Raw genomic sequence first — 57,671 nt, 5'->3', positions numbered from 1 at the left:
AGTTAAGCCAACTCCAGAAGAAAGATTGCTACGTGCGATTTTTGGTGAAAAGGCTGGTCACGTTGTAAATAAATCGCTCTACGCTTCAGCTTCGATGGAAGGCGTGGTTGTTGATGTTAAAATTTTCACCAAAAAAGGATATGAAAAAGATAGCAGAACGAACAAAGCTTACGAAGAAGAGAAGACTCTTTTAGAAAAAGAACATCATGATAGACTACTTATGCTAGACCGCGAAGAGATGCTAAAAGTTACAGCACTTCTTTCTAAAAATCCACTAGCAAGTGATCAAGAGGTAAATAAAAAAGAGTATAAGAAAGGCTCAAAGATCAATAAGGCTGATCTTGAAAATATAAATAGATTTACCCTAAATGCTATCGTTAAAAGCTTTTCAAAAGATATCCAAAAGAAATATGACGAGCTAAAGAATTACTTCCAAAATGAAAAGAAAAAGCTCAAAGAAGAGCACGATGCTAAGATAGAAATTTTAGAAAAAGATGACATTTTACCAAGCGGTGTTGTTAAACTTGTAAAAGTTTACATAGCTACAAAACGCAAACTAAAAGTCGGCGATAAGATGGCTGGACGTCACGGTAACAAAGGTATTGTTTCAAATATAGTAAGAGAAGTTGATATGCCGTATCTTCCAAGTGGTCAAATCGTAGACATCGTGTTAAACCCACTTGGTGTTCCAAGCCGTATGAATATTGGTCAAATTTTAGAGAGCCATCTTGGTCTTGTTGGTTACCGCTTGGGCGAACAAATCAATGAAATTTTTGAAACTAAAAAAGGCGAGTGGATAAAAGAGCTAAGAGCTAAGATGATAGAGATAGCAGGTGTTGCTAAGCTAATGGACGCTAAAAAAGCTCTTGGTAAGATGAGCGATGAGAAGCTTCTTGAATATGCAAAAGATTGGAGTAATGGCGTAAGATTTGCAACTCCGATTTTTGAAGGCGTTAAGGCTGACGAATTTGCAAAACTATTTGAGATGGCAAAGATAGATAGCGATGGTAAAACTGAGCTATACGATGGACGCACAGGCTCAAAGATAAGAGAACGTGTTAATGTTGGTTGTATGTATATGCTAAAACTTCACCACTTGGTTGATGAAAAAGTTCACGCAAGAAGCACTGGACCATATAGCCTTGTTACACAGCAACCTGTCGGCGGTAAGGCGCTATTTGGTGGTCAAAGGTTTGGTGAGATGGAGGTTTGGGCACTTGAGGCTTATGGTGCCGCTCATACACTAAGAGAGATGCTAACTGTAAAATCAGATGATGTTGAGGGAAGACTTTCTGCTTACAAAGCTTTAACAAGAGGTGAAAACGTTCCTGAGACTGGTATCCCTGAGACGTTCTTTGTTCTAACAAACGAGCTAAAATCACTAGCTCTTGATGTAGAAGTATATGATGAGGATGAGACAAATGAAACTAACTAATTTAAAACCAGTTGAGATAAAAGAAGAGCATAGACCTCGTGATTTTGAAGCTTTTCAACTTCGTTTAGCAAGTCCTGAGAAGATAAAATCTTGGAGTTATGGCGAAGTTAAAAAACCAGAAACTATCAACTACCGCACACTAAAACCTGAGCGTGACGGCTTGTTTTGTGCGAAAATTTTTGGACCGATCCGTGATTACGAGTGCCTTTGTGGCAAATATAAAAAGATGCGTTATAAAGGCATCAAGTGCGAAAAGTGCGGTGTTGAAGTAACAACATCTAAAGTTCGCCGCTCTCGCATGGGTCATATCGAGCTTGTAACTCCAGTGGCTCACATCTGGTATGTAAATTTCTTACCAAGCCGTATTGGTGCACTTCTTGGTATTAAGATGAAAGACCTTGAGCGTGTACTTTACTATGAGGCATACATTGTTGATAATGCTGGCGAAGCTTATTACGACAATGAAAATTCTAAAAAAGTTGAGAAATACGACGTTTTAAATGAAGAGCAATATCAAAGCCTAGCTTCAAGATACGAAGAGACTGGTTTTACAGCTAGAATGGGTGGCGAGGTCATCTATGACATGCTAGCTGAGCTTGATTTGATGGAAATTTTAAATCAGCTAAAAGAAGAGATGGAGTCTACAAATTCTGAGGCCAAGAAAAAGACTATCGTAAAACGCCTAAAAGTTATCGAGAGTTTTTTAAATTCAGGTAACCGCCCAGAGTGGATGATGATAACAAATTTACCAGTTCTTCCACCTGATCTTAGACCGCTAGTCAGCCTTGATGGTGGTAAATTTGCTGTTTCAGACGTAAATGACCTATATCGCCGTGTAATAAACAGAAATAGCCGTCTAAAACGTCTGCTTGAGCTTGATGCACCTGAGATCATTATTAGAAATGAAAAGAGAATGCTTCAAGAAGCTGTTGATGCGCTATTTGATAATGGCCGCAGAGCAAATGCAGTAAAAGGTGCAAATAAGCGCCCACTAAAATCACTAAGTGAGATCATCAAAGGTAAGCAAGGTCGCTTCCGTCAGAATTTGCTAGGTAAGCGTGTTGACTTCTCTGGACGTTCTGTTATCGTCGTTGGTCCAAAGCTAAAGATGGATCAGTGCGGTCTTCCAAAGAAAATGGCTCTAGAACTATTTAAGCCACATTTACTTGCTCGCCTTGAAGAAAAGGGCTATGCGACAACCGTTAAGCAAGCTAAAAAGATGATAGAAGATAAGACAAATGAGGTTTGGGAGTGCCTAGAAGAGGTCGTTAAAGACTATCCAGTTATGCTAAACCGTGCTCCAACACTTCACAAGCTTTCTATCCAGGCATTTCACCCAGTGCTTGTTGAGGGCAAGGCTATCCAACTTCACCCACTAGTTTGTGCGGCGTTCAACGCAGACTTTGACGGTGACCAAATGGCTGTTCATGTGCCACTATCACAAGAGGCTATCGCTGAGTGCAAAATTTTAATGCTTAGCTCAATGAACATCTTGCTTCCTGCAAGCGGTAAGGCTATCACAGTTCCTTCACAAGATATGGTTTTAGGAATTTACTATTTAAGCCTAGAGAGAAATGACGAAAAAGGCGCAAATAAAATTTTCTCAAGCGTTGATGAAGTAATGATCGCTGAAGAGGCTAATACTCTTGGTCTTCATGCTAAAATCAAGACTATGGTTGATAATAAGATCATCTTTACGACGGCTGGTCGCTTGATTTTAAGAGCTATACTTCCTGATTTTGTTCCTGAAAATATGTGGAATAAGATCATGAAGAAAAAAGACATTGCAAATTTGGTTGATTATGTTTATAGAAATGGCGGTCTTGAAGTAACGGCTGACTTTCTTGATAAGCTTAAAAATTTAGGCTTTAGATATGCGACAAAAGCAGGAATTTCTATTTCTATTGCTGATATCATCGTGCCAGATAGCAAGCAAAAATATATTGACGAAGCTAAGAAAAAAGTTCGCGAAATTCAAAAACAATACGGCGCTGGTCTTTTAACAGATAGTGAGAGATATAACAAGATCATTGATATCTGGACAGACACAAACAACAGCGTTGCAAGCGAGATGATGAAGCTTATCCAAAACGATAAAGGTGGATTTAACTCAATTTATATGATGGCGGACTCAGGTGCGAGAGGTAGTGCAGCACAAATTCGTCAGCTAGCTGGTATGCGTGGTCTTATGGCAAAACCTGACGGTTCGATCATTGAAACGCCGATCATTTCAAACTTCCGTGAAGGTCTAAATATAATGGAGTACTTTAACTCAACCCACGGAGCTAGAAAAGGTCTTGCAGATACAGCGCTAAAAACCGCCAACGCTGGTTACCTAACAAGGAAGCTAATCGACGTTGCTCAAAACGTTAAAGTCACAATGCACGACTGCGGTACGCACGAGGGCGTTGAGATCACAGACATCACAGAGAGTGGCGAGCTAATAGAGAGCCTTGAAGAAAGAGTATTAGGCCGTGTTTTAGCAGATGATGTGATCGATCCTATAACTAATGAAATTTTATTTAGCGAAGGCACATTACTTGATGAAGAAAAAGCTAGAGCTATAACAGAAGCTGGCATAAAATCAGTGAGCATTAGAACGCCTATTACGTGCAAGGCACCAAAAGGTGTTTGTGCAAAATGCTACGGCTTAAACTTGGGCGAGGGCAAACTTGTAAAACCAGGTGAAGCAGTTGGCATTATCTCAGCTCAGTCTATCGGTGAGCCAGGTACACAGCTAACGCTAAGAACATTCCACATCGGTGGTACGGCTTCTACTGAGCAACAAGATCGTCAAGTAATCGCCCAAAAAGAAGGTTTTATCAGATATTACAACCTTAATACTTATGATAACGGCGATAAGAAGATCGTTGCAAATAGAAGAAGCGCGGCTGTACTACTTGTTGAGCCAAAGATTAAATCAACGATTGACGGCAAAATAGAGATCGAATATGCCCACGAAGATGTAAATATCGTGATAAAAGGTAAAAAAGAAGAGGTTAAATATACAATTAGAAGAAATGATCTTGCTAAGCCAAATGAATTAGCTGGTGTTAGCGGAAAGATCGAAGGAAAGATGTATATACCTTATGTAAGTGGCGATAAAGTAAAAGAGAATGAAAGTATCGTTGAGATTATAAAAGAGGGTTGGAATATCCCAAATCGTATCCCATACGCTAGTGAACTTAAAATTTCAGACGGAGATCCGGTAACTCGTAAAATTTTAGCTGACGCAAATGGTGTAGTTAAATTTTTCATATTAAAAGGTGATTATCTTGATAGGGTTAAAGATATCAAAAAAGGTCACAAAGTAACTGAAAAAGGTTTCTTTGTAGTTGTTTCTGATAAAGATGGACGTGAGGCGGTTCGCCATTATATCCCAAGAAATTCTATCATCCAAGTTTCTGATAATGATGCAGTTGAGAGAGCGACAGTAGTTTCGTTACCTGAAAAAGATGATAAGTTGATTATTGCTGAGTGGGATCCATACTCAACTCCAACTATTGCTGAAGAAGCCGGTGTGGTTAGTTTTGAGGATATTGAGCCAGGATACAGCGCTACTGAGCAAGCAGATGAGGCGACTGGACAAAGACGTCTTGTTATCAACGAGTATTTGCCAAGCGGTGTAAAACCTGCGATTATTATCGCTACTAAAAAAGGAAATTTAATCAAGTATCCGCTTGATCCAAAAACTGCGATCTTTGTCTCAAGTGGCGATGAAGTAGCTCAGGCTGATATTTTGGCCAAGACCCCAAAAGCTGTTGCTAAGTCAAAAGATATTACCGGCGGTCTTCCAAGAGTTAGTGAGCTATTTGAAGCAAGACGCCCTAAAAATACAGCTATCGTTGCAGAGATTGATGGTGTGGTTAGATTTGATAAGCCACTTCGCTCAAAAGAGCGCATAATCATCCAAGCTGAAGATGGCACAACTGCTGAGTATTTGATCGAGAAAAGTCGTCAGATACAAGTAAGAGACGGGGAATTTGTCCATGCTGGCGAGAAACTAACTGATGGGCTAATCTCAAGCCACGATATTTTAAGAATTCTTGGCGAAAAAGCGCTTCATTATTATTTGATTAGCGAGATTCAACAAGTTTATCGTCGCCAAGGTGTTGCGATTGCAGATAAACATATCGAGATCATCGTCTCTCAAATGCTTCGCCAAGTCAAAATCGTCGATAGCGGAAATACAAATTTCATAGTTGGCGATATGGTTTCAAGAAATAAATTTAAAGAAGAGAATGAGCGCATCATGAACATGGGCGGTGAACCAGCTATTGCTGAGCCGATCCTATTAGGTGTTACAAGAGCGGCTATCGGAAGTGATAGTGTGATCTCTGCTGCATCGTTCCAAGAGACAACTAAGGTCTTAACAGAAGCATCGATTGCTGCTAAATTTGACTATCTTGAGGATCTAAAAGAGAACGTTATCCTTGGACGTATGATCCCAGTTGGAACTGGTTTTTATAAGGATAAAAAAGTAAAAATCAAAGAAAACTAATACTTCAAGCCCCTATTTTTGGGGCTTAACCTCTTTATAGAATTAAATCAATTAAAAATTTACAAGCTATTAATTATCACCTAATAAAATCCTTATCTTTAAATCACATCATGGAGAATTTATGAAAAACGTTGATCTTGGACTTTTATTTATACGTTTAGGACTTGGTATCTGCCTTTTTATGCATGGTTTTGGTAAAATTTTACATGGACTTAGTGGGGTAAAAGGTATATTAGTAAATGCTGGTTTACCTGGATTTTTGGCATATTTTTCTTACCTTGGAGAGGTCTTAGCGCCAATTATGTTAATTATTGGTTTTTATTCAAGGGTAGGCGCTATCCTAGTTTTAGGTACTAGTATTACTATTTTATACTCGTACTATGGATTTGCAAATTTATTTGCATTAAACGAGGTTAATGGATTTAAATCAGAGCTTATTTACCTTTATATTACTATTTCACTTTGTATTCTTTTGATAGGTAGTGGTAAATATGCTGTCAAGCAAGACTAATACAAAATAAAGACAGCAGAGTTTTTATAATATCAAGAATTAGATGAGTAAGTCTAACTTATTAACCGTTATTTAAGTTTATTTTAAATAAAATTAGGTCTTTTTAATAAATTTAGTTGAAAGGAATTATTGTGCCAACCATAAATCAATTGGTCAGAAAAGAACGCAAGAAAGTGACTGTTAAGTCAAAATCTCCAGCGTTAAAAGAGTGCCCTCAAAGAAGAGGAGTTTGCACTAGGGTTTATACTACAACTCCTAAAAAACCAAACTCAGCTTTGAGGAAAGTTGCCAAAGTCAGGCTAACAAGCGGTTTTGAAGTCATCAGCTATATCGGCGGTGAAGGTCATAACCTACAAGAACACAGTATCGTTTTAGTTCGCGGCGGTAGGGTTAAAGACTTACCAGGTGTTAAATATCACATCGTTCGTGGTGCACTTGATACTGCTGGTGTTGCAAAAAGAACAGTTTCTCGTTCTAAATATGGTGCTAAACGCCCTAAAGCTGGCGCTGCAGCTGCAACAAAAAAGTAAAAATTTAGGTTCGCAGACGTTGCTAAAATTTGCAAACGTTTGAGTAAAATTTCATAAAAATTTGAAGGAAAGATCAAAATGAGAAGAAGAAAAGCCCCTGTAAGGGAAGTCTTACCTGATCCGATTTACGGAAATAAAATAATAACTAAATTTATTAATTCTCTTATGTATGATGGCAAAAAAAGCGTCGCTACTGAGATAATGTATGGTGCTATTAAAGCCATAGAAAAGAAAAATGCTGAGGTTAAAGGCATCGACGTTTTTAACGATGCTATTGAAAATGTAAAACCTATTTTAGAAGTTAAATCACGCCGTGTTGGTGGTGCTACTTATCAAGTACCAGTTGAGGTTCGCCCAGCTCGCCAACAAGCTCTTGCTATCCGCTGGCTTATAACTTACGCTAGAAAAAGAAGCGAAAGAACTATGATAGATAAACTAGCGAATGAGCTCTTAGATGCGGCAAACTCAAAAGGTGCATCTTTCAAGAAGAAGGAAGATACTTACAAGATGGCAGAGGCTAATAAAGCATTTGCTCACTACCGCTGGTAAGAAAGAATTAGTATGGCAGAGAGAAAAACGCCTTTACATAAGGTAAGAAATATCGGTATTGCGGCTCACATTGATGCTGGAAAGACAACTACTAGTGAGAGAATTTTATTCTTTACTGGCATGAGCCATAAAATAGGTGAGGTTCATGATGGTGCTGCTACCATGGACTGGATGGAACAAGAAAAAGAGCGTGGTATTACTATTACTTCAGCTGCAACTACGGCATTTTGGAAGGGTTATCAAATAAACCTAATCGACACTCCGGGACACGTTGACTTTACTATCGAAGTTGAGCGTTCTATGCGTGTTCTTGACGGTGCTGTTTCAGTATTTTGTTCTGTTGGTGGTGTTCAACCGCAATCAGAAACTGTTTGGAGACAAGCAAATAAATATCACGTACCAAGAATCGTTTTTGTTAATAAAATGGATAGAATAGGTGCAAATTTCTTTAGAGTTGAAGAGCAGATTAGAGAAAGACTAAAAGCAAACCCAATACCTATTCAAATTCCTATAGGTGCTGAGGATAACTTTAGAGGTGTGGTTGACCTTGTAAGAATGAAAGCTTACGTTTGGAATGATGAGAAAAAGCCAACTGACTATGTTGAAGAAGAAATTCCAGCTGAAGTTAAAGATAAGGCAGAAGAATATCGTGCGAAATTAATCGAAGCAGTTTCTGAGACAGATGATAGCTTGATGGAGAAATTCTTTGCAGGTGAAGAACTAACTGAAGAAGAGATTAAAAAAGGTATAAAAGCAGGCTGCTTAAGAATGACTATCACGCCTATGCTTTGCGGAACTGCGTTTAAGAACAAAGGTATCCAACCTCTACTTGATGCTGTTGTTGATTATTTACCAGCTCCAGATGAGATCGCAGCGATAAATGGTGTTTATGAAGATGGCACTGAAGTAACTGTTGAAAGTACAGATGATGGCGAATTTGCCGCTCTTGCGTTTAAGATTATGACTGACCCATTTGTTGGACAGCTAACATTTATTCGTGTTTATAGAGGAAGCCTTGAAAGTGGTAGCTATGCTTACAACACAGTTCAAGACTGCAAAGAGAGAATCGGTCGCTTGCTAAAAATGCACTCAAATAAACGTGAAGAGATTACTGAGCTTTTTGCTGGTGAGATCGGTGCTGTTGTTGGTCTAAAAAATACTCTAACAGGTGATACTCTAGCTAGCGAGAAAGATAAAGTTATCCTTGAAAGAATGGACTTCCCTGAGCCAGTTATTAGTGTTGCAGTTGAACCAAAAACAAAGGCAGACCAGGAAAAAATGGCAATAGCACTTCAAAAACTAGCTCAAGAAGATCCAAGTTTTAGAGTTAGTACAGACGAAGAGAGTGGTCAAACTATTATTAGCGGTATGGGTGAGCTTCACTTGGAGATCATAGTTGATCGTATGCTTCGTGAATTTAAGGTAGATGCTGAAGTTGGACAACCACAAGTTGCTTATCGCGAAACTATTCGTAAGACAGTTGAGCAGGAATATAAGTATGCTAAACAATCAGGCGGTCGTGGTCAATATGGTCACGTATTTTTACGTATTGAGCCGCTCCCAGCTGCTAGTGGATTTGAGTTTATTAATGATATCAAAGGTGGTGTTGTTCCAAAAGAATATATTCCAGCTGTTGAAAAAGGTTGTAAAGAGGCACTTCAAAGTGGTGTTCTTGCTGGTTATCCAGTCGAAGATGTTAAAGTTACACTATTTGATGGTAGCTACCATGAAGTTGACTCGTCTGAAATGGCATTTAAACTTGCTGCTTCAATGGGCTTTAAGGAAGGTGCTAGAAAAGCAGGTGCTGTTATTCTTGAGCCTATGATGAAGGTTGAAGTAGAAACTCCAGAAGAGTATATGGGTGATGTTATAGGCGACCTTAATAAACGCCGTGGCCAAGTAAATTCAATGGATGATAGAAATGGTGTGAAGATCATTGCAGCTTATTGTCCATTAGCTCAAATGTTTGGCTATTCAACAGATCTTCGCTCAATGACTCAAGGCCGTGCAACTTATTCAATGGAATTTGATCACTACGAAGAAGTTCCTAAAAACGTAAGCGATGAGATCATTAAAAAGAGAAATGGCTAATTAACCAAAGAAGGGCAGAGTAATCTGTCCTTCAAAAATTATTTATTATGATAAAATCTATCTACAAAATATATGAATTGTCCTCATAGCTCAGCTGGATAGAGCGTAGAATTCCTAATTCTAAGGCCACAGGTTCAAACCCTGTTGGGGACACCATCCATCATGCAATCATTTTTGTAAAATACAAAGTGCTCAAACAAGTGTTTTTAAAATATACTAAAACGTATAATAAGATATAGCAATTTATAAAAATGCTCTTATGCTGATCAGCAAATAGAGTAAAAGAGAAAATACAAAGAATGGACTTTATAAAAAAGATTATAAGTTATATGCAAACAAGATCACTAATATCAAAGAAAATTTTATAAAAAGCGTAATGGTAAATGACTATATTTTCATCAATCTAGTCGGTTTATCTATATATGCATTCGTAGTGGGTTTAGCTTTTTTATCAACGCGTTATATTATTAATTTTTATCTAAACTAATAAATTTTATCAACAAAAATTTTTATATATTTAATAATCCGTGCTAATATTTCAAAAATTTATTTAAGGAGAGTAGATGAAAAAAATTTTACTTTTAGGAGCTGTTTGTTGTATGTTGTCAGCTGATGTTAAAACTGTTAATATAAGCCCAGATGAGATAAAAAAATATGATCAGATTATCGATATAAGAACTCCATCTGAGTGGCAAGAGACTGGCGTTATCGCAGGTGCAAAGACTATAACTTTTAATCCAAACGATAAGAGTGCATTTTTAGAGGAGCTTTCAAAGGCAGTTGATATCAAAAAACCTATTGCTCTTGTTTGCAGAAGTGGCAGAAGAAGCACAGCAGCAGCCGCAGCGATAGATAGCTCGGATCTTAAGATAATAAATTTAGATGGAGGTATGAGTAGCTTGATCGAGCAAGGCTATAAAACTACGCCTTATAAAAAATAGATAAATTTTTGTGATCCTACATTGACTACAAGATAATTTTATTTTGTAGTCAAATTTTATATTAAATAATAAAATTTATTATTTAATTAACCACTGATTAACTCTAACTATATATAATTTCATCATATTTATAATAAAGAAGGAGACAAAATGTCAAAAGTTATTTTACAATTAAATGTTATTCAGGCTGATGCAAATGCACTTTATATTAAATTTCACGATCTTCACTGGAATGTAAAAGGTATTCAATTTTTTAGCGTTCATGAATACACAGAAAAAGCTTACGAAGATATGAGTGAGATATTTGACGATGCAGCAGAAAGGGCTCTTATGCTTGGTGGCAGACCTATCGTCAAGGCTGAGGAGCTAGCAAAAGTTACTCATATCAAACACGAGCCAAAAGAAATTTACACTCCAACTGAGGTTTTAGAGATTGTCTTGGCTGATTATAAACACCTTTTGGGCGAGTTTAAAAAGCTTGACGAACTTGCAGAAGGCGATACAACAACTCAAATGTATGCACAAGATCAAATCGCAAAATTTGAAAAAGCGATCTGGATGCTAAACGCAACACTTAGCAAATAACTACTAGCGGGAGTTTTCCCGCTCTATCTAAATAAATTCTACTTTTTGGCGATATTGATTTTATAAATTTTAAGGAGCCAAAATGAAAATTTCTCAAATCGCAAACTCATATAATAGTTCAAACCTAAAAGAAAATATAAAATCAGAAATTTCACTTCATAAAGATGAAAAGGATATCTCTAAAAAAGAGTCTGAAATTACAAATTTAACAGCCAAAGACATTTCAAATAGCTATTTTTTCCAGTATCAAAAAGAGATTGTTAAAAGTAGTAGTTCAAATTTATTAGCTCAAGGTGGCTTAAGCTTTAATGCGCCTAAAAATTTATTAGAAATTTTATCAGGCCTTGATCTTGCAAATATCGGCTATAATGGTAAATCTTTAAACGAGCTAACTAGTGACGAGGCAAATGATCTTATTAGTGAGAATGGATTTTTTGGTATCGCAAATACGGCTGAGAGGATAGCTAGCTTTGTGCTAAATGGTGCAGGTGATGACGTGGAAAAACTAAAAGCCGGTATAGAGGGTGTGGCAAAGGGTTTTGAGGATGCGAAGAAAATTTGGGGAGGCGAGCTTCCTGAAATTTCACAAAAGACTATTGAAAAGACCCTTGAGACACTTGATAAAAAGATCGCCGAGCTTGGCGGTAACGTTTTAAATGTTTCAGCTTAACTATTTTAGGCAGGCTCGCCTAAGATAAATTTGTATGATTGTGTATATAAATTTAGATACGAGCCTTTAATTTCCCACAAAATTTATTTAATCTTAAAAGTTATACTTCGCCGTTTTACAATAAGGAGAAGAGATGAAAGCTAAAATTTTACTTCCACTGGCAACTACTATCATGTTTTTGGGTTGCTCATTTTTTGAAGACAATCCACCAGTGCGAAAACAGCCAAGACAGGTCATGCAAAATACACCAGCAAAAAGCTTGATCAAAGGTTTTATAAAAGAGGTTACTTATAAAGATTCAAAATACTGCTATGAAATAGTGGCGAGCGATACAAAAAATCACAAACTCAATAAAGCAAATTTTTGTGCAAATAGATACTATTATGATAAAGGTGACTTGGTCTATGCGACCTTTTATGCAGATAAACTTATAGATATGCTTCTTATAAAAGAGGGCGGCTCTAGTGGCTTATATAATGGTATAAAAAAGCCACAAAATGAAGTGATTATTAAAAGAAAAAATGTAAAAACAAATATAGAAGTGCCAAAAGAGGAAAAAATTTCTTTTTAATTACCGTTGATTTACTGCTTGCTTATATAATTTCAACAGCAATCAAAACTAGAACTCCTTTTAAGGGGCAAAGCAACAGCCCCTTTTTCTTTTTATTCCCTTTTCCAAAAATGCTGTTTTTGAGGTTAAAATTATCAAAAATATACTTTTTTGGTTAAAATCAGTAAACGATTGGTAACAAAAATTAAAAATTTTATGATTTTTTAAGCTTTAAATTAAAATTTATAGATTATAATCGTTGTCACAAAACCTTAAAAGGAGAAAAAATGAAACTAACAAAAATTAGTTTAGCCACTTTGGTTGCTTTAGGTGCATTTTCAAGCGTAGCAAGTGCTACCCCACTTGAAGAAGCTATAAAAAATGTAGATCTTTCAGGATTTGCAAGATATAGATATACAAATACTCACAATAAAGATACAGAGCAAAGTGATGTTGCAAAAAAAAGCAAAGCTAATCATCAATTTAGAATGGTTACAAACTTTAAAGCCGCTATTGATGATAACTTTTTTGGTGTTATTGGTTTAAGATATAACTCTGTTGATGGCTCAGGCGATAACGCTAAAACAGATAATACAGATGGTACAGATAAAACAGATACAACAAAGACATTTAATGTTCACCAATTCTATCTTGGTTATAAAGCTGGAAATACTACTATCACAGCCGGTAAGCAAGCTATTGGTTCATACTTTACTGATGATGCAGTTGGTACAGGTGTAAGAATAGTAAATAAAGATATCGAAGGTCTTACGCTTACAGCTTTAGCGTTTGATGCTATCTCTAGTGAATGGGCTGATGGTAATTTATATGCAGAAGCAGATCCTAAAAAACCAAAATTAAAAGCTACCAGTCTTTTAAACAGCTATGATGTTGGTAACCTATATGCAGCTGGTATTGCTGGTTCATATGATCCTATCAATTTCCAACTATGGTATGCTAGCCTTACAAACTTAGCTGACGTACTTGCAGCTGATGTTTCAGCAAATTTTGCTATTAATAATGATATTTCTTTAGGTGCAAGACTTAACTATGTAAATAGTTCAGCGGATAGAGAAGCAAAAGGGTATTTAACTTCAGAAAATGGTGCTAAATACAATGATGGTAATTTCTATGCTGGTGAACTTTCAACATCACTATTTGGTCTTGATCTAGCTGCTGGTTATATTGGCTGGAAAGTTCAAGATAAAGGTGTAACATCATTTAGTTTTGAAGATCAGGGTGCTCTTATTGATGCTGGTGAAGATGTATTTGATTGGACATTTACAGAAGGTAAAGGTAACTTCCTCTATGCAACAAGTGCTTATACATTTGATAAATTTACAGTTGGTTTAGACTATGTAAAAGGTACTCAAAAAGTATTTGGCGGTACTGGCAATCCAGACATAAAAGATAAAGTTGAAGAATTTGTTCCAAGATTTGCTTATCAATATAGCAAAAAGTTGAAATTTAGCTCTTTCTACTCTTTCCAAACACATAAATTACCTGATGATGTAAAAACAAAAGAAGATAAATTTAGATTTGAAGCTAAATACTCATTCTAATTCATAGCTCATTAATCAACTTATGATATAATCCCGGGTCGGAGCAATCTGATCCGGGATTTTTAAATTTAGAGCAAAATTTCAAGGAAAATTATGAAAAGTATTAAAATTTCTTTTTTGGCGTGTTTTTTGGTGGCAAATGCCTTTGCAGCTTCGCAGGTCTACTATATAGAAGCTCGTGGTGAGTTTGGTAAAGAACTTGCTGAAATGGCAAAAAAGCAGGCTAATGATAGAAATGAAAAAGTAAATGTCTATGTTGATGAAGATCCAAGACGTTATAAAGATAATAGAATTTTAAAATTAGGCGTTGATAGAAAGGGCAGATATAGTGTTTCTTTGGGTAAGGAGCTTTATGAAAAGCAATGTGCTAGCTGTCATGGCGAGAATGCTGATAAAAGGCCATTTGGTTCAACGCCTCTAAAAAATATAGATGCTAAGGATATTGAAGATAGCATCATCTCTTATAGAAGTGACTCAAGTTTCGGTGGAAGCGGTAAAAATGTAATGCAAAACCAAGCTAAAATTCTTTCAAATAATGACCTTGGTGCGATTCTTGCCTATCTAAAAGGCAAAGATGCATTTGCTGAACAAGACGCAAATGAAAACAAACCAGTCTCTACTCAAACAAAGCAAGGTAGTTATTTAAGATAATTTTCACTTTGATAGCTTTGTCATAATATAAATAAAAGGAAGCAGATGTTAAATCCAAAATCATTATTTTTAAGTATGGGCTCAGCTATCGTTTTGATGATAATCTTTGCCATGGCTAGCGGAGCCGCTACGATAATAGAAAGTAAAACTAGTACAGAAGCTGCATGGTACTATGTTTATGGTGCCAGCTGGTTTGCTATCATTCAACTACTGCTTGGTATAAATTTGACCTATAATATCTTTAGATATAACTTAATCGATCCAAAAAAACTCCCTTCGCTTACCTTTCACCTTGGTTTTATCGTTATCTTAATCGGTGCTGGTATAACAAGATATCTTGGCTTTGAGGCTGATATGCATATAAGAGAGAAAACTCAGTCAAATATCGTTACGACAAAAATATCCTATTTAAATTTAACCGCATTAAATGATAATGGAGAAGAGATAAACGCTGCTTTGCCGTTAGGACTTTCTGATGCAAAAAAAGGTTTTGATCTAAAGCTAAAAATAGCAGATAATGAAGCTAATTTAAAATTTAAAGAATTTGTGCCAAATGCAAGTTATAAGTTTGTGGATGATAAAAATGGGCAACCAGTAGTGGAATTTGTGGTTTCAAACGAGAGTGAAAGTGAAGAAATCTTCTTGTTAGAAGAAGAGGAAGCAAGAGTTGCAGATATTAGTTTTATCTTTAATGCTAAGCCAGATGAGAGTAAAAAATATGTACTTTTTAAATTAGTTGATGGAAATTTCACAGTTACTTCAAATACTGATCTTTCAAAATTTACAATGAGTGATAGCTCAAAAACAGAGTTAAAAGCTGGTAGTATAAATGATTTTGGCATAGGCAGTCTTTATACTATTTCAAATATAAATTTTGCTCCAAGATTAGTTTCAGCTCATGCCTCAAGGAAGCTAGTTAGTACAAATGATAGCGAATTTAACGCCTTGATAGCTGAATTAAATTATAAAGGCGAGAGTAAAGAGATGCATATTTTTTATAACCTAACAGAGCCTTCACGCTTGGCTGTGGCTGGACAAAAATTTAACGCTTCATGGGGCGCACAGCAAGTTAAACTTCCGTTTAGCTTATACTTAAAAGACTTTGAGCTTAAAAGATATCCTGGTTCAAATTCGCCTATGAGCTATTCAAGTGAAGTTATTGTAAAAGATGATACAAACATGTCGGGGCTTGACTATAAAATTTATATGAATCATGTGCTTGACTATGATGGCTATAGATTCTTCCAAAGTTCATACGATACAGATGAAAAAGGAACCATTCTCTCTGTAAATAAAGATCCAGGCAAGATACCAACTTACATTGGCTACTTTTTACTTGGACTTGGCTTTGTGTTAAATGTTGTAAATCCTGGTAGCCGCTTTAGAAAGCTAGCTAAGTTAATAGACAATGAATCAACAAAAGGTGGTAAAAAGGTTGTTGCTATCATTGCCATTATGCTTTTAAGTTTAAGTTTTAGCTCATTAAAGGCTGAAGACTTTTTGCCTAATATCAGCAAAGAGCACACACAAAAGCTTTCTAGACTTATTGTGCAAAGCTCAGATGGTAGAATGAAGCCATTTGACACTCTTAGTAAAGAAATTTTAAATAAAATACATAGAAGCGAGAACATAAATAGCCTAAACTCTAATCAAGCTATGCTTTCAATAATGGTAACGCCTGATTTTTGGCGAAATGAAAAAATTATCTCACTTGGACAAAGCAAGGAGCTAAAAAAAGAGCTTGGCATAGATGAAAATGCAAAGTATGCAAGTTTTAATGATTTTTTTAGAGCTACAAAAGATGGCGGAAGTGAATATAAACTCACAAAATTTGCTGAAATTGCTAATCGTAAGCATCCTGGATCACGCAATACATTTGATAAAGATGTGATAAAGATCGACGAGAGATTGAATGTTTTTTATATGATATTTATTGGTGAAATTTTTAAAATTTTTCCAAAGCAAGATGACCCATCAAACTCTTGGTATTCACCTGCTAGTGCAATGATGTATTTTCCGCCTAAGGAGGCCGATCTAGTCATTAATATGATGAGAGAGTATTTTGCAGCAGTTGATGCAGCAACAAAAGATAATGATTGGAGTAAGGCTGATGCCACACTTGATAAAATTTCAGCCTATCAGCAAAAGTACGGCTCTGCTGTAATGCCAAGTGAAGAAAAGATAAATATAGAAATTTTGTTTAATAAAATTCAAATTTTTGAACGATTGACGCCGGTTTATCTTTTGGCTGGCCTTGCACTTTTATTTTTTGTTTTTATCAAAATGCTAGCTCCAAAGGTCCAGATAAATGGTATTGTAAAGATTGTGTATATTATAAATTTACTAGCTTTTTTTGCTCACACTGTCGGACTTGGACTTCGTTGGTACATTGCTGAGCATGCGCCTTGGAGTAACGCTTATGAATCGATGGTCTATATCGCTTGGGCTTTAGGATTTTCTGGTATCGTCTTTGCAAAACGTAGCCCTATCGCCCTTGCTCTTACGTCTATATTGGCTGGCGTTACATTGTTTGTTGCGCACCTTAGCTGGATGGATCCGCAGATCACTACACTTGTGCCTGTACTTCAAAGCTACTGGCTAACAATACATGTCTCTGTCATTACTGCAAGTTATGGATTTTTAGGGCTTTGCGCGTTACTTGGTGGCTTTACACTATTGCTTATCATTTTGCAAAATAAGAAAAAGCCAAATCCAGAAATTTCTCGTAATATTCTTGAAGCTACTCGTATAAATGAGATGGCTATGATACTAGGACTTAGCTTGCTTACTCTTGGAAATTTCCTAGGCGGTGTCTGGGCGAACGAGAGTTGGGGTAGATATTGGGGCTGGGACAGCAAGGAGACTTGGGCATTAGTTTCGATACTTGTTTATGCCGCAGTTCTTCATATAAGATTTATTCCAAAGCTAAATAACCAGTATGCATTTGCAGTGGCTTCATTCTTTGCTTATTGGTCGATTATTATGACTTATTTTGGCGTAAATTTTTATTTAGCTGGTATGCACTCGTATGCAGCTGGCGATCCATTGCCAGTGCCTGATTTTGTCTGGATTAGTATCGTGATAATGGTGCTTATGAGTATTTTGGCATTTACAAAGCGATCACTTTGCTCAAGGCTTTAGATGCTAATAAAAGGTCTAATAGTTTTCTTTATTGTATTGCTATTAATTGCAATTTGTGCGTTAATCTATTTACTTTTAAGAAATAGAGATTATAGCGCCGAAATAAAGGAGCTTGCATTAGAAAAAGAAGAGATAACAATCGAAAAACTTGAAAAGCTTGCTGGTGATAATAGTTTAAGTAAAAACGAGCTTTTCGAACTTATTCAAATCTTTGTAGGAAATTTTAGTATACCAGCTAAAAATAACCAAGTCATGCCAAAAGAGGCAAATAACTATATAAATTTTATAATTTTAATCTGCTCTCATAAAAATTCTGATGCAAAGCTCATCAGTTTTTTAGACAAAGAAGCTAAAAAGAAAAATCCAAGCTATATTGTCGAGATAGAAGAGAGTGAGAAAATCGGCATAGAAAATCGCAAAAATCGTAGATAAATTTATTTAAAAAAGTGTAGTTAAATATCTTAAAATTAAATTTGGTATAAAAATGAGTTCTTATGATTTTGATTCTATGTACGTGATATTTCTTATTTTATTTTTAATCGTATTGCCTATATTTTTGATAATTCCTGCAGGTAGATATAATATAAAGGTTTATACGAGTAAATTTGATCTAATTGGACTTCATCTAATTTTTCCAATCATTATATTGCCTACTTTGGTAGGTACTTTTATTTTTGTTTGCAGCTTTTTAAATATTTCAGATTATGCTGGTTTAAGCTTTGTATTCTATGCTTTTTTGATTCTAATGATAGCTTATGTAATTTATGGTTTTTATGCTTGTATCAAATATAATCACGGCTTTTTTCATTGCATTGTAGCGCTTTTTTTAAGATTTAATTATGTTACCCCGCTTATTTATCTGCTCTTTTTAGGTGGAAAAAACTACAAAGATGACAAAGAGATAACTTCTAAAAATATTAAGGGCTTAAATCTTTTTGATCAGTTTAGATTTTCTATTTATAATTTAATTGCTATTAGAAGCTAAAAGTATTTTAAGAGCATTAAAGACTTTGCGATTAGAGAAATTTATTAAAATCAATAAAAATAAAAAAATTTTTAAATTTAGCTTTTGCTTGGTTTTTATATCTTTCTCGTTTTTAAAATTTTAGTCCAAAGCAGGCTTTTGTTTTGTCTTATCGTTTTTAAGTTTATCTTTTTTGGCTTCAAACTCAGCTATTACATTTGCATCAGGAAATAAATATCCATCCTCAACCATCAGATCAACTGCTTTTTTAAACATAGGCAACGCACTTTGAGCACCGAAGTAGTAGTAAGGTCTTTTAGGATCCCTTGCTAGAACGCCTATTGTGTAGCTATTGCCTCTTGTGTCATTTACAAAGCCAAAAAATGAGCCATTGTAGGTATTGCTGTATCCACCACTACCTGAGGCAATGTGTGCAGTTCCAGTCTTGCCACCTATCTCAAGTCCTGGCGTAAAGGCTTTTAGTCCAGTACCTTTCTCAACCGTTTTTATTAAAATTCTCTTCATTATCTTTGCGGTTTCTTGTGATATAACTTGAGCTGGCTCGGACTTTGGCAAATCGTATCTTTTCCCATTTCTCTCTAAGTAGGCAACCATGTGAGGAGTAACTTCAATGCCTTTATTGTTAAATGTATTATAGGCTTTTAAAAGCTGCATAAATGTAGCTTGCAAGCCGTATCCGTAGCTCACAGTCGCCTTATATGTCGATGAGTTTAGCTTTGTAACTGTTGGCATCATACCTACTTGCTCGTAAGGTAGATCTATGCCTGTTTTTCTTGAAAAGCCAAAATTTAAAAGTCCTTGATAAATTTGTGGCCCATTTAAACGCTCAACAAGCTGAATCATGCCGATGTTTGAACTGTGCACGATTATATCTTCAGCGCTCATAAAAGGCTCTGGATGGGTATCTTTGATTATCCTTTTGCCAAGTTGGTATCGGCCATTATAGGTATTTACAAGCTCGAATGGATTTACTTTCTTCTCTTGAAGTAAGATAGAAAATATAAATGGTTTAAAAACCGAGCCAACTTCATAAGCATATTCGCTAACGGTAGAGTTTAGAGCGCTATAATCTTGCTTTCTTATATTCGAAGGATCATATCTTGAGCTAGAGGCTAGGGCTAAAATTTCTCCATTTTTGCTATTCATTATGCATATAACTAACTCTTTTGCATCTAGAAATTCACGCTTTTCATCTAAAATTTGCTCTAGTTTGGTTTGAAATTTAAGCGGTATAGAAAGCACCGCATTGTAGCCATCTACTCTTGTTGCTAAATTTGAGTCACTTGTTAAAATGATATTGTTTCCAATATCGCGAGGCCCTAAAATTTTTGCATTTTGTATCGGAGCTAAATAATCTTCATAATATCTCTCAAGGCCTTTTACGCCTTTACTCTTTGTAAGTGCGTCACTTTCAGTTTTACTCACGTAGCCAATAGCTGGTGTGAGGGCGTCTTTTGAAATAAATTTACGATTTTGGCCGCTCTCCATTACTCTCATGCCCTGAAATGAAGCAAGACCTGTTTTTGGATCAAGATATGAAACCAAAATGCTCTTGCGATTCAGCTTTCTTGAGAGCTCTTGAAGGTATGTAGCACCCTTTGCATCAATACTATATGAGAGTGTAACGATACCTTTTGTGTCATTTATAATCTTTCTTACTTTGTTTGGATCGTCGCCGCTGTAAAGCGAATATAGTTTGATAAACATCTCTTTTTTATTAGGATCAATATTTCTAGTGTCAAGCATTACTTTGTAGAGTTTTTGACTTGAAGAGATGCTAAAGCCATCTTTTGTGATTATATTACCACGAATTGCTGTGTTTATATCGCTTGTTTGAAGTCTAGGAAGCTTTCGCTCGATACTTGCTCTATAAAATATGACAAGCACAAATATTGAAATTCCAAAAGTAATTAATAAAAAAAGTATGGTTATTTTTGATTTTCTGGAATTCATTAATGACTTAAATTTGTGTTCTAGAAATTTCTTTATAAGCGCTTAGTGCTTTGTTGCGAATTTCTAGCATAAGCTTCATGCTAGTCTCTGCTTTACCTATCGCAATAGCAGCTTGGTGAAGATCTTTTACCTCGCCAGTCGCAAGATCGGCTATGGCTTTATCTGCGTTGATTTGCACTTTATTTAGCTCTTTTAAAGAGTCGTTTAGAGCATTTTCAAAGCCGCCTTCTTCGCCTGCTTTCGCTATTTTATTTGAATTTTCGTTTTTATTTATTTTGTCTAAATTTATACTATTTATCATTATGCTTGTCCTGAAATAAGTGATATCGCACTTTGTGCTATTGTCTTTGCGTTTTGAAATGACGCTACATTTGCTTGATAGGCCCTTGTTGCCTCGAGCAAGTCAGCCATCTCGATGACTGGGTTTATATTTGGAAATGCGACGTAGCCATTTGCATTTGCGTCTGGGTGGCTTGGGTCGTATTTTAGTTGAAAGTCTTTGTCATCACGCACCACTTTATCTACGATCACGCTAGTTAGGGCAGGGTGAGCGTTTTTAGGTGAGCTTGGATCATCGAGTGGATTTTCATACTCGAGCAGACTTTGTGAGTTTTTAAGCTGATCGTTTAAAATTTTATCAAAATTCATCTCTTTAAAGATGATCTCTTGTCTTCTGTAAGGACCACCCTCAGCCGTTCTTGTGGTTTGAGCGTTTGCTATGTTTGAGCTGATGACATTCATCCTGAAGCGTTGTGCGCTTAGTCCGTATCCGCTAATATCAAAATCATTTAAGTATGACATCATCTCTCCTAGTTCTTAGCACTTGCGTCTATTACGCTTTTAAAGATATTGCCCTGAGCTTTGTAGGCGCTATCAAGGGCGTTTATCATAACTGTATTTTTGCCCATTTCTGTTGTCTCAACATCAAGATCGACTGTGTTTGCGTCGTTTCTAGCCATGTGACCATCACGCAAGAAAATTTGAGCTGTGTCGCTTTTTGGAAAATCAACTGCAGCCATATGCGCTTCGTTTGTCTTAGCAAGTTGTAGCTTTTTTTGGCTTGAAGTGTTATAAATTTCATTTGCTTTTTCTTTTAAAACATCTTCAAATCTTATATCTCTAGCTTTATAAAATGGTGTATCAACGTTTGCAAGATTGCCAGAGATTAGTTTTTGGCGTAGTTCTCTGCCTGCAAGAGCTGATTCAACAAGTGGGCTAGATTTTGATTTATCTAAAACAAACATTTAAAGTCCTTCTAAAATTTCACACATTTATAAGCAAATGATGTTCCAAATATAAGGCAAATTTATTTTGTTTCATAGATTTTTGCCAAATCTTCTTTCATTTTTGTGACTTTTATGCCGCCAAGATAGTATTTAACTCCGTATTGTCCGCTATCTACGTCTGTTAAAATTTGATATTCGCCGTTTTTTATCACCACTTTAAAAGGTAGTGCGATCTCGTGTTTGTATTCGATATCTCTTACGATCTGCTCGGCAAGCCTGTCATTTATCTTTTGATCGTTTGTTATGAAGTAGTAGGCATTAAATTTTTGCATAAATTCATGCAAAACATACTCATTTGTGACATTTTCAAAGTGAGTTAGTCCGATTAGCGTAAATTTATCTTTGTTTTCAAGCTGATATTTTGTAAGCTCGGCTGCCTCTTTTTGACAAGGCGGACAAAATGTGCCAAAAATGTCGATCATTAAAACTTTATTTTCATCATTTTTGATAGCAAAGCCGTGATCTTTTCTAACTAAAGTAAGCTCCTTGCCGCTTACATCTACAAGTTTGACCTCTTCATTTGGGCTAAATTCTTTAAAATTTGCACTGCTGCTCTCATCTTCGCCACAACCAAAAAAAGCAAATAAAGCGATTATTAAAACAAGTAAATTCTTCATCTTATCCCTTAAACATATCTTTTTATGGCAGCTCTTGCCTCTTTGTCTGCCTCGCGTCTCTTTAAAGTTTCGCGCTTGTCGTGTAAATTTTTACCTTTTGCAAGGGCCAGCCTTGCTTTTACGATGTTTTTATCGCTTAGATAAAGTGCCAAAACAACCAAAGTAAGCCCATCTTGTGAGACTTGACCGAAAATTTTATCGATCTGTTTTCTGTGCATCAAAAGTTTTCTGGCGGCTCGCTCGTTTGGACGAAATGCGCTGTGTGTAGTCTCAAGATAGCTGATGTGAGCGTTTAGTAAGAAAAGCTCGCCTTTTATGACACGCACAAAGCTATCTTTTAAATTTGCTCTGCCAGCCCTTAGAGCCTTGACTTCGCTGCCTTTTAAAACGATGCCAGCCTCGAAGGTTTCAAGTATGCTAAAGTCATGCAAAGCTTTTTTGTTTTTTGCTAGATCTTTTATCAAAGTTTCACCTTTTATTTTACGCTAAATACGCTACTGCCGCTGCCGCTTAGAAATTTATCTTTAAACTCATTCATCTGTGGATAGAGCTTGAAACATGGGGCAAAAAGATCGTTTAGCTCCTCGTTTTTATAAATTTCAAGTAGCTCTTTACTCTTTAAATTTTGCATCTTTTTTGCAGTATTAACGTTTATGTATTGTAAGAAATTGCTTCTAAATTCTTGATAAACCGCCGGTGTAGAGCAAAAAACATTTGGCGTGAAGATATTTAAATCCGGCACTTCGTCATCAAATTTTTCTATGATCTCACCTATACCGCTTACATTTGCTGCCTTGTAGCCACTTACGAAAAAAGCTACATCTGCGCCGATTTTAGACGCTATTTGCATCAAATTTTCGCGTTTTATATGTAAATTTAGCTCGTCATTTACCATTAGTAAAAAGGTGGCGGCGTTTGAACTGCCTCCTCCTAGACCAGCACCTATTGGGATTTGTTTGTTGATGATAATTTTATGAGAGCTAAAAAACTCATCTAGCTCGTTTGAAAAGCCAGCTATTTTTAGCTCGTCTATCGCTTTTTGGATGATGTTTTCTTTTATATCGCAGTTGCTGCATTCTATGGCAAATGAATCTGACTTTTTAAAATAAATTTCGTCAAAAAGCTGCTCACAGAGAACAAAGCGTGATAAAATTTCGTGGTAGTTGCCTCTGGTTCCAACTACCTTCAAAAAGACATTGATCTTTGCAAAGCTTTTCATTTCTCAATTTTTTTAGCTAGCTCATGAATATCGGCTTCACTTGCAGTTTTTGTGGCATGGATATTTTCGTTTTTGATATCGTTTGCTAGTTCGCTTCTTAGTATCATTGTATTTCGTGGCGCTTCGATACCGAGTTTAACGGTATTTTTTGAAATATTTACTATGACAACTTTTATGTCATTTCCTATTAAAATTTCTTCATTTTCTTTTCTTGCTAGGATTAACATTTTTCAACCTTATTTAGAGTGTAATTTATAGTATCATCCGTGATTTGGATTACGCTCATAAATTTATCATAATTTAGCAAATAAATTCCTTGCTTTTGTGTTTCAAAATCGTTAATTTTTAATTTCTTACCATCAAGAATATCATTTATATCCCCAAAGTATGTATTTTTCTGAATATTTAAAAAATCACAAATATTCAAAAATTTTTCATTTTCGTAGCTAAATTTGCCTTCACTTATCCTTTTTAATGAGCTTAAAGTTACATTATAACCAAGCTTTTTTCCAAAAATTTCTGCATACGAACGGATATAACTTCCTTCGCTTACGCTTATACGGATAGTTAAAAATGGGTGCGAATAGTTTAAAATTTGGCTATCAAAAATTTCCATAGTTTCTGTCTTTAGCTCAAATTTTTCGCCGTTTCTAGCCAGCTTATAGGCTCTTGTGCCATTTACGTGCTTGGCGCTAAATTTTGGCGGGATATAGCTTATCTTACCAGTCAGCTCGCCTCTTATGGCTTCTAGTTTTTCTAAATTTAGCTCTTTTACATTTGAAATTTCAGTGATATTTTCATTATCCATGCTTGGACTGCTAGCCCCAAGCCAGATCGTAGCTTCATAGACTTTTGGACTTTTGTCTAAAAATCTAAAAAATTTCGTATATGAACCAAAGGCAACGATGAGACAGCCGCTAGCAAATGGATCAAGTGTGCCTGAAAATCCAGCCTTTTTAACGCCGTATTTTCTCTTTAGTCGCCCTAAAAAGTGGTTTGAGCTCATGCCAGCTGGCTTGTTTGCTACGAAGATGGCGTTCATACGGCCTTTTCCACGAAGCTTGACATTATCTCTCTTACATTGCCACCAAAATTTATAGTTAGTTTAAATTCTTTTTTGATCTTGCTAACCGCACTCACCCTGCCGATACCAAAAATTTTATGTTTAACAAGGTCGCCTTTTTTAAATTCATTGCTCTGTTCGATAACCAGCGAGCCATGCGTGATACCGCTCTCGCTTAAAAATCTACTCTTATTTAACCTCGTGCGCTGGCCTTTGTAAAAGCGTGAATTTGTAAAGCTTAGGCTAAGCGTTTTTTTAGCTCTTGTGATCGCCACGTATGCAAGCCTGCGCTCCTCTTCGATGTCGCTACCATCGCCAATGAGCGGGAAAAATCCTTCTTCAAGGCCGATAACAAAAAGGTGCTCAAACTCAAGACCCTTGCTAGCATGCACACTCATAATGCTAATAGCCTCATCGCTGATGCCGTCTTGCTCACTTGTTAGTGTGATCTCGTTTAAAAACTCCTCCAGATCAAAGCTTGGATTTTGCTTGATCTGATCTTTTAAAACAGCGTAAAACTCATCGATGTTCGCCGCTCTTTCAGCACCATCTGGCAAGCTCTCGTAGTATTTTTTTACGCCAAATTTAGCTTCAAATTTATCTATTAGGTCAAAAACCGAGCTGCTTTCTTGAAGCTCTTTTAGGTTGTTTGCAAACTCAACAAGAGCTGATTTCACCTTTTTGCTAAAGGCTTCGTCGTTATCAGAGATGTTTGAGATCGCTTCAAAAATGGAAATTTTGTCCTCAAATGCCATTTTTTCAAGCTTATCAAGACTCACTTTGCCCAGTCCTCGTTTTGGGCGATTGATGATGCGCCTTATTGAAAAGTCATCATTTGGATTATTTATCAGCCTTAAGTAGCTTATGATATCTTTGATCTCGGCTCTTTCGTAAAATTTTACGCCTCCGACCATTTTATAAGCGATCTGCTCTTTATTTAATCCATCTTCAAGCGAGCGAGAGAGTGCATTTATGCGGTATAAGATCGCGATATCTTTTGCTTGCACGCCTTTGCTTAAAAGCTCTTTTATACATTTTGCGATCTTGCCAGCCTCGACGCTCTCATCAAAGCTCTCTATCAAATTTACAGCTTCACCTTCGCCTTTTGTGCCTACAAGCTTCTTACCAAGGCGGTTGCGGTTATGATCTATCAGCTCGTTTGCGGCTTTTAGTATCGCCTCGCTCGAGCGGTAGTTTTTCTCAAGTCTAATGATCTTTACATCTTTAAACTGATCTTTAAAATTTAAGATATTATCTATTTTCGCGCCGCGCCAGCCGTAGATACTTTGATCGTCATCACCCACGACGCAGATGTTTTCGTGGCATAGACAGAGCTTTTTTAGCAGTTTATATTGAAGGTCGTTTGTATCTTGATACTCATCGACCATTATGTATTTGTATCGGTTTGAAATTTCTCTAGCAAGATCTTCATTTTCGTCTAAAATTTTATATGTAAGCCCTAGCAGATCGTCAAAATCAACAAGATTATTTGTTTTGAGATAATCTTCATATTTTTCATAAATTTGTGCTGCTTGTTTGTAAAAGTTATCCTTGCTTTTATCGAAAGACGAGAAATTTGCGTTTTTATAGACCTCTTCGACGCTTAAAAGTGAGTTTTTATAGTTTGAAATTTCACTTGATAAAATCGCCGTGGCGACTGGACTTTCAAAGCTTTTGATGATGCGCTTTTTATCGTCTGTGTCGATTATGACGAAGTTATTTTTTCTGCCAAGCTTTTCTATGTAGAGCTTTAAAAACAAAAGCCCGAATTTATGAAATGTGCAAAGAAGCGGCGAGTAGTTTTTGCCACTTTGGCTTAGCATCGCCATGGCTCTACTTCGCATCTCGTTGGCGGCTTTGTTTGTAAAAGTAAGAGTTAGTGTATTTGCCGCGTCTATACCGACCTCACCGATGAGGTAGGCAAGTCTAGTTGTGATCGTCTTTGTCTTGCCGCTGCCAGCACCTGCTAGTATGAGCATCGGGCCATCTATGTGGGTGGCTGCTTCGCGCTGGGCTTCGTTTAAATTTGATAGTAATTTTTCCATTTTTTGCTTTTTAAATTTTCTTTTGATTTTAGCCAAAAATGCTTAAAATTACTATTTTTTCTTAAATATATCTTTATTTTTTGGGTTTTGCAAAAAGACTGAGGCTGATTTTTTAGCGTGATCGACTTGCTTCTCTTTTGGCTTGTAGATAGAGAAATTTACAAGGATCGGGCTATTTTCAACCAAAATTTGAACCACTGCACCAAGCGGAAAAGATACCACAGAGGCAAAATTTTCACTACCAAATCCAGCCTCGAAGCTAAGCTCATCTTGCGTTAACTTCGCACTCTCAAGCGTATAGCCACCAAGTGAAAACATAATGACTGGCATATTAAAGCTTCTACTTATCTCATCTGGTAAGCTTGGCTCAAAGCTAACTAGCGGCAAATTTGCCATAACTGAGAAATTTACCCCTTTTTCAAGCAAAAAATCAATGCACTCATAGACGTGCATCTTCATCAAAAGTGAAAATTTCTCATCATCTAAAATTTCGTCTAACATCTTAATCCTTTGAAATTTCTAAAAACTCATCTACTAGCTTTTTAACCTCGTTTATGCCGATCTGCCAGAAATTTTTATCATCTATATCAAAGCCAAATTTACCCACAAGTTCCCTTGGGCTAAGACTACCGCCAAGGCTCAAAAACTCGGTGTAAATTTCAACGAAATTTTCGCATTTGCCGCTTTTATAAAGCCCAAAAAGTGCAAGCACAAGAAGCTGTGCGTAAGAGTAGGCGTAGCAGTAAAATGGCGTGTGGATGAAGTGTGGGATGTAGCTCCACCAAATTTTGTAGTAGTCATTTAGCGTGACACTTTTGCCAAACATCTTTTTGCTCTCTCTTAGCCAAATTTTATTTAGCTCATCTAGGCTGATCTCGCCATCGTGTGCGTGCACGGTGCGCTCAAAGGTGGTGAAATTTATCTGGCGGTAAAGTGTGGCAAATATATCCTCGATCTTGCCAGCGAGCAGTGAAATTTTCTCTTTTTTACTAAGCCCATCTTTTATGTGGTCAAAAACTAGCATCTCGCAAAAGACTGAAGCCGTCTCAGCCGTGGTTAGCGGAGTGTCTGAATTTAGGTAGCTTACATTATATGAGAGTTTTTGATGCACGGCGTGGCCAAGCTCGTGAGCTAGCGTGAAAAGGTCTCTTCGTTGGTTGGTGTGATTTAGCAAAACATAAGGGTGCGTGTCACTTGATCCTGAGTGAGAAAACGCACCACCTCGCTTGTTTGGCGCCGGATAAACATCGATCCAGCCGTCACTAAAGGCGCTTTTAGCGATATTGCCAAATTCTCTTGAGAAATTTGAAAATGCTTTTAAAACTATCTTTTTGCACTCATCAAATTTATACTCGCCCTCGCTGCTAAGAGGTGCGTATCTATCGTAATCATAAAGCTTTTTAAGACCTAAAATTTCTCTTTTGCGCTCGTAAAATTTAGCAACTAGGTCAAAATTTTTCTCAGTTACAGCAATTAGCGAATCAACACTTTTTTTAGTTATTTGATTTTCAAGGTGTCTTGGCTCTTCAGGAAGCTTGAAATTTCGCAGCTCGCAGCTCGTTTTTAGATCTGTTTTTATCATATTATATATGTAGCCAAGAAGGTGCTGGTGTTTGCTAAGCTCATTTGAAAGGCTTTTGGCGGCTAGTTTTCGTACGCTTTGGTCACTCTCATGAAGCTTGGCTAAAATCTCTTCTTCATTTAAAAGCTCGCCTTTAAATTTAAACCTCATCTTGCTCATGCTCTCATCAAAAAGCCTCGAAAAGCCCTCAGCCCCAGTGCTTGCAGTGCGAAGCAAAACTCTTTCTTCAGCAACGCTAAGTTGGTGCGGTTTTGCTTTAGCGAGATTGCTTAGGTAATAGCCATATTTTTTAGAGCTTTTTATGATCTCTTCTTGTTTTTTAGGGCTAAGCTCATTAAATTTGATCTCAAAAAATATCAAATTTTCATTTGCTTTTGTTGCGATTTCGTCAATCTTTGCATAAAATGCACCTTTACTGGTGTCTTTGGTAAAATTTAAAAAAGCATAAGTCATGGTTTTTGAAATTTTTGCTATCAAATTTTCAAATTCTTCAAATGCCTTTAAAAACTCTTCAGTTTTTAAATTTTCATAACTTTCAAGGTATTTATCTTTAAATTTCTCGCACTCTTTTTGTAAATTTAGTGCGTTTTGCTCGCACTCTTTTTCGTTTGCAAAAAGTGCTTTTAGATCCCAAATTTGCATATTTATCCTTTAAATTTTTGGGATATTTTACAAAAAAATGGATAAAAGTAAAATTTCAGCCAAAATTTAGCTGAAATTTTATGAAGATTAGTTTGAAGTCTCTGAAGCTACGGCTGTAAAAAGCACGTCTGATGAGCTATTTAGCGCAGTTTCAACTGAGTCTTGGATAACGCCAATCGTAAAGCCAACTGTGACAAACTGCATGGCAATGTCGTTGCCGATACCAAAAAGACCGCACGCTAATGGCACTAAAAGAAGTGAGCCGCCAGCCACACCAGATGCGCCACATGCACCAAGAGCTGAGATAAAGCATAGAAGTAGTGCATCGCCAAATGTAACTGTGATAGATGGGATAGAATTTACCGCAGTAAGCGCTAGGATACTAATGGTAACTGCCGCTCCACCCATGTTTATGGTAGCTCCTAGTGGGATAGAGATCGAGTAAAGCTCCTCTTTTAGACCAAGCTTTTTGCAAAGTGCCATATTTACAGGGATATTTGCGGCCGAGCTTCTTGTAAAAAATGCTGAAATAGCGCTCTCTTTTAGGCAGATCATGACAAGTGGATAAGGATTTTTTCTAGTTAATACAAAAACCATGGCTGGGTAGATGATAAATGCGACAACAAGCATTGCCCCAACAAGAACTAAAATTAGTTTTAGATATCCTGCAAGTACCTCAAATCCAGTTTCATGAATGCTAATAGCTACCATGCCAAAAATACCAAATGGAGCTAGTCTAATGATAAATTTAACGATATGAGTCACGCCATCGCTTATGTCTTTAAATACTTTTTTGGTCTCAGCTGTGGAATTTCTAAGTGCTATACCACTGCCTACTGCCCAGGTAATGATGCCTATATAGTTGCCATTTGCTAAAGCATTTATCGGATTTTCAACCATTTTATAAATGAGATCTTTTAATACATTGGTAATTCCTTGAGGTGCTGACATATCAGCGCTTGCAAGACCTTTTAAAGAAAGCTCCACTGGAAATAAGAAACTAGCAATAACTGCAACAACGGCTGCTAAAAATGTACCAATTAGATAGAGTGTAATGATCTTTTGCATACCTTTTGTATGACCAAAATCTCTTAAAATGATGGATGTTGCCACTAAAACAAAGACAAGAATAGGTGCGATCGCTTTTAGAGCACCTTTAAACAAATCTCCTAAAACCGAAGCTGAAGTTGCAATAGAATCGGCTGAACCAGCTTTTTCTTTGGCTTCGTTTAGCTGTTTGGCTTCATCTTGACTAAGGTGAGTTTTTATAACTTCATCTATGCTCAAACCACTCTCGTTTTGAATAGTTTGAATTTTAGCTGAGATCTTGTTATAAGGAGCTGCTTCGTAGTGTGTGTAAAAGCCAACTAGGGCACCTAGGATGATACCAACTAAAATTTGAACTATCAAATTTCCATCGGCGTATCTTCTTGCTATGTTTTTAAGCATATTCATTTGACACCTTAATAAATTAGTTTTTTGTTGATTTTAGCTAAACAATTTTTAAATATAAAGAATTTGATAAAGATTAATTAGCCTTTTAAAAAGATTTGTTACAATTGCACAAAATTTAGTCAAGAAAAAGGATGAAAATGTATCTATTTACTTCTGAAGTTGTAAGTCCGGGTCATCCAGATAAATGTGCTGATATAATCGCTGATAGCATAGTGGATACTATTTTAACACAAGATCCAAATGGTCGTGTCGCAAGTGAAGTCTTTGTGGCTGGAAAAAATATAGTAATAGGCGGAGAGATAAACTCAAAGGTAAAACTCTCTTTTAAAGATTACGAAAAGATCGTAAAAGATGCTCTTGCGCATATTGGATATGACGGAAAGAGTAATTTTACAAAAGAGCAGTGTTTGCACCCAGATGATATCGAGGTCAAAGTCTGCTTAAACCAACAAAGCCCAGATATAAATCAAGGCGTTGATCAGAATGATGGTGAGATTGGGGCAGGGGATCAAGGTATCATGTTTGGTTTTGCAAGCTGCGAAGCGAAAGAATTTATGCCAGCAGCCATAACTTACGCAAGAATGCTTTGTGAAAAAGTATATAAATTTGCCAAAGCAAACCCTGATAAACTTGGCGTTGATATAAAAACGCAAGTTACTATTGATTATGGTAGCAAAGATAATTTTGAAAACTGCAAACCTCAAAGTATCCACACTATCGTCGTCTCTGCACCTTGCGTGGAGACTATGAAGATAGAAGAGCTTCGCACACTAATTCAAAATTTAATAGACGAAACTGGTCTTCCAAAAGAGCTATATAATAAAGAAAAAACGATCATTTACATAAACCCAACAGGCAGATATGTAAATCACAGCTCACTTCACGATAGCGGTCTAACAGGCAGAAAACTAATCGTCGATAGCTTTGGCGGATATAGCCCGATAGGTGGTGGCGCTCAGTCAAGCAAGGACTACACAAAGGTTGATAGAAGCGGACTTTACGCAGCGCGCTGGATAGCCAAAAATATCGTCGCAGCTGGCCTTGCCAAAAAGTGTATCGTTCAGATAAGCTACGCAATAGGCGTTGCAAAGCCAACTTCAGTTAGTGTTGATACTATGGGAACTCACGCAAACGGCGTAAATGACGATATGCTTTCAAATTTTGTAAGCGAGCATTTTTCTCTAACACCTCGCTGGATAACAAATAAATTTGGTCTTGATAAGCCAAGTAAAGATACGTTTTTATACGCAAAAGTAGCTGCAAAAGGTCAAGTGGGAAATGCAAAATACCCTTGGGAAAAGCTTGACGCTGTCGATACTTTCAAAGCTTTACTAAAAAAATAATCAGAAAAAGTGGCTTTATTCAAAAGCCACTTTAAATTTCTTTTCAAAACTCATCCCAAAACGCTTTTTTAGGCTTTATGATCTCGCTTTTTGAGCCATTTACGCTGTGATAGACCGCTTTATTATATTTTGTGGCAAGGTGTTTTATTAATAGCCTTTGAAGCACAGGTTCGCTACTTGGTACAAACCAGCCGTTGTTTGTGATAGCTACAACCACGTCAAATTCGCCCTTATAAAGCTCCTCTCTTGTCGCCTCGTAGCAGATGGTGTTTCTGATTTTAACTCCATCTATCTCATAGTCACTAAAATTTTCAGCCTTTTTAAAGTCGCTAGCTCCGCCAAAAAATAGCTTATTTACTGCATCTTGCATAAATTTTGGCAAAGGAATTTCTTCGCCAAATGGTACTAAAAATTTCTTATCCATTCGCCTAAGAGTGCCATCTTGAAACAAAAAGGCGGAGTTATAAATTTGCTTATTTTCATAGGCAAGCGCACCAGCTACGATGGTTATCTTTTTTGAAAGCTCTTTTAGCTCATCAACGAGCAGCGGCTCATTTGTCATAAATAATGGAAACGCGCTCTCCGGAAGGACGATAAGGCGTTTTTGCTCGGCTATGGCGTTATTTATCATGTCTAAATTTTCATTTGTAAATTTCATGCGTAAGCTTTTATCCCAGCGCACCCTTTGAGCGACATCGGTGTTTATTAGCTCCACGTCAAATGGCAAGGTTTTTGCCTCGCTACTTTTAAACTGTAAAGCGGCGATGAGGCAGATAAAAGCTAGGATAAATTTTAAAATTTTACCCTTTAGGCTTAAAAAAATGGCTGCTAAAAATATAAATATAAGCCCTCTTGTGCTTGGCTCAAAAACACCCAAAACAAGTGTGGCTTCGAGATTAAACCAGTTAAAGCCAAATGGGTGAATATAACTTACTAAAAATAGTAAAACAGCTCTTAGCACGACAAAACTGGGAAAAGAGGCTACCCAAAACATAAATCCGTAAACAATGGCTACAAAGAGGATAACAAAAGGTATAAGCCAGATCAAATCATAGTAGATAAAACTAAAGCTGATCCAATAAAACCATAAAATTCCTGTGAAAAATCCAGTCACGAAAAAACCAGCTCTGCTTAAATTTATGATGATGTAAATTCCAGTCAAAGTTAGAAACGGCGAGATAAAATTTAAGAGCAAATTCTCGAAGAGGCTTAAAAAAATAAAGTTGGAAAGCAAAAAAGCACCGACAAAGGCTTTTATTATAATTTTAGTGCTAAAATGCCCATTTAAAAATCTTACAAATAAGGAAATCCATGCAAAACGCTGATTTTTTAACATCATTACTACCTCTTGTTGTGCTTTTCGCCATATTTTACTTTTTGGTTATTAGACCTCAACAAAAACAACAAAAAGCCCATGCAGCAATGCTCGCAGCTCTTGATAAAGGTGATAAGATAATAACTAATGGCGGACTTATCTGCGAAGTGATTAAAGCCGAAAATGATTTTATCAAAGTTAAACTTAACGATGATGTAATCGTTCGTATAGCACGCGAGTTTGTAGCTAAAAAGATCGAAGATAAATAATGCGTAACGCAAGAGTCACATATAGGCTAGTTATCTTAATATTAGCCTTGATTTTTGGTTTTGGCTTTTCGGTGCCATCTTTTTTTCAAACACAAAGTGGAGCTAAAATTTCACTTGGCCTTGATCTTCAAGGTGGCCTTCATATGCTGCTTGGTGTTGAAACGAGCGAAGCTATTCACTCAAAAATAAAATCAATAGCTGGAAGTATAAATTATTATGCTAAAAAAGAAGATGTGTTAATTGATAAATTTAAGATTAAAGAAGAGAACATTGACTTTACTCTCCTTGATGGCGACGAAGCTCCAAAAGTAGATAAAGCACTAGCTGAGATAAAGGGACTTGATATCAAAAAAGATGGTTTAAATTACAGCATATCTTTAACAGAACAAGAAAGAGTGGATACGATCGAATATGCGATCTCGCAAGCTGTTGAAACTATCAGAAATAGACTCGATCAGTTTGGTCTAGCTGAGCCAACTGTTGCCAGACAAGGCAAAGATAATATCCTAGTTGAGCTTCCTGGTATAAAGACTGAAGAGGATGAACAAAGAGCGAGAGATCTCATAGCAAGGGCTGCTCACTTGCAGCTTATGGCAGTTGATGATAAAAGACAAGATCAGGCTAATACAATGAGCGAGGCTGAAGCTGAGAGCTACGGCGATGTGATCTTTAAAGATGCTAAAAATGACCGCGTGAAATACGTCGTTAAAAATATCCCAGTGCTTGACGGCTCGATGCTAACTGATGCAAAAGTCGCATTTTCTCAGCAAAACAACCTACCGATCATAAATTTCACTCTCAACTCAGAGGGCGCTAGAATTTTTGGTGATTTTACTGGTGCAAATGTCGGAAAAAGGCTTGCTATTGTGCTTGATGGGAAGGTTTATTCAGCTCCTGTTATAAATGAAAGAATAGGTGGTGGCAGCGGTCAGATCAGCGGCGGCTTTACCCTTGATGAGGCTCACGACGTAGCTATTGCCCTTAGAAGTGGTGCACTTTTAGCCCCTGTTAAGATGCTAGAAAAAAGAAGCGTTGGCCCATCTTTGGGACAAGAGAGTATTAACCAAAGCATGGTAGCACTTGCTGCTGGATCTATCTTAGTCGTGTTATTTATGCTAGTTTATTATGGAATTTCTGGAGTTTTTGCAAATATTGCACTAGTTGCAGACGTCGTTATATTAGTTGCTGTCATGGCGCTTTTTGGAGCAACGCTTACTTTACCTGGTATGGCTGGTATTGTGCTAACGATCGGTATGGCTGTTGATGCAAACGTCATCATAAATGAGCGTATACGTGAGCTTTTGCGTGAAGGTGTAGCGATAAGAACAGCTGTGCAAAAGGGTTATGAGCACGCCATGAGCGCGATTATTGACTCAAACTTAACTACTATCATCACAGTTGCTGTGCTTTATGCTTATGGTACCGGTCCAGTTAAAGGCTTTGCAGTAACAATGGCAATAGGTATCATGGCTTCGATGCTAACAGCTATACTTGGCACTCACGGTATGTTTGATGCTGCTATGGATAAGATAGAAAAAAGTGGAAATACCAGACTTTGGTTTGGTTATAAAAGGAGCTAATGATGCAAATTTTTACTAAAGCAAAAGTTTATGATTTTATGCGTTTTAGATTTGCTTCACTAGCATTTTCTATATTTTTATTTGTTGGCTCTATTGTTTTACTTGCTACAAAGGGGTTAAACTACGGCATTGATTTCTCTGGCGGTACGCTTATTCAGCTCAAATACGACACAAAAGCGCCACTTGATAAAATCCGCGACGCTTTTGGCACAAATGAAGTGCTTAAAAACGCCTCTGTTACTGAATTTGGAAGCGAAGATGAAGCTGTTATTAGATTTTCAGGTTCAAGCTCAAATTTAACTGGTGATATCGGTACTGAGATAAAGCAAATTTTAAAAGATACTGGAAATTTTGAAGTAAGACGTGTTGATATCGTTGGACCAAAGGTTGGTGATGAGCTTAGAGAAAAAGGCTTGATGGCTCTTGGAATTTCACTAATTGGCATATTAATCTACATCACGTTTAGATTTGAGTGGCGTTTCGCACTTGCTGCGATCGCAACTGAAATTCACGATATAGTTATAACTGTCGGTGCTATTTCGCTATTTGATATCGATGTAAATTTGGACACATTAGCTGCTGTTTTAACGGTGCTTGGCTACTCTCTAAATGATACGATTATTATCTTTGATAGGATAAGAGAAGGTATCAAAGAGAGCAAGCGAACTGACATCGAGGGCGTTATCAATGAGTCAGTCTCAGCCACACTTTCAAGAACTATCCTAACTTCAGCCACTACGATGATGACAGTTCTTGTGTTATTTTTATTTGGTGGAGATATGATACATGGATTTTCATTTATTCTTATCGTTGGTATTGTCATAGGAACTATCAGTTCGATCTACATCTCTTCGCCGTTTCTTATCTGGTTTAAATTTAGCATCGAGCATTTTAGAAGTAGAGAGACTGAAAAGCAAAAGATAAAAAAAGAGCGCGAAAAAGAGCGTGCTATGTTTGAGAAAGGCGTTGTGTAAGGAGGGATAATGAACTGGGGAAAAGTTATCTACATATTTTTTGCATTGATGAGTCTTACGACTACGGCAGAATTTTTATATGATAAAAACGAGATTGCACTTTTTGTGGCAGCTAGTATAAATTTGGTTTCAACGCTACTTAAGATCGGTGTTAAAAATTTACTCTCAGCTGAGCTTTTTGCAAGCTCGCTGGTTGCTGATTTGCACCTTATACCAGCTTTTGTTATTTTGCAAGTCTCTGAAAATATAACACTTAGCTATTCGTTGGCTATTGGCGCAGTCATTGCAAATATATTTTCACTAGCCTTGGTTTTAATAGAATCAAGTAAAGCTCAAGAAGAATTTTAGGAGAAAAAATGGCTGAAAAGAGAAAATATGAGCCTTTAAAGATAGAAAAAAAATGGCAAGAGATTTGGGATAAAAATGAAGAATTTGAACCAAAAGACGATCTAAGCTTGCCGAAAAAATATATCCTAAGTATGTTTCCTTATCCAAGTGGACGCATACATATGGGGCATGTAAGAAACTACTCTATCGGTGATGCACTTGCTAGATCATATAGAAAAAGTGGTTACAACGTGCTTCATCCTATTGGCTTTGATAGTTTTGGCATGCCAGCTGAAAATGCAGCCATAAAACATAAAATTCACCCTAAAATTTGGACTTACGAAAACATCGACTATATGAAAAAGGAGCTTGCAAGCCTTGGTTTTTCATTTTCTAAAAAGAGAATTTTAGCCACGTCTGATCCACTTTACACTAAGTGGGAGCAAAGCTTTTTTATAAAGATGTTTGAAAAAGGGCTTGTTTATAGAAAAAATGCAATTATAAATTGGTGCGAATACGATCAAACCGTGCTTGCAAATGAGCAGGTAGAGGATGGTAAATGCTGGAGATGTGGTAATGAAGTGGTGCAAAAAGAGCTTCCAGGATATTACTTTAACATCACAAAATACGCTAGCGAGCTACTTGATGATCTAAAACTTCTTGAAGGCAAATGGCCAAATCAAGTAATCACAATGCAAGAAAACTGGATCGGCAGAAGCTATGGCTTGGAGTTTAAATTTTATCTTGATGAGGCTTCAAAAGAGGCTTTGGGTGGTAAATTTGACGGCTTTGAGGTGTTTACTACAAGAGCTGATACGATTTACGGCGTTAGCTACACAGCCCTTGCACCTGAACATCCTATTGTAAAAGCGTTGCTTGAGAGTGATAAAATTGATGAAAACAAAAAGATAAAGATAAAAACAATCCTAAATCAAAGCCCAAGAGAGCGTCAAGCGAGCGAAAAAGATGGAGAATTTTTAGGAATTTATGTCGTTCATCCACTTACCAATGAAAAAATCCCAGTTTGGGTTGCAAATTTTATCTTAGCTGACTACGGCAGTGGCGCTATTATGGCTGTCCCTGCACATGATCAAAGAGACTTCGAGTTTGCAAGTAAATTTAATCTTCCTATAAAACCAGTTGTAAAGCCGCTTGAAGGTGAGAATGATGGCTCTAAAGCATATTCGGAGTATGGAATTTCTATAAATTCTGAGCTTATAAATGGATTTGCTTCAGAAGAAGCTAAAAATTTCATAATAGAAAAATTTGAAAAAGATGGTTTAGGCAAAAGGATCACAAACTACAAACTAAGAGACTGGGGAATTTCTCGTCAAAGATACTGGGGTGCGCCAATACCTGTCGTGCACTGCAAATGCTGCGGCGTAGTGCCTGAAAAAGAGGAAAATTTACCTATCGCGCTACCTGAAGATGTCGAGATCACAGGCGAGGGCAATCCTTTAGATAAACACCCAACTTGGAAATTTACAAAGTGTCCAAAATGTGGTAAAGATGCGATTAGAGAGACTGATACGATGGATACGTTTGTGGAGAGTAGCTGGTATTTTGCTAGATTTGCAAGCGATGAGAAGATGTGGGAACAAAAAGCGCTTGATGAAAAGAGCGTGAATTACTGGATGAATGTAGATCAGTATATCGGCGGCATCGAGCATGCGATTTTGCACCTTTTGTATGCTAGATTTTTCCAAAAGGTCTTAAGAGATCTAGGCTATCTAAGAGATGACGAGCCATTTGAAAATTTGCTAACTCAAGGCATGGTCTTAAAAGATGGCAAAAAGATGAGCAAAAGTAAGGGCAATGTCGTAGATCCTGATGATATTATTAATAAATATGGTGCCGATACAGCAAGGCTTTTTATCCTTTTTGCAGCGCCTCCTCAAAAAGAGCTTGAGTGGAATGACAGCGCAGTTGAGGGTGCATTTAGATTTTTAAATAGGCTTTGGGAGAAGGCACAAACTATCAAAAAGATAGACGAACTGCCTCAGATAGACCATGAAAGTCTAAACAAAGATGAGAAATTTGCAAGGCTAAAAATTTATGAAGCGCTTAAAAAATCAACCGAGGTTTTTGGTGACACATTTGCTTTTAACACATTAATCGCTGCTTGCATGGAGGCGTTAAACGCCATAAATGCGCAAGATAACGAAGATGTAAATGCTGAAGGCTTTTTTATTATCTTAAATTTACTAGAACCTATCGTGCCGCATATCGCAAATGAGCTTAGCGAAGAGTTATTTGGCCGTAAGAATTTTACAAAGCTTGAAATGAAAGAAGAGGTTTTTGTAAAAGATAGCATCGCTCTTGCAGTTACGGTAAATGGCAAAAAAAGAGCCGAGTTTGAAGTGGCAGCAAGCGAGAGCGAGGGTGAAATTTTAAAGCTAGCTAAGCAAAATGTGGCTAAATGGCTTGAAGGAAAAGAAATTTTAAAAGAGATTTACATAAAAGGCAAATTAGTAAATTTTGTCATTAAAGGATAAATTTTGAGATATTTTTTAGCGTTTTTTATTGCGATATTTATCTGCGGGTGTGGTTATAAGCCGGTTTCAAAGATCACACATGATCTAGTAGGTGATAAAATTTACGTTGATGTGATTATCAGCAAAGAAGAGCCGAAAAATAGTGTTTGGATAAAGGATGCTGTAAAAGAGGGCATGGTCGCAAGGCTAAATAAAAATTTATCAAGCAAAGAGAGTGCTGATACTTCGATAATTATTTCGGTAAAAGATTTAAATTACGAAGCAATTATTTATGATGAGTTTGGCTACATTACGTCATATAAGGCACATTTAAGCTTAAATTATAAGACTAAATTTAAAGATGGTAGCGTAGTTGATATTCCAGCCACTGGCGAGTATGACTTTAGTGTCGCAAGACGTCAAAAAGATGTAAGATTTGCTGATAGCGTTCTTAGTGATACTCAAAAATACGAAGCTATCAAAGAGGCATCAAAAGAGGCCTTTGATGAGTATATCGCAAGTTTAGCGGTAAAAGGATATAGAAATGGCAGCAGTAACCGTTAGTCAAATAGTCAAGGAAGCCTTAAATGAGATCAAAGATCGTCATTTGATGCTAACGCCAGAGAATTACACTGAAGTCTATAATGAAATTTCTAAAAAACATGGCTTTACGACAGAAGAGAGTAAAAAGATAGAAAAATATATCTCAAGACTTGGTGATGAATATAAAAATCAAGCCCTAAGCCTTCATATAAAGACGGTCGATGAGTTTGTCGCTTTTATGACTGCCAGGCTCTCTAGAGGCGCTCAACAAGGAGCGGGACTTGCGACTGACGATAAAAAATTACAGTCACTAAATGCATTTGCTAGAAGAATTCTCCAAGCTATCTCAATGCTTCACAATAAAGATGCAAAAAGCCTAGCAGAGCAAAGTATGCAGCTACTTGCTAGAAGATATGATGAGAAAAATCTTGAAGACATGTGCCTTAGATGGTTTGACTTTGTTAGTTCGTACGACACTGAATTTTTAGAATTTTTGAAATATTATGGTGTTAGAAATTTTGATGATTTAAAGACAATGAGTTCTGAACTCGAGAAATTTCTTACACAAAAAGACGAAAATGGCGAAGAGGATGTTTTGATTCAGCTTTTAAGTCTTACTCTTGAACCTTCTATTACAAAGGATCTTGATGAAGAGCTTAGTACGATAAGAAGTACTTTGAAGCAAAATCCTAAAACCTTAAATAGCAAAGAATTTCAAGAAAAGGTAAAGGCATTTGTTGATCGCAGAATAGAAGAAGATAGAACGGAGATCATAGAAAAAGTTGGTTCGCTAAATAATGTCTTGCAAAATATAAGCGAGAGAATTTCTGATATTGCAGTTAGCTCACAAAGTAGTTCTGATAAAGTTAAAAGCATCAAAAATGATCTAAAAAATGTAAATTTAAATACAAATAGTATCGATCAAGTAAGAAGCATGCTTATTGAGATCGCTGGTGCTTTGGAGATCGAGAGCAAAGAGCTTGGTATCGAGATGCACAATAGGCAAGCTACTATCTTAGAGCTTCAAAATAGAGTGAACAGCCTTGAAAAAGAGCTTGAGGAAGCCAAGCTGGAGAGCAAAGAAGACTTTTTGACAAAAGTATCTACTAAGCGTGCTTTGATGAACGAGATTCAACGCATTGAAGAGGCATATAAACGCTATGGGACTGATTATTCTATCTGCTTTGTTGATATTGACTTTTTCAAAAGCATAAACGATACTTATGGGCATGAGGCTGGAGATGTTATTCTTTCAGCGGTAGCTCAAGTACTTAAGAAAAACGCTAGAAAGGTTGATTTCGTTGGTAGATATGGCGGTGAAGAATTTGTAATCTTACTTCCAAGCACTGGCTTAAAAGATAGTGTTAAATTTGGGGATAAGCTAAGAAGTATGATAGAAAATTTCAAATTTATTTATAAAAATGAGCGTATCAAGGTTACTATAAGCTCCGGCATAGCGACAAGAAGTGCAAATTTAAGTGAGACGATGACACTTGAGGCTGCTGATAAGATGCTTTATCTCTCAAAAGAAAATGGTAGAAATCAAGTAATGCCAAAGATAATCGAGGAAAAATGAGCCTAGCTAAATTTCTTGATGGCAAACCACTTTACTACAAAGAGATTGATTATGGTAGGATTATTAGAGCGTATGCGACTATAAAAGAGCACATAAAGCCATTTAAGATTATTCACATAATAGGCACAAATGGCAAAGGTAGCACTGGCCGCTTTTTAGCACAAATTTTAAGCCAAAATGGCGCAAAAGTAGGGCACTACACGAGCCCTCATATATTTAAATTTAACGAGCGATTTTGGCTAAATGGTGAGGTCGCTAGTGATAAAATTTTAGAGGTAGCTCACGAGCGTTTGCAAGGACTTTTAAGCGACGAGTACAAGATAAAAACGAGTTATTTCGAGTATATGACATTGCTTTCAGCTGTGCTTTTTGAGGGTTGCGATTATTTTGTCTGCGAGGCTGGCATGGGTGGTGTGCTTGATGCGACAAATGTCTTTGAAAAAGAGTTAAGTATTTTTACGCCCATCGGACTTGATCATACGGTAGTTCTTGGGGATAGCTTAGAAGAAATTTCACGCACGAAATTTGAAGCTATGGGCAAAAGAGCTATTTTAAATGATGAGATGAACGAGATAAGCGTTGCTATCGCAAAAGAGATCGCAAGCGAGAGGAGCGCAATTTTGAGCTTCCCAAGAGAAATTTTAACCAAAGAAAATTTAAACGAGATCACAAACTACGCAGAGAAATTTAATCTGCCAGAGTTTTTAAGATCAAATTTAACTCTAGCCTACGCCGCAGCTAAAATTTTAGATAACAGCATAGACATAAAAAAGCTTGGTACTCTTACGCTTCGAGGTAGATGTGAAAAGATTGCCTCAAATTTATACGCTGATGTCGGTCACAACGAGCTTGGTGCTAAGGCTGTGGCTAAGAAATTTAGCTCTAAAGAGTTTAGTGACAAGAAGCTAACACTAGTTTATAACTCATTTTTAGATAAAGATTTCAAGGCGGTTTTGGCAGCTTTAAAGCCAGTTGTCGAGGATGTGCTGCTTTATCACTACCACTGCGAGGGCAGGGAGCTTGGCGGAGAGCTCATAAATAAAGCGCTAAATGAGCTTGAAATTTCACATAGAGAGTTTGAGCCAAGCGATATGAACGATATAAAAGAGGCAAAAAACGGCAAAATTTATCTAGCCTTTGGCTCATTTCATCTAGTTGAAGCCTTCTTAAAAGAGTACTATGCAAGCAAGGGTCTATGAGTATCTTTTAACGCACGCCCCACAAATTCTCATCTGCGAAGATGATAAAGAGGCGGCACTTTGCGCTGATGCGGCTAGTTTTGCTGGCTTTAACGCATTTAAACTACCTGATTTCAGAGCTAAAAAGGGTGATGATCTAAGAAGCTTTAACGAAGAGCTCTTTGAAATTTCATCCGTTCTTAGCAAATACTATAAATTTGATGGCAAAAAGATCATCATAAGCCCATTTAGCACGCTTTTAAACCCACTTCCAACGCAAAAAAATTTAGAGAGCTCAACGATCAAGCTAAAAGATAATCTAAATTTAAGCGAATTTGCCGACTTGCTCATACGCTTTGGTTACGAGTGCGTTGATATCGTTGAGAGCGTTGGCGAGTTTAGCATTCGTGGCGAAGTCATTGACATTTACGGCGTAAATATGGACGATCCAGTTAGAATTTTACTCTTTGGCGATGAGGTGGAGAGCATTAGAAATTATAACACCGCCACGCAAATTAGCAATAAAGCTGAGCTAAGTGAAGCTGAGATCGTGCCATTTATCGCAAATTTGAGCAAAGATGAGTTTGAAAAAGTTAGCCAAAAGATCGAGGATATGCAAAGCGATGCTTTGGTGAGCGATCTAAATTCGCTTGGATTTTGGGCGATAGATAGCTTTAGTGACTATTTAAAAGAATTTGACTCAAAGCTTGTTAAAAAGATCGATTTTGAAATTTATGATGTGCCTGAAGATAAATTTAAGGGTATTGAAATTTTACCCGAGCCAAAGGTTTATAAAGATCTTGAGGTTACTTTAAATTTTGACTTTTTTGAGCTAAATAAGAGCAAAAGCATAACCGTTCTTTCAAGAAATGAAGGGCTTTTTAAGGGCTATGAGCTTGACGGCTTTGCCAACGTAAAGCTTGAAATTTCGCCCCTTGTAGTAAATTTAACCTCAAGTGATAAGACTGTAGTATCACTTAATAAATTTGAGAAAAAAAGGCGAGTAAAACGCTCAAGTCTCGTGGTGGACGAGCTAAAAATAAATGACTACGTCGTGCATGAAGATTATGGTATAGGTCGTTTTCTAGGGCTTGAAAAGATCAAGGTTTTGGGCGCGACAAAGGAATTTGTGGTTATCGCCTACCAAAATGACGACAAGCTTCTTTTGCCAGTTGAGCATCTAAATCTGATAGACCGCTACATTGCACAAAATGGCTCTATGGCGGTGCTTGATCGCTTGGGTAAGGCAAATTTTGCCAAGATAAAAGAGAAGGTTAGAGAAAAACTCTTCGCGATCGCTTCAAAGATTGTAGCAATGGCGGCAAAAAGAGAGCTGATCGCAGGCAAAATTTTGCAAAAAGAGGATATCTCTTATCTAAATTTTGTCCAAGACGCTGGCTTTTCATACACGAATGATCAGCAAAAGGCGGTAAATGATATAAAAGATGAGCTAAAAAGCGGCAAGGTGATGGATAGGCTGCTTAGTGGCGACGTGGGCTTTGGCAAGACCGAAGTTGCGATGAATGCTATATTTACCTGCATAAAATCAGGCTTTAGCGCGTTTTTCTTCGTGCCAACGACGCTTCTTAGCTCGCAGCACTACAAGACGCTAAGCCAGAGATTTAGCAAATTTGACATAAATGTCTTTAGACTGGATCGCTTCTCAAGTGCCAAAGAGAAGGCAAGCCTGCAAAAAGCGCTAAAAGAAAATGAGCCCATAGTTTGCGTGGGAACGCATGCGCTTCTTGGCGTAAAGGCTGAAAATTTAGGTCTGATCGTCGTTGATGAAGAGCATAAATTTGGCGTTAAGCAAAAAGAGCAACTAAAAGAAATTTCTCAGCACTCACACATCTTAAGCATGAGCGCCACGCCGATACCAAGAAGCCTAAATATGGCGCTTAGTAAGATAAAAACATATAGTATTTTGGCCACTCCGCCAAGCTCGAGGCTGGATGTGAGAACAAGTGTGAGAGAGTGGGACGAAAAGGTCGTCAAAGAGGCGATCATGCGTGAGCTAAGACGTGGTGGGCAGACTTTTTACATCCACAACCACATCGCAGACATAGAGCAGACAGCAAATGATCTAAGAAAAATTTTGCCAAAGCTTAGAATTTTGATACTTCACTCAAAGGTAAATGCGAAAGTTACTGAAGATGAGATGATGAAATTTGAGCGGGGCGAGTACGACTTGCTGCTTTGTACTAGCATCGTTGAAAGCGGCATCCACTTGCCAAATGCAAACACAATAATCGTAGAAAATGCTAATAAATTTGGCATGGCTGACCTGCACCAGCTGCGCGGACGCGTGGGTAGAAGCGACAAGCAGGCCTACTGCTACTTTTTGGTGGAAGATAAAGATGCTATTAGTAAAGACGCGCTAAAACGACTTGTGGCACTCGAGGGCAACTCATTTTTGGGCGCTGGCTCAGTGCTTGCCTATCACGACCTTGAGATAAGAGGTGGTGGTAACATCATTGGCGAGGCGCAAAGTGGACACATCGAGGCTATTGGCTACTCGCTATATCTAAAGATGCTAGAAGATGAGATAAATAAGCTTCTTAATCAAGACTCCGCAAAGCTTGACAAGATCGATCTAAAGCTTAGTGTGAGCGCCTTTTTAAATCAAGAATTTATAAGAGAAGATAGGCTAAGGCTTGAGATTTACAGGCGTCTTAGCAAGTGCAAAGAAGTGGGTGAGGTCTATGAGATACAAAGCGAGCTTGAGGATAGATTTGGCAAGATAGATACGTTTACAAAGCAGTTTTTAGATGTCATCATCATTAAAATTTTAGCTCTAAAAGCTGGTATAAAAACGATCTCAAACAGCGAGCAAAATATATTAATAACAAAAAATGATGATGAGAAAATCAGGCTAAAGTCACGCAGCAAGGACGATGACGATGTTTTGGCTGAAATTTTGGTCTATCTAAGAAAGGATAAGAAGTGATAGATTGGGGCGTGAAGTATGCAGCAATTTACAGAAGCACAAAAGGCATGCTAAAACCAGTTGATGATATTGATTTTGTAGATATCGACTCACTTTATGGGCTAGAGAAACAAAAAGAAATTTTGCTAAAAAATACTCTAAATTTTATAGAAGGTAAAGATGCAAATCACGTGCTTCTTTGGGGTGAGAGAGGATGTGGCAAGTCAAGCCTTGTAAGGGCTATTTTTACTAAATTTTATAAAGCTGGACTTCGCATCATTGAGATCGGCTGCGAGGATCTAAAATATCTTGGCGACATCATCGATGAGATCAGAAAGAGTGAGTTTAAATTTATCATTTTCTGCGATGATCTAAGCTTTGAAAATGGCAGCAATGAGTATAAATTTCTAAAACCTATCATGGATGGCTCTATCCAAAAGCCACCAAAAAACGTCCTTTTATACGCTACATCAAATCGTAGACATCTAATAAGTGAGTTTAAAAGTGAAAATGAAAACTCAGAGCTAATTGACGGAGAAATTCACTACAACGACGCAGCTCAGGAGAAAATTTCTCTCTCAGATCGCTTTGGCCTTTGGATCAGCTTTTATCAAGGCAACTACGACGAGTATCTAAAAATGGTTGATTTTTACTTCAAAGACTACGCAGGTGACAAAAAGGAGCTTCATACGCTTGCTAAAAATTTTGCCACGCTAAGAGCTAGTAGAAGTGGTAGGACAGCAAAGCAGTTTTATCTAACTTTTAAAGAAAATTTAAAATGACTTCAACCGATCTATTTTTAACCTTGTTTAATCACAAAAACAAAAATTTAGACGAGCTAAAGTGGCCAGGTGAGGGCACTTTTGAGGTTGTTTTGGGCGCTATTTTAGTGCAAAATACCAACTGGAAAAACGTAGAAAAAGCGCTAGATAATCTAAAAAAAGCAAACAAAGATAGCCTACAAGGCATTTGCGAGCTTGAAAACAGCGAGCTTGCTACGCTCATAAAGCCAAGTGGCTTTTATAACACAAAGGCTAAACGGCTAAAGACGCTTTGCCAAGCCATAAGAAACGAGTTTGACGACTTTGAAAATTTCAAAGAAAATGTAAGTCGTGAGTGGCTCATAAGCGTAAAAGGTGTTGGAGCCGAGACTTGTGATGCGATACTTGCTTATGCTTGCGGTAAACCTTACATAGTCGTTGATGCTTACGCACTTAGGATAATGGCATATTTTGACTATACTTTTGAGAGCTACGACGAGGCTGCTGAGTGGTTTAGTTCGCTTGATTATGATGAAATTTATAAATTTCTTGATAGCGAGAAATTTGATGAGGTTGAAATTTTAAAACTCTACCACGCTCTTATTTTGGAGTTTTGTAAAGAGAATTTCAAAGGTAAAACTTTAAGCCAAAATGGTCAAAAAATATTAAGTAGCATTAAAAATTAAACTACTAATATGTAACAACTCTTTATAAATTTGCCAAAGATTGGGGCTTTTTATAATCTATTTTAAAATTCTGTGCTAAATTTACACAAAATTTATCTTATTTAATTTAGGAGGAGTGATGATTTACGATAACATCGTTAAAACGATTGGTAATACACCTATTGTAAAGATAAAAACAGGTGCTGATGAAGCCGAAATTTATGTAAAATTAGAGTTTTTTAACCCAGGTGGCTCTGTAAAAGATAGGATCGCATTTAATATGATAACTAAAATGCTAGCTGACGGTACGCTAAAAGAGGGTGATACTATCGTTGAGCCAACGAGCGGAAATACTGGCATTGGTGTAGCGATGTGCGGTGCTGCACTTGGTTTTAAAGTGATACTTTGCATGCCAGAGAGCATGAGTATCGAAAGACGCAAAATAGTGGCTGCTTATGGCGCACAGCTTGAGCTTACTCCTGCGTCTGGTGGTATGAAAGCAGCGATCGCAAGAGCTACAGAGCTAGCAGCTCAGCCAAATCATATAATGCTAAGCCAGTTTGAAAACAAGTATAACCCACAAGCTCACGAACTAACAACAGCAGCTGAAATTGTGGCTGATTTTAGTAAGCTTGATGCCTTTGTAGCTGGCGTTGGTACAGGTGGCACAATAAGTGGCGTAGCAAAAATTTTAAAAGAAAAGGGCTATGATACTAAGATCATCGCAGTTGAGCCTGAAGCATCGCCGGTTTTAAGTGGTGGTAACCCAGGACCGCATAAAATTCAAGGCATTGGAGCCGGATTTTTACCAAATACTATGAATATGAGCCTAGTTAGTGAAGTAGAAAAAGTAACCAACGATGATGCGCTAAACGCAGCTAGAGCAATCGCTAAAAGTGATGGACTCATGATAGGTATAAGTGGTGGTGCTGCTTACGTGGCTGCAAAAAGAGTAGCTAAAAGACTTGGCGCTGGCAAAAAAGTACTTTTCATAGCTCCAGATAATGGCGAAAGATACTTAAGCACAGAGCTTTACGGAGCATAAAAATATGTGGGAGAGTCTAAAGGAGCTAGTTCAAACTGTTCGTGAAAAAGACCCATCGGTACATAAGTGTTGCTTTTTGGCAATACTTATAAACACTCCTGGTGTTCATGCGGTTTTGTTTCATAAAATTTCTCATTTTCTATATAAAAAAGAGCATTTTTTTCTAGCTAGGCTTATCTCGCAAATTGCAAGATTTTTAACAGGCATCGAGATCCACCCTGGAGCAAAGATCGGTAAGAGATTTTTTATAGATCACGGCATGGGCGTGGTTATTGGTGAGACGGCTGAGATAGGTGATGATGTAATGATGTATCATCAAGTAACGCTTGGAGGCACTGGAAAAGAGTGTGGCAAAAGGCACCCGACTATAAAAAATGGTGTGACTATCGCAGCTGGCTCAAAGATACTAGGCGCCATAACGATCGGCGAAAATGCTAAGATCGGTGCAAATTCAGTCGTGTTAAAAAATGTCCCAGCAAACGCGACAGTCGTTGGTATACCAGCGAGAATAGTTCGAGTAAATGGGACAAAATTTGAGCCAGAATTTATTATCTAATCTTAAAGATTAGATAAATTTATTCTTACTTTTTATGCTTTAAAATTTGAGCATAAATTTCGTCTTTTAGTTTTAACTTCTCTTTCTTTAAATTATCAATTTCAGATGGTTTTGCTAGGTTGTCGTCTATTTTTTTATTTAGCTCATCATGTTTTTTGCAAAGAGTAGCAAAACGAGCATCGGTTTTCTTTAGCTCATTTATAAGGTCTGTATATTCATGTAACATATCGGCTCCTATAAAAATTTGAGAAATTTTATCAAGACTTTGTAAATGCTTGGATATAAAAAAGGCGCCAAGCCATTGCTTAAATTTTTAAAAAGAGTGAGTAGAAAAATTTATTTTATACGTATTTAAATTCTTCAGGTTTATGTTTGCTTTTTACAACACGCTTGGTTAGACGTATTCCATCAACGGTACCGATGACTAAAAGCTTTGATCCTGTTCCTACTAATGTGTCACCATTTGGCATTGGTACAAAATTATTATTTATATCTCTAATGCCTACTATGTCCGCATTTGTAATATTTCGTAGATGAGTCTCTTTTAATCTTTTAAATCTTATCCAAGAGTAATCAGGCACAAGAATTTCTTCTATATCGATAGGTGAATTTTTTGTATACAAAAACTGCTCTAATAAATTTTCCATATCCGGCCTTACGCTCATGGCACTTAACCGCTGTGCGACTAAGCGAGATGGACTTACCACATTGTCAGCACCTAATTTTTTTAATCTTTGCGTATCGTCTTCTGTCTCTGCATTTGTGATGATATGATAAGGCTTTCTGCGACCTATCTCTTTTTCATAAAGTCTTACAGATGCTATAAGGGCGATGTTATCAGCAATATTTGAGCTAAGAGTTATAAGACCTTTTGCACTTGATAGATGTGTTTTTAAAAAGGCAATTTGCGTGTGTGGCTGAGCTTTTATGAAATATGGATATTTATAAATTTGAGCTAGCTCTGCAATATCTTCTCTATCATCGACCACTACAAAAGGTATATGATTTTCGCGAAATTGAGCACTAAGTTCGATTGTGTATAGATTGTGATAACAAATAACGAAGTGATTTTTTAGTCTTGCGATCCTATAAAGCATGCGTCGTTCCTTTAAAATGCTAATTAATGTACCTCTTTTTAAAACCTCAACCACAATACCAATCGATAGTGTAAATATAATAAAACCAATAAGTATAAATGTGATAGTAAAAATTCTGCCCTTTGGAGTTATTGGAGCAACTTCGGTAAAACCAACTGTTGTAAAAGTCATACCAGCTTGGTAAAAGGCATCTATTAGCGAGAAATTATCTATTAAGACATAACCTAATGTTCCAAAAAGTAACAGTAATACGACTGAAATTAGTGGAAATCTAAAAGGTTTTAATTGTTCGTAAAGCTCAGTATCTAGGCTTATTTCTGGTTTTGTAGAGTTTGACCAGTTGAGGAATTTTAAAAGTCTTGAGAGAAAAGACATAAATTCCTCTTCATCTTATATTCTTAGTTTGATTGTTTTTTCATCGTTCTTAGAGTAGAAGCAGCAACTTTTATCTTTCTTGTAGTACCATCTTCTAGTGTAACACGAATCGTTCTAAGATTTGGCAAGAATCTTCTTTTGGTTTTATTGTTAGCGTGGCTCACATTGTTGCCTATCATCGGTCCTTTGCCTGTTATCGCACATCTTTTTGACATTTTTTTTCCTTATAAACAAAAATTTCTGCTGATTTTATCTAAAACAAACAAAAGTAATGCTTAAATAGATTCTTTTTTAAAAGAATTGATTTTTATTAATAATCTAGATAAAATAACACCTTTGCCTATAATTATAAATAGCAAAAATATTTAGAAATCTTGAGTGATACAAAATGCTTAGTAAAGAGTTGATCGAAAAAAATGTTGATTTTGTTTTACAGATGCCAACTCTTTTTGAAAAGGTCGAGCACTTTTTGTTAGCTGGTAATGTAACTGAGGCAGTTGCTACTTTACAAAATATAGCGTCTTTTAAAACTTATTTTAGCTCCATTTTTAAGCGTGCAAAATTTGATATTCCTTATGATGGCAACGATTTGGTAGTAATAGCAAATATGCTTGGCATTGATACTTTTAGAGCGATAGTGCTTTCTTATTTTATATTTTTAAAATCCCCAAAAATTTATAAGGTATTTAATTTTAAAATCGTCGATTTAATCGAGCTTAATGCTAAAATTTTATCAGATTGGCTAAAGATATTAAATTCTTTTAAAGAAAAGCACTATAACTATTTATCGCTTGCTCCGTATTCTATGGCCTGTATTATAGTGTGTGAGAATTTGTTTTCAAAATATCCATCTTGCATGTCAGATGTTATTTTGTATTCTGACGTAAGCTATAATAAAATTTTGCAAAAAAAATATGGCTTTAGTCTTTGGGATATTTTTTTAAAAGCGATGAATATGAACAAACAATCATTAAGCAAGATTGATAAAGAGATGCTTTGTTTTTTTGAGATTTTGCTCTCTTATGAGTCCAGTAGGCCTGAATTTTATGATTTTGGAGTTGATAAAATTTTAGATATCAATGTTTATCCAGAGATGCAAACCATTATATTTATTAAAAAAGCTCTACAAAAATGAAATTAACTTTTAATGGCTCAATGGCTATTATAAGGCCTTTTGGTTTTTTGGAAGCAGAGAATGTTCCATTAAAATTAAGTGAAAAATACATAAACCAAATTTTATCACGCGATATCAGCGCTATACTGCTCTCACTAAAAAATGTTACATTTTTTAGTCCTGTTTGGCTTGGTAGAATAATTGAAAATTTAAGCGAAGAAGCACAAAAGCATGGGGTAGTATTTGCGATTTGCGATTACAATGAAATTTTTTATGAATTGATGATGAAAACAGTTAAGAATATTTTAAATATTTCAATGTTTGAAAGTGAAAATATCGCAAGCTTGTTTTTAAATAAATTTCTAAACAATGCAAATGACAAAGTTTTCATTTATAACTCAACTGAGCAGTACAAGCACTATTTAGCTAATTATCTTAAAAATCGCTCATTTGATGTGGTTGAGGCTAGAGATGCAACCGAGTTTAATAAAAAAAAGAATTTATATAGTTATGCAGTATCACAGCTAAATCATGTGAGATTAAGACAAAATCAGATAGATACTTTTATAAAAGATGGTGTCGTTGTTTATGCTATAAAAAGTTTTATGGACTCAGATTTTATTGAAGATTTTGATATGTCAGCTCATGACATTATGCTAAAAATCGGATATAAATTTTTTATTTTATGGGTAAATATTTCTGGTGCTTTAAATATAAGGGGTGCAAAATTTCTAATCAAACTTGCTAGCATTAGCAAAAGATCAGGTGCATTTATTTCGCTTTGTGGCATAAACGAATCAAATTTATCTATTGAATTAGTAACATACCTTAAAGATGCAAATATATTTATCTATAAAAATTTAAATGACTTTTACAAAGACGACACTATTTTTTATCTTAAAAAAAGAGACTTTGATGCGGAGCCAGTAGATATCAACAAGAGTGTTGTTCAAATTTCATCTTATGTGACGCAAATTGCGAGCAAAATTATCTCACAGTTAGCAGAAGAAGAAATTTTGTGCGTTGATACCAAAGTTAGTGCGCTTGATATGGAGAATGAGTGCGATTATTTACGTATTTGTGTTCAGTATTATGGTGATATTTACGCAAGAGTACTATTTGGAGTAAAAAAAGATAAGTTAGACAAAATTTGCTCTATTTTTATGCCTGAAGGCAATGATTCAAATGATTATTTAAGTGGATATTCTCAAATTTTTAGTATCATTACAGATAAATTTTTGACTCATCTTTGGCAAAAAGGCATAAAAGTAAAAGTTAGTTTGCCTAAAATTTTATCCGATGATGTTTTTTTCGATCACAATAGTGTAGGCATCATGAACAGACTAGATGTAAAAGATGACGAAATAGGCTTTGTATTTGTAACCAAGTAAGGAGAAGAAATGTACGTTGCACCTAGTATTTTATCGGCTGATTTTGGAAATTTGGCAGCTGAGATAAGAGCCATTTGCGAGGCTGGGTGTGATCTGGTGCATGTTGATGTTATGGATGGACATTTTGTGCCAAATTTAACTATCGGACCAGTCGTGGTAAATGCCGTTGCAAAGGTAGCCACAAAGCCACTTGATATACATTTGATGGTTGAAAATAACTCATTTTTTGCTGACCTTTTCTTGCCGTTAAAGCCAAAATTTCTAACCTTTCACATTGAAGAAGAGAAGCATCCATTAAGGCTCATCGATCACATCAGAAAAAATGGCGTTGGCCCTGGCATCGTGCTAAATCCGCATACGCCAGTTAGTGCGATCGAGCATATCGTTGATGAAGTCGATATGGTGCTTTTAATGAGTGTAAATCCTGGCTTTGGCGGTCAGAAATTTATGCCAGTCGTGCTTGAAAAAACAAGGACACTAAGAGAGCTGATAGAACGAAAAAACGCTAAGTGTCTGATCGAAGTAGATGGCGGCGTAAACGGACTAAATGCGCCTGATCTTGAAGAAGCCGGAGCTGATATCTTGGTGGCTGGCAACTACATCTTCTCGTCAAATTCTTACGAACAAGCCATCCGCGCCATAAAGCTTGAGTTTTGAAACCAAAAAAACAGCGTTTAGAAAATAGCATTGAAATTTTAGCTAGGCAAAATTTAAGCTATCATGAGTTTATTTTAAGATTTAGCGATATTGAAGAAATTTCATCACTCATTGACGTGCGCGACCTTGATATGTGGCGAACCCTTGGGCTTGATATCACCAGAAATGAAGAGAATGAGATCGAGCTTGGCACAAGATTTAGAGATATTAGTGAGCAGGAATTTTGCGTGGTTGATATCGAAACAACTGGTGGCACTACAAGCGGACAGATCATTGAAATCGGTGCAATAAAAATGAAAAATGGCACCGAAATAGGGCGCTTTGAAAGCTTTGTGGCAGCTCCTGTGGTGCCTGAAAATATCACCGAGCTAACTGGCATAAAGGCGAGCGATCTAGTTGGCGCTCCAAATTTACTAAATGTGCTTGAGCGGTTTAAAATTTTTCTAGGGACTAGCGTATTTATCGCGCACAACGTAAATTTTGACTACGGATTTATCTCTCATAGCCTAAATGAGATCGGCCTTGGCATGTTGCTAAATAGAAAGCTTTGTACCATCGATCTTAGTCGTCGCACTATCGCTTCGCAAAAATACGGACTTGGCTCGCTAAAAGAGCTTCTTGGCATAAACAATACCCACCACAGAGCGTTAAATGACGCAATAGCAGCAGCTGAAATTTTTAAAGTCTGCCTCACACGCCTACCTTTTAGTATCCAAACTACAGAGGATCTCATAAGCTTTAGCAAAACAGCTCCAAGTGTGAAGCTAAAACCTGAACCAGTTTTGTGTGCGAATTAGCGGTAAAAAATTATCCATAATCCTAAATTTAATCATTAATTTTTATGCGATCTTTGTTTTTAAAGGATTGTGGGCAGTTTGCTAAATTTTACAAAAAAGGAGGCAAATGAGCCAGAAAAATTTAGTTTCAAATTTTATCTCAGCTGACGATGAGATACTCGCTTTTTTATCAAATTTTAGCAATAAGTGGTGCGTGAGTAACGATGGGGCGAAATTTATAGAGCAAAATTTTACCTTCATTGGCTCAAAGCCAGTTTTGCAAAATTTAAAAGATTACAAAACGGCTGAATATAAAAATTTTGCAGACATTAAAAAATTCCTCAGCTCAAATCTAAGCATCAAAAGTAAAATTTTAAGTGGCGATATAAACTACATCGGCGACAACTTAACAAATATAGAGATTAAATTTGAGCCTGAGGATTTTTACGATTTTTTAAAATTTATAGTTGAAAATATCCCAGAGCATCACTATTTTTGTAGTCCCAAGGAGGGCTGGATATTATTCATTGCGATGGATGGATATGTGGAATTTGGTGTTTTGCACTAATAAATTTATTTTTAAGCAGTTGTCTAAAATTGTCCATAAAAACAAAACGTGAAAGAAAAATTATTCGTAAAAATTCTTAAAATTAACAAAAAACCGGGCTTGCATCCTAACATCGCTTGTTGCTAGCAAAATTTAATCAATTTTTTTATATAATCCCTATTTTTCACAAAGGCAAAAAGATGGATAGAAAATCTTGGAGTTCAAGGCTCACATATATTTTAGCTGTTGCAGGAGCTACGGTTGGCTTTGGTGCGACGTGGCGTTTTCCATATTTAGTCGGGCAAAACGGCGGTGGTGCCTACGTACTCGTGTTTTGCATCGCGATGATCGTGATTGGCATACCGATGATTTTAGCCGAAAACGCGATCGGCAGACGCCTAAAATGCAACGCCGTGGATGCTTTTGGCGGATCGATAAATGGTAAAAAGATCAGTAAAAAGTGGCAGATCGTTGGCTGGATGGGGCTTGTTGGTGCATTTGGTATTATGGCTTACTATATGGTTATTGGCGGCTGGGTGCTAAACTATATCGCCCAAATTTCATTTGGTTTGCTTGATCTCTCACATGTGGTTAGTTTTGAGGAGACAAGTGCGTTTTATGAGCAAAATATCGTAAGCAATCCACTTTCTATCAGCTTTGCGACACTTGTTTTTGTGCTAGTTAATTACGCTATTTTGGTGCAAGGTGCGGTCGGCGGTATCGAGCGATCAGCGAAATTTTTAATGCCGCTACTTTTTATTTTAATGCTTATTATGATCGCTAAAAATATCACTCTTGATGGTGCAATAGAAGGTGTGAAATTTTACTTGACACCTAACTTTTCAAAGATAAACTTAAAGCTTTTTGTTGATGTTTTGGGGCAGGTATTTTTTGCGCTCTCGCTTGGATTTGGTGTGATGATCACTCTTTCTAGCTTTGTGAAAAAGGATGAGGGTTTGGTTAAAATTTCTATCATTACAGGCATTTTAAATACGGTAATCGCTGTGCTTGCAGGCTTTATGATCTTCCCTTCTCTTTTTAGCTATGGTGTATCGCCAGATAGTGGTCCAAGCCTCGTGTTTAAGAGCCTGCCGATCGTTTTTTCTCACATGCCATTTGGTGGTTTTTTCGCGGTCGCATTTTTTACACTTTTAATGATCGCTGCACTTACGACATCACTACCAATATATGAAGTAATAATCACGACACTTCAAGAAAAATTTAAGATAAAACGTAAAAAAGCAATATTTTTAGTCCTTGGCGGTATATTTATTTTAGGAAATTTACCTTCGCTGATGGCCACAAATATACTAAGCCATGTAAGCATTTTTGGTAAGAATATTTTTGATGCATATGATGCAATAAGCGCAACGATATTTTTTGTATTTACATCATTTGGTTGTGCAATATTCGTAGGCTGGGTGCTAAAAGATGATGCAAAAAAAGAAATTTTGCAAGGTAGTGAAAAGCATGCAAAACTAATAAATGTCTGGTTTTGGTATATTAAATTCGTCGTGCCGTTTATCATTTTGGTGCTTTTTATCAGCTCGTTTTACGATAATTTTTTAAAGTAAATTCGATGAAAAATCTCATAAATTTAGCTAGCGGCGACCACCTAAATTTACGCGTAGAGGGTCAAATTTTAGTTAGCGAGAGCTTCAAAAACAGCAAAACGAGGCAGACGCAAAAGGAGTTTGCTAGCATAGACGAGGCGCAAAAAGCCTGCGTAAAAAAGGAGTGGGAGAGCCTAAAAAAGGGCTACGTTCTGCAAAACGCGGGCGCAAAAGCGGGCGAGGCGAGTTTGCACGTCTATATCGGCGGCGGATACACGGGCGCACTAGCCTTTGCGGGTGCGGAAGGCGAGCTTTTCGTATATAAATGCGGCGGCTACAAAGAGGGCGGCGCGCTGGATGATTTTCTCATCAGGCTGGACGCGAGCGGCGCCGTAAAACAACAGATCGTCCTACCAAAGCCACTTGCATGGCAGGCTGAGTGCGCGGGCGAGGTTTTGCTTTTGGATCTGGATCATCTTATCTTTAAATTTGATCCCGCAAGCGGCGAATTTAGCGATCTCTCTCAATGGTTGAGCTTTAAAAATAGCAAAGAATTTACGAGTTTTGTTTGCAATGCGAAAGATACGGCGGTGTTTGCGATGCTCGGTCAAATTTTTACTTTTCGTGGCGGCGAGATTTCACCTCTTAGCGAATACAGATCCGAAATGAAAAGCTATACGCCAATCCTTTGTGCTGCGATTAGAGATGACGGCACGCAGCTTGCGCTTCATTGTAAGCAAAACGAGATCAAAATTTTAAGCACGCTAAACGGCGAAATTTTAAACGAGATAAAAGGCGATTTCGGTATTTTTGATAAAATTTGCTTTTTAGCGGACGGCTCGGTGCTGGGCAAAGAGCGCTACGCAGGCAAGCTAATTTGCCTTGACGCTGCAAACGGCGAACGGCTTAAGCCTGCGTGGCTGCACGGCGAATGCGCCGAGGCGGACGAGCTTTGCGTTAGCGCGGATGGTTCGCGGCTTGCATTAATCAGCTACGACAAGACTCACATCTTCGATCTAAAAAGCGGAAATTTGCGGCTTAGCTTTGAGCTCTCGCACGTCGTGAAGCGCTGCGAGGCGAAATTTGAACGCATAAACGGCGAGGAATTTTTGGCCGTACGCACCGACTACGGCTGCTTTAGTCTTTATAAAATTTAAGGGAAGATATGTTTTATTTTTTACTAGGTATTTACTTTTTTTACGTTGCCGCAAAGGCGTGGCTGGCAATTTTGCAGATAGACTTTATCCGTGCAGAGGCTAAAAAGCCTGCTGTCGTTTTATCGCAGAGCGAGTACAAAACCGCCGCCGCCGCAGCGATAACGAATCAAAAATTTGAGATAGTTAGCCTTCTTTATCACGCCGCGATATTTATGATGTGGGCGTGCTGGGGGCTTGGCGCGATATCGGGGCATGCCTACAAAACGGGAGATATAGGCGATAATGTCTTTATGGTTATGGTATTTTTACTGGTTTCGTCGCTGTTAGAACTACCGTTAAATATCTACGAAACCTTCGTCAAAGATAAAAAGCTCGGCTTTTCAAACGTAACGCCTAAAATTTTCGCGCTCGATCTGCTTAAAACGCTCGCGCTAACGCTGGTTTTCGGCACGCTATTTGTGTGGCTGGTACTGCTTTGCATTAGATTTTTGGGCGATTTTTGGTGGTTTTGGGCGTTTTTGCTGAGCTTCATGGTCGCGCTTGTTATAAATCTCATCTACCCGACGCTCATTGCACCTATCTTTAACAAAATGCAGCCGCTGGAAGAGTGCGAGCTAAAAAGCCGTATAGAAGGGCTTTTAGTGCAGTGCGGGTTTAAAAGCAGCGGCGTTTTTACGATAGACGCCAGCAAGCGAGACAACCGCTTAAACGCCTATTTCGGTGGCCTTGGCGTGACTAAACGCGTGGTGCTTTTCGATACGCTCGTTAAAAAACTAAGCCTAGATGAGATAATCGCCGTTTTGGGGCATGAACTGGGACACTTTAAGCACAAAGATATCCTAAAAATGATAGCTCTAAGCGCGGTTATGCTTTTTGCGATGTTTTTAATATTCGGCAATATCCCAGGC

Annotated in this window: 54 protein-coding genes and 1 tRNA gene (2 of these 55 cut by a window edge); 38 read left to right on the top strand and 17 right to left on the bottom strand. The window is 37.1% G+C overall.

The window, feature by feature from the left end:
* From rpoB to A3223_RS01930, 16 genes are all read left to right on the top strand, one after another.
* Positions 1-1,435, top strand: the 3' end of a protein-coding gene (gene rpoB, locus A3223_RS02005; RefSeq protein WP_084108350.1) for a DNA-directed RNA polymerase subunit beta. 2,711 nt of this gene lie to the left of the window's left edge; 1,435 of the gene's 4,146 nt are visible here — the last part of the coding sequence; the start codon falls outside the window, past its left edge; it ends in the stop codon at positions 1,433-1,435.
* On the top strand, positions 1,422-5,936 hold the full coding sequence (gene rpoC / locus A3223_RS02000) for a DNA-directed RNA polymerase subunit beta' (protein WP_021091033.1): 4,515 nt from the start codon (positions 1,422-1,424) through the stop codon (positions 5,934-5,936). The genes rpoB and rpoC overlap by 14 nt, the downstream gene beginning before the upstream one ends.
* Positions 5,937-6,057: 121 nt before the next feature.
* The gene (locus tag A3223_RS01995) at positions 6,058-6,447 is read left to right on the top strand and encodes a DoxX family protein (protein WP_084108347.1); all 390 of its coding nucleotides are present in this window, start codon (positions 6,058-6,060) and stop codon (positions 6,445-6,447) included.
* Between the two features lie 131 nt (positions 6,448-6,578).
* A complete protein-coding gene (gene rpsL, locus A3223_RS01990; protein ID WP_021090705.1) occupies positions 6,579-6,977 on the top strand; it encodes a 30S ribosomal protein S12 in 399 nt (132 codons plus the stop codon).
* A gap of 78 nt (positions 6,978-7,055) precedes the next feature.
* Positions 7,056-7,526 (top strand): 30S ribosomal protein S7, encoded by a 471-nt coding sequence (gene rpsG / locus A3223_RS01985; protein ID WP_021090980.1) that lies wholly within the window; start codon positions 7,056-7,058, stop codon positions 7,524-7,526.
* 12 nt (positions 7,527-7,538) lie between these two features.
* Positions 7,539-9,617 (top strand): elongation factor G, encoded by a 2,079-nt coding sequence (gene fusA / locus A3223_RS01980; RefSeq protein WP_084108344.1) that lies wholly within the window; start codon positions 7,539-7,541, stop codon positions 9,615-9,617.
* Positions 9,618-9,696: 79 nt separating this feature from the next.
* Positions 9,697-9,773: transfer RNA gene (locus tag A3223_RS01975), tRNA-Arg, on the top strand.
* Positions 9,774-10,180: 407 nt separating this feature from the next.
* Complete coding sequence (locus tag A3223_RS01970) at positions 10,181-10,558, top strand: rhodanese-like domain-containing protein (protein WP_021090898.1); 378 nt, start codon at positions 10,181-10,183, stop codon at positions 10,556-10,558.
* A 150-nt stretch (positions 10,559-10,708) separates the two neighbouring features.
* Positions 10,709-11,143 (top strand): Dps family protein, encoded by a 435-nt coding sequence (locus tag A3223_RS01965; RefSeq protein ID WP_021090517.1) that lies wholly within the window; start codon positions 10,709-10,711, stop codon positions 11,141-11,143.
* An 82-nt stretch (positions 11,144-11,225) separates the two neighbouring features.
* Positions 11,226-11,813 carry a hydrogenase-4 component G gene (locus A3223_RS01960; protein WP_084108341.1) on the top strand — a complete coding sequence of 196 codons (588 nt, stop codon included), beginning with the start codon at positions 11,226-11,228 and terminating at the stop codon, positions 11,811-11,813.
* Positions 11,814-11,946: 133 nt separating this feature from the next.
* Positions 11,947-12,384, top strand: coding sequence for a hypothetical protein (locus tag A3223_RS01955; protein ID WP_084108338.1), 438 nt, complete (start codon positions 11,947-11,949; stop codon positions 12,382-12,384).
* Positions 12,385-12,650: 266 nt separating this feature from the next.
* The gene (locus A3223_RS01950; RefSeq protein ID WP_084108335.1) at positions 12,651-13,925 is read left to right on the top strand and encodes a major outer membrane protein; all 1,275 of its coding nucleotides are present in this window, start codon (positions 12,651-12,653) and stop codon (positions 13,923-13,925) included.
* Positions 13,926-14,018: 93 nt separating this feature from the next.
* Positions 14,019-14,576 carry a c-type cytochrome gene (locus A3223_RS01945; protein WP_084040670.1) on the top strand — a complete coding sequence of 186 codons (558 nt, stop codon included), beginning with the start codon at positions 14,019-14,021 and terminating at the stop codon, positions 14,574-14,576.
* A gap of 45 nt (positions 14,577-14,621) precedes the next feature.
* The gene (gene ccsA, locus A3223_RS01940) at positions 14,622-17,717 is read left to right on the top strand and encodes a cytochrome c biogenesis protein CcsA (protein WP_084108332.1); all 3,096 of its coding nucleotides are present in this window, start codon (positions 14,622-14,624) and stop codon (positions 17,715-17,717) included.
* The gene (locus tag A3223_RS01935; RefSeq protein WP_084108329.1) at positions 17,718-18,149 is read left to right on the top strand and encodes a fatty-acid--CoA ligase; all 432 of its coding nucleotides are present in this window, start codon (positions 17,718-17,720) and stop codon (positions 18,147-18,149) included. It abuts the gene before it with no gap.
* Positions 18,150-18,201: 52 nt separating this feature from the next.
* Positions 18,202-18,702 carry a hypothetical protein gene (locus A3223_RS01930; protein WP_084108326.1) on the top strand — a complete coding sequence of 167 codons (501 nt, stop codon included), beginning with the start codon at positions 18,202-18,204 and terminating at the stop codon, positions 18,700-18,702.
* A 120-nt stretch (positions 18,703-18,822) separates the two neighbouring features.
* Here the strand turns inward: A3223_RS01930 and A3223_RS01925 are convergent, their stop codons facing one another.
* The 13 genes from A3223_RS01925 to sstT form a co-directional block, all read right to left on the bottom strand.
* Positions 18,823-20,655 carry a peptidoglycan D,D-transpeptidase FtsI family protein gene (locus A3223_RS01925; protein ID WP_084108323.1) on the bottom strand — a complete coding sequence of 611 codons (1,833 nt, stop codon included), beginning with the start codon at positions 20,653-20,655 and terminating at the stop codon, positions 18,823-18,825.
* A gap of 7 nt (positions 20,656-20,662) precedes the next feature.
* Positions 20,663-20,956 (bottom strand): flagellar hook-basal body complex protein FliE, encoded by a 294-nt coding sequence (gene fliE, locus A3223_RS01920; protein WP_021090507.1) that lies wholly within the window; start codon positions 20,954-20,956, stop codon positions 20,663-20,665.
* Positions 20,956-21,456 carry a flagellar basal body rod protein FlgC gene (gene flgC, locus A3223_RS01915; protein WP_084108320.1) on the bottom strand — a complete coding sequence of 167 codons (501 nt, stop codon included), beginning with the start codon at positions 21,454-21,456 and terminating at the stop codon, positions 20,956-20,958. The genes fliE and flgC overlap by 1 nt, the downstream gene beginning before the upstream one ends.
* An 8-nt stretch (positions 21,457-21,464) precedes the next feature.
* Positions 21,465-21,899, bottom strand: a complete 435-nt coding sequence (gene flgB, locus A3223_RS01910) for a flagellar basal body rod protein FlgB (RefSeq protein WP_084040658.1) — start codon at positions 21,897-21,899, stop codon at positions 21,465-21,467.
* 62 nt (positions 21,900-21,961) lie between these two features.
* Entirely contained in the window at positions 21,962-22,558 is a 597-nt protein-coding gene (locus A3223_RS01905; RefSeq protein WP_021085500.1) for a thioredoxin, read from the bottom strand.
* A gap of 8 nt (positions 22,559-22,566) precedes the next feature.
* A complete protein-coding gene (gene smpB, locus A3223_RS01900) occupies positions 22,567-23,019 on the bottom strand; it encodes an SsrA-binding protein SmpB (protein WP_035142320.1) in 453 nt (150 codons plus the stop codon).
* 14 nt (positions 23,020-23,033) lie between these two features.
* Positions 23,034-23,777: a 4-(cytidine 5'-diphospho)-2-C-methyl-D-erythritol kinase gene (locus tag A3223_RS01895; protein ID WP_084108319.1), complete on the bottom strand. Its 744-nt coding sequence runs from the start codon at positions 23,775-23,777 to the stop codon at positions 23,034-23,036.
* The gene (gene csrA, locus A3223_RS01890; RefSeq protein ID WP_021090864.1) at positions 23,774-24,004 is read right to left on the bottom strand and encodes a carbon storage regulator CsrA; all 231 of its coding nucleotides are present in this window, start codon (positions 24,002-24,004) and stop codon (positions 23,774-23,776) included. Before csrA ends, A3223_RS01895 begins: the two co-directional genes overlap by 4 nt.
* Entirely contained in the window at positions 23,998-24,819 is an 822-nt protein-coding gene (gene truB, locus A3223_RS01885; protein ID WP_084108317.1) for a tRNA pseudouridine(55) synthase TruB, read from the bottom strand. The genes csrA and truB overlap by 7 nt, the downstream gene beginning before the upstream one ends.
* The gene (locus A3223_RS01880; protein WP_084109257.1) at positions 24,816-26,885 is read right to left on the bottom strand and encodes an ATP-dependent helicase; all 2,070 of its coding nucleotides are present in this window, start codon (positions 26,883-26,885) and stop codon (positions 24,816-24,818) included. Before A3223_RS01880 ends, truB begins: the two co-directional genes overlap by 4 nt.
* A 51-nt stretch (positions 26,886-26,936) precedes the next feature.
* On the bottom strand, positions 26,937-27,386 hold the full coding sequence (locus A3223_RS01875; RefSeq protein ID WP_084108314.1) for a hypothetical protein: 450 nt from the start codon (positions 27,384-27,386) through the stop codon (positions 26,937-26,939).
* Between the two features lies 1 nt (position 27,387).
* Positions 27,388-29,109 carry a M3 family oligoendopeptidase gene (locus A3223_RS01870; protein ID WP_084108311.1) on the bottom strand — a complete coding sequence of 574 codons (1,722 nt, stop codon included), beginning with the start codon at positions 29,107-29,109 and terminating at the stop codon, positions 27,388-27,390.
* Between the two features lie 87 nt (positions 29,110-29,196).
* Positions 29,197-30,564: a serine/threonine transporter SstT gene (gene sstT, locus A3223_RS01865; RefSeq protein ID WP_374057429.1), complete on the bottom strand. Its 1,368-nt coding sequence runs from the start codon at positions 30,562-30,564 to the stop codon at positions 29,197-29,199.
* Positions 30,565-30,701: 137 nt separating this feature from the next.
* Here sstT and metK point away from each other — a divergent pair, with 137 nt between their 5' ends.
* Positions 30,702-31,907 (top strand): methionine adenosyltransferase, encoded by a 1,206-nt coding sequence (gene metK, locus A3223_RS01860; protein ID WP_084108310.1) that lies wholly within the window; start codon positions 30,702-30,704, stop codon positions 31,905-31,907.
* A gap of 43 nt (positions 31,908-31,950) precedes the next feature.
* On the opposite strand, the gene A3223_RS01855 is transcribed toward metK, so the two are convergent.
* Positions 31,951-33,243: an apolipoprotein N-acyltransferase gene (locus tag A3223_RS01855; RefSeq protein WP_180378686.1), complete on the bottom strand. Its 1,293-nt coding sequence runs from the start codon at positions 33,241-33,243 to the stop codon at positions 31,951-31,953.
* Here A3223_RS01855 and yajC point away from each other — a divergent pair.
* The 13 genes from yajC (at position 33,219) to epsC (ending at position 48,096) form a co-directional block, all read left to right on the top strand.
* Positions 33,219-33,491: a preprotein translocase subunit YajC gene (yajC, locus tag A3223_RS01850; protein WP_021090619.1), complete on the top strand. Its 273-nt coding sequence runs from the start codon at positions 33,219-33,221 to the stop codon at positions 33,489-33,491. The genes A3223_RS01855 and yajC overlap by 25 nt on opposite strands.
* Entirely contained in the window at positions 33,491-35,071 is a 1,581-nt protein-coding gene (gene secD / locus A3223_RS01845) for a protein translocase subunit SecD (RefSeq protein WP_084108308.1), read from the top strand. The genes yajC and secD overlap by 1 nt, the downstream gene beginning before the upstream one ends.
* 2 nt (positions 35,072-35,073) lie before the next feature.
* Positions 35,074-36,045 carry a protein translocase subunit SecF gene (gene secF, locus A3223_RS01840; RefSeq protein WP_084108307.1) on the top strand — a complete coding sequence of 324 codons (972 nt, stop codon included), beginning with the start codon at positions 35,074-35,076 and terminating at the stop codon, positions 36,043-36,045.
* 9 nt (positions 36,046-36,054) lie between these two features.
* Positions 36,055-36,393 (top strand): DUF6394 family protein, encoded by a 339-nt coding sequence (locus A3223_RS01835; RefSeq protein WP_021090699.1) that lies wholly within the window; start codon positions 36,055-36,057, stop codon positions 36,391-36,393.
* Positions 36,394-36,401: 8 nt separating this feature from the next.
* Complete coding sequence (gene leuS, locus A3223_RS01830; RefSeq protein WP_084108306.1) at positions 36,402-38,867, top strand: leucine--tRNA ligase; 2,466 nt, start codon at positions 36,402-36,404, stop codon at positions 38,865-38,867.
* A gap of 3 nt (positions 38,868-38,870) precedes the next feature.
* The gene (lptE, locus tag A3223_RS01825) at positions 38,871-39,410 is read left to right on the top strand and encodes an LPS assembly lipoprotein LptE (protein ID WP_072594887.1); all 540 of its coding nucleotides are present in this window, start codon (positions 38,871-38,873) and stop codon (positions 39,408-39,410) included.
* The gene (locus A3223_RS01820) at positions 39,391-40,965 is read left to right on the top strand and encodes a GGDEF domain-containing protein (RefSeq protein WP_084108305.1); all 1,575 of its coding nucleotides are present in this window, start codon (positions 39,391-39,393) and stop codon (positions 40,963-40,965) included. Before lptE ends, A3223_RS01820 begins: the two co-directional genes overlap by 20 nt.
* Positions 40,962-42,164, top strand: a complete 1,203-nt coding sequence (locus A3223_RS01815) for a Mur ligase family protein (protein WP_084108304.1) — start codon at positions 40,962-40,964, stop codon at positions 42,162-42,164. The genes A3223_RS01820 and A3223_RS01815 overlap by 4 nt, the downstream gene beginning before the upstream one ends.
* The gene (gene mfd, locus A3223_RS01810; protein ID WP_084108303.1) at positions 42,145-45,090 is read left to right on the top strand and encodes a transcription-repair coupling factor; all 2,946 of its coding nucleotides are present in this window, start codon (positions 42,145-42,147) and stop codon (positions 45,088-45,090) included. Before A3223_RS01815 ends, mfd begins: the two co-directional genes overlap by 20 nt.
* Complete coding sequence (locus tag A3223_RS01805; RefSeq protein ID WP_084108302.1) at positions 45,087-45,851, top strand: ATP-binding protein; 765 nt, start codon at positions 45,087-45,089, stop codon at positions 45,849-45,851. The genes mfd and A3223_RS01805 overlap by 4 nt, the downstream gene beginning before the upstream one ends.
* Positions 45,848-46,516, top strand: coding sequence for an endonuclease III domain-containing protein (locus tag A3223_RS01800; RefSeq protein ID WP_084108301.1), 669 nt, complete (start codon positions 45,848-45,850; stop codon positions 46,514-46,516). Before A3223_RS01805 ends, A3223_RS01800 begins: the two co-directional genes overlap by 4 nt.
* Before the next feature lie 118 nt (positions 46,517-46,634).
* Positions 46,635-47,540 carry a cysteine synthase A gene (cysK, locus tag A3223_RS01795; protein ID WP_084108298.1) on the top strand — a complete coding sequence of 302 codons (906 nt, stop codon included), beginning with the start codon at positions 46,635-46,637 and terminating at the stop codon, positions 47,538-47,540.
* 4 nt (positions 47,541-47,544) lie between these two features.
* A complete protein-coding gene (gene epsC / locus A3223_RS01790; RefSeq protein WP_084108296.1) occupies positions 47,545-48,096 on the top strand; it encodes a serine O-acetyltransferase EpsC in 552 nt (183 codons plus the stop codon).
* A 25-nt stretch (positions 48,097-48,121) separates the two neighbouring features.
* Here epsC and A3223_RS01785 read toward each other — a convergent pair whose 3' ends face one another.
* The 3 genes from A3223_RS01785 to rpmB form a co-directional block, all read right to left on the bottom strand.
* A complete protein-coding gene (locus tag A3223_RS01785; protein WP_084108294.1) occupies positions 48,122-48,322 on the bottom strand; it encodes a YdcH family protein in 201 nt (66 codons plus the stop codon).
* Between the two features lie 115 nt (positions 48,323-48,437).
* Positions 48,438-49,568, bottom strand: a complete 1,131-nt coding sequence (locus tag A3223_RS01780; protein ID WP_021090478.1) for a potassium channel family protein — start codon at positions 49,566-49,568, stop codon at positions 48,438-48,440.
* A 23-nt stretch (positions 49,569-49,591) separates the two neighbouring features.
* A complete protein-coding gene (gene rpmB / locus A3223_RS01775; protein WP_021090707.1) occupies positions 49,592-49,783 on the bottom strand; it encodes a 50S ribosomal protein L28 in 192 nt (63 codons plus the stop codon).
* 173 nt (positions 49,784-49,956) lie between these two features.
* On the opposite strand from rpmB, the gene A3223_RS01770 reads away from it, so the two are divergent.
* From A3223_RS01770 to A3223_RS01735, 8 genes are all read left to right on the top strand, one after another.
* A complete protein-coding gene (locus tag A3223_RS01770) occupies positions 49,957-50,703 on the top strand; it encodes a hypothetical protein (protein ID WP_084108292.1) in 747 nt (248 codons plus the stop codon).
* On the top strand, positions 50,700-52,073 hold the full coding sequence (locus A3223_RS01765; protein ID WP_084108289.1) for an anti-sigma factor antagonist: 1,374 nt from the start codon (positions 50,700-50,702) through the stop codon (positions 52,071-52,073). Before A3223_RS01770 ends, A3223_RS01765 begins: the two co-directional genes overlap by 4 nt.
* A 9-nt stretch (positions 52,074-52,082) precedes the next feature.
* On the top strand, positions 52,083-52,730 hold the full coding sequence (gene rpe, locus A3223_RS01760; RefSeq protein WP_084108287.1) for a ribulose-phosphate 3-epimerase: 648 nt from the start codon (positions 52,083-52,085) through the stop codon (positions 52,728-52,730).
* On the top strand, positions 52,727-53,527 hold the full coding sequence (locus A3223_RS01755; RefSeq protein WP_084108285.1) for a 3'-5' exonuclease: 801 nt from the start codon (positions 52,727-52,729) through the stop codon (positions 53,525-53,527). Before rpe ends, A3223_RS01755 begins: the two co-directional genes overlap by 4 nt.
* A 106-nt stretch (positions 53,528-53,633) precedes the next feature.
* Positions 53,634-54,074, top strand: a complete 441-nt coding sequence (locus A3223_RS01750) for a hypothetical protein (protein WP_084108283.1) — start codon at positions 53,634-53,636, stop codon at positions 54,072-54,074.
* Between the two features lie 179 nt (positions 54,075-54,253).
* Positions 54,254-55,627 carry a sodium-dependent transporter gene (locus tag A3223_RS01745; protein ID WP_084108281.1) on the top strand — a complete coding sequence of 458 codons (1,374 nt, stop codon included), beginning with the start codon at positions 54,254-54,256 and terminating at the stop codon, positions 55,625-55,627.
* 5 nt (positions 55,628-55,632) lie between these two features.
* Positions 55,633-56,763 carry a hypothetical protein gene (locus A3223_RS01740; RefSeq protein WP_084108279.1) on the top strand — a complete coding sequence of 377 codons (1,131 nt, stop codon included), beginning with the start codon at positions 55,633-55,635 and terminating at the stop codon, positions 56,761-56,763.
* An 8-nt stretch (positions 56,764-56,771) separates the two neighbouring features.
* Positions 56,772-57,671: the 5' portion of a M48 family metallopeptidase gene (locus tag A3223_RS01735; protein ID WP_084108277.1), read on the top strand. Its footprint extends 303 nt past the window's final position; only the first 900 of its 1,203 coding nucleotides appear in the window; its start codon is at positions 56,772-56,774; its stop codon lies off the right edge, out of view.

Origin of the sequence: Campylobacter concisus, assembly GCF_002092855.1 — a bacterium.
GTDB lineage: Bacteria > Campylobacterota > Campylobacteria > Campylobacterales > Campylobacteraceae > Campylobacter_A > Campylobacter_A concisus_AI.
Note: the sequence above shows the minus strand (reverse complement) of the source record. Positions and strands in the feature narration are given on the sequence as shown.

Excerpts from the sequence above, each read along its gene's own strand:
- fliE (WP_021090507.1), bottom strand. The coding sequence starts at position 20,956 with ATGATAAATAGTATAAATTTAGACAAAATAAATAAAAACGAAAATTCA.
- mfd (WP_084108303.1), top strand. The coding sequence starts at position 42,145 with ATGCAAGCAAGGGTCTATGAGTATCTTTTAACGCACGCCCCACAAATT.
- A3223_RS01780 (WP_021090478.1), bottom strand. The coding sequence starts at position 49,568 with ATGTCTTTTCTCTCAAGACTTTTAAAATTCCTCAACTGGTCAAACTCT.
- A3223_RS01935 (WP_084108329.1), top strand. The coding sequence starts at position 17,718 with ATGCTAATAAAAGGTCTAATAGTTTTCTTTATTGTATTGCTATTAATT.
- A3223_RS01965 (WP_021090517.1), top strand. The coding sequence starts at position 10,709 with ATGTCAAAAGTTATTTTACAATTAAATGTTATTCAGGCTGATGCAAAT.
- A3223_RS01815 (WP_084108304.1), top strand. The coding sequence starts at position 40,962 with ATGAGCCTAGCTAAATTTCTTGATGGCAAACCACTTTACTACAAAGAG.
- flgB (WP_084040658.1), bottom strand. The coding sequence starts at position 21,899 with ATGTTTGTTTTAGATAAATCAAAATCTAGCCCACTTGTTGAATCAGCT.
- A3223_RS01835 (WP_021090699.1), top strand. The coding sequence starts at position 36,055 with ATGAACTGGGGAAAAGTTATCTACATATTTTTTGCATTGATGAGTCTT.
- secD (WP_084108308.1), top strand. The coding sequence starts at position 33,491 with ATGCGTAACGCAAGAGTCACATATAGGCTAGTTATCTTAATATTAGCC.
- rpoC (WP_021091033.1), top strand. The coding sequence starts at position 1,422 with ATGAAACTAACTAATTTAAAACCAGTTGAGATAAAAGAAGAGCATAGA.
- rpsG (WP_021090980.1), top strand. The coding sequence starts at position 7,056 with ATGAGAAGAAGAAAAGCCCCTGTAAGGGAAGTCTTACCTGATCCGATT.
- cysK (WP_084108298.1), top strand. The coding sequence starts at position 46,635 with ATGATTTACGATAACATCGTTAAAACGATTGGTAATACACCTATTGTA.
- A3223_RS01880 (WP_084109257.1), bottom strand. The coding sequence starts at position 26,885 with ATGGAAAAATTACTATCAAATTTAAACGAAGCCCAGCGCGAAGCAGCC.
- ccsA (WP_084108332.1), top strand. The coding sequence starts at position 14,622 with ATGTTAAATCCAAAATCATTATTTTTAAGTATGGGCTCAGCTATCGTT.
- sstT (WP_374057429.1), bottom strand. The coding sequence starts at position 30,564 with ATGAATATGCTTAAAAACATAGCAAGAAGATACGCCGATGGAAATTTG.
- A3223_RS01930 (WP_084108326.1), top strand. The coding sequence starts at position 18,202 with ATGAGTTCTTATGATTTTGATTCTATGTACGTGATATTTCTTATTTTA.
- A3223_RS01995 (WP_084108347.1), top strand. The coding sequence starts at position 6,058 with ATGAAAAACGTTGATCTTGGACTTTTATTTATACGTTTAGGACTTGGT.
- A3223_RS01765 (WP_084108289.1), top strand. The coding sequence starts at position 50,700 with ATGAAATTAACTTTTAATGGCTCAATGGCTATTATAAGGCCTTTTGGT.
- A3223_RS01770 (WP_084108292.1), top strand. The coding sequence starts at position 49,957 with ATGCTTAGTAAAGAGTTGATCGAAAAAAATGTTGATTTTGTTTTACAG.
- A3223_RS01820 (WP_084108305.1), top strand. The coding sequence starts at position 39,391 with ATGGCAGCAGTAACCGTTAGTCAAATAGTCAAGGAAGCCTTAAATGAG.
- csrA (WP_021090864.1), bottom strand. The coding sequence starts at position 24,004 with ATGTTAATCCTAGCAAGAAAAGAAAATGAAGAAATTTTAATAGGAAAT.
- A3223_RS01870 (WP_084108311.1), bottom strand. The coding sequence starts at position 29,109 with ATGCAAATTTGGGATCTAAAAGCACTTTTTGCAAACGAAAAAGAGTGC.
- fusA (WP_084108344.1), top strand. The coding sequence starts at position 7,539 with ATGGCAGAGAGAAAAACGCCTTTACATAAGGTAAGAAATATCGGTATT.
- secF (WP_084108307.1), top strand. The coding sequence starts at position 35,074 with ATGCAAATTTTTACTAAAGCAAAAGTTTATGATTTTATGCGTTTTAGA.
- A3223_RS01970 (WP_021090898.1), top strand. The coding sequence starts at position 10,181 with ATGAAAAAAATTTTACTTTTAGGAGCTGTTTGTTGTATGTTGTCAGCT.
- A3223_RS01740 (WP_084108279.1), top strand. The coding sequence starts at position 55,633 with ATGAAAAATCTCATAAATTTAGCTAGCGGCGACCACCTAAATTTACGC.
- A3223_RS01895 (WP_084108319.1), bottom strand. The coding sequence starts at position 23,777 with ATGAAAAGCTTTGCAAAGATCAATGTCTTTTTGAAGGTAGTTGGAACC.
- A3223_RS01875 (WP_084108314.1), bottom strand. The coding sequence starts at position 27,386 with ATGTTAGACGAAATTTTAGATGATGAGAAATTTTCACTTTTGATGAAG.
- A3223_RS01745 (WP_084108281.1), top strand. The coding sequence starts at position 54,254 with ATGGATAGAAAATCTTGGAGTTCAAGGCTCACATATATTTTAGCTGTT.
- A3223_RS01800 (WP_084108301.1), top strand. The coding sequence starts at position 45,848 with ATGACTTCAACCGATCTATTTTTAACCTTGTTTAATCACAAAAACAAA.
- truB (WP_084108317.1), bottom strand. The coding sequence starts at position 24,819 with ATGAACGCCATCTTCGTAGCAAACAAGCCAGCTGGCATGAGCTCAAAC.
- rpe (WP_084108287.1), top strand. The coding sequence starts at position 52,083 with ATGTACGTTGCACCTAGTATTTTATCGGCTGATTTTGGAAATTTGGCA.
- A3223_RS01945 (WP_084040670.1), top strand. The coding sequence starts at position 14,019 with ATGAAAAGTATTAAAATTTCTTTTTTGGCGTGTTTTTTGGTGGCAAAT.
- A3223_RS01950 (WP_084108335.1), top strand. The coding sequence starts at position 12,651 with ATGAAACTAACAAAAATTAGTTTAGCCACTTTGGTTGCTTTAGGTGCA.
- rpmB (WP_021090707.1), bottom strand. The coding sequence starts at position 49,783 with ATGTCAAAAAGATGTGCGATAACAGGCAAAGGACCGATGATAGGCAAC.
- A3223_RS01925 (WP_084108323.1), bottom strand. The coding sequence starts at position 20,655 with ATGAATTCCAGAAAATCAAAAATAACCATACTTTTTTTATTAATTACT.
- A3223_RS01785 (WP_084108294.1), bottom strand. The coding sequence starts at position 48,322 with ATGTTACATGAATATACAGACCTTATAAATGAGCTAAAGAAAACCGAT.
- A3223_RS01905 (WP_021085500.1), bottom strand. The coding sequence starts at position 22,558 with ATGAAGAATTTACTTGTTTTAATAATCGCTTTATTTGCTTTTTTTGGT.
- A3223_RS01960 (WP_084108341.1), top strand. The coding sequence starts at position 11,226 with ATGAAAATTTCTCAAATCGCAAACTCATATAATAGTTCAAACCTAAAA.
- A3223_RS01955 (WP_084108338.1), top strand. The coding sequence starts at position 11,947 with ATGAAAGCTAAAATTTTACTTCCACTGGCAACTACTATCATGTTTTTG.
- leuS (WP_084108306.1), top strand. The coding sequence starts at position 36,402 with ATGGCTGAAAAGAGAAAATATGAGCCTTTAAAGATAGAAAAAAAATGG.
- A3223_RS01855 (WP_180378686.1), bottom strand. The coding sequence starts at position 33,243 with ATGTTAAAAAATCAGCGTTTTGCATGGATTTCCTTATTTGTAAGATTT.
- flgC (WP_084108320.1), bottom strand. The coding sequence starts at position 21,456 with ATGTCATACTTAAATGATTTTGATATTAGCGGATACGGACTAAGCGCA.
- A3223_RS01750 (WP_084108283.1), top strand. The coding sequence starts at position 53,634 with ATGAGCCAGAAAAATTTAGTTTCAAATTTTATCTCAGCTGACGATGAG.
- yajC (WP_021090619.1), top strand. The coding sequence starts at position 33,219 with ATGCAAAACGCTGATTTTTTAACATCATTACTACCTCTTGTTGTGCTT.
- epsC (WP_084108296.1), top strand. The coding sequence starts at position 47,545 with ATGTGGGAGAGTCTAAAGGAGCTAGTTCAAACTGTTCGTGAAAAAGAC.
- metK (WP_084108310.1), top strand. The coding sequence starts at position 30,702 with ATGTATCTATTTACTTCTGAAGTTGTAAGTCCGGGTCATCCAGATAAA.